A 45,694-nucleotide genomic window follows, 5' to 3' on the forward strand; every position below is an offset into this window, starting at 1 on the left:
CGCCACGGCGTCTTGCGGCTGGGGTACGCCTGGGCGGCGCTCGGGCGGCACACCGCCCGCCTGCAGCGTGACTGGGACCGTGGCCACGAGGCCATCGAGCTCCAACTGGTCAGGCAGAACCTGCCCACTTCCGGCTTGGCCGAGGGGCTCTGCGATGTGGCGGTGATGCGCGGACCCGCCGATGCACGGCGCTTCGATTCGGTGGTGGTGGGACTGGAACGCCGAGTGGTCGCCTTCGCCTCTGACGACGCACAGTGGGTGCGGCGCCGCCAGGTGAGCATGGCCGAGGTCGCGCAGCGCACCGTGGTCATCGACCCCCGTGCAGGGACCACCAACAGCCACCTGTGGAGCGGTGGTGCGGGCCAACAACCCACGTTCATCGAAACCACCGACGTCGACAGCTGGCTGGACTCCATTGCCGCGGGCCGCGGTGTGGGAACCACGGCCGAGGCCACGGCACACCACCATCCACGCCCTGGCGTCACCTATCGCCCCATCAAGGACGGCCCCCGGATCGAAGTACGGCTGGTGTGGTGGCGGGACGAACCTCCCGGCGGGCTCAGCGACCTCGTTGACGCCGTGACCCGCCTCTATGCCGATAGTTAGGCGCGCTCCAGGAGCATTGAGGTTCCCAGGTCCACGCCGACACACATGGTGGCCAAGCCACGGTTGGAGTCTTCATTTTCCATCCGACCCATCAGCGTCACCACCAGGCGCGAACCGCTGGAGCCCAGCGGGTGGCCCGGCGCAATGGCGCCGCCGTCGTTGTTGACGATGCCCGCATCGAGCTTCAGTTCACGCATCGCGGCCAGCGACTGCGTGGCAAATCTCGTTGGCCTCAGCGCCGGATTCCCCGCGCAGTTGCGAAGGGTGTACATGCGACCGGGGTGGCACCGGAATTCGGTGCCACCCCGGTCGCTGTCAATTGCGGGTATCGCGGAGTCTCGGGCAGGCCCGGATTACACGTCCTGGCGTGCGCGGGAGTTGACCTTGCGCCACACCGTGTAAGCCAGCACCAGGATCAGCACCCCGTAGAGGGTGAGCGTGATCGGCGATTCGACCAGGATCGAGGCGTCGCCGCCAGAGGACATCATGGCGTTGCGCAGGCTGGTTTCGGCCAGCGGCCCCAGGACCACGCCGATCATGATCGGCGCTAGCGGGAACCCATAGCGGCGCAGTGCAAAACCGAGCACGCCAATGAGGAGCACGATCACCAGATCCGTCACCGCGGCACTGGTGGCGTAGACGCCCAGTGCGCAGAAGACGGTGATGCCGCGGATCATGTCGGCTCGCAGGCAGCTCGCCTGCGAGCCCTCACATTCCGTCGATATCCTTGTCCCGTGCGGGAGGGCCCAGAAAATGGGCGAGCGTTTCGAGCGTGGCCTTCGGATCCCGCAGCTCACATTCCCACACCACGATGGTCTCCCAGCCGAGGGCCCGTAGGGTTTCGATCGCTTGCCTATCTCGTTCGTGGGTGCGGTTGCGCTTGTCCGCCCAGAATTGGGCATTTGTCGCCGGTGCATGTTGCCCGGCGGGGCAATCATGTCGGTGCCAGAAGCATCCATTGATGAAGACAGCCTGATGGCGGGCGGGAAAGACGATGTCGGGAGAGCCGGGAAGCTTGCCGCCGCGCAGGCGCACCTCCGGGTATTGGCGATTCAACTTCTCGAGTGTTCCACGTGGAATGCGACCGTGAAGCCGGTAGCGGTATCCCGCTGCATGCAGCAGTTGGCGCACGAACAGCTCGGGCTTAGTATCCTTGCCGCGGATCTTGCCCATGAGTTGTGAACGCGCTTGTTCGGACATGCTGTCCATGTCTCGATTGTGCACCCGCTGCCCCGGAAAGCGCACGATCAATAGTTAGGGTGAGATTTTTACGTTGCCGCCACCGCCTACGTTGCCGCCGAGTTCCTTCACATTCCTGGAACGGGCTCATGATGCAATTTGGATTCGCGACTTCGGCCAAACGTGAACGCGGGCACGCCCTGCATTCTGTGGCGTGAGTCCCGAGACGGGGCAAGTTGCAGAAAAGCGGGAGGTGTCGATGACGAACCTGCTCGTGGGTAATCCTTCAAGTTTTGTCTCTGATTCGTTTCATAAATTTCCATGGTCCAGAATATTCGGTCCCGAAGATGGTAGCCAAAAGTCTATAGTCACTCTTTGAAGCATGTGTTTGACTGTTGTGCACCAGTGCCTCGGCACCCACTTTTGAAGGTGACAACGGGGTCACCGGACAGGAAGAAAACGTGCAAGCAACGTACGTAAGTCACCACCCCAAGGGCAAAACCATGAGCAGGACGGTAGCTGCGCTTCTTCTCGCGGGCGCCCTGATCGGCGGAACCGCATCCACGGCAACTTCGGCCCCGCGGTCCGAAACCGATGCGGTCGACACGAAGAAGATCTCTTCGACGCAGGCTGAAGCGGCAATGTCCTATTGGACTCCCCAGCGAATGAAAGACGCCAAGCCCGCCGATAGCCTTACCCGCGGCAAATCGGCGTCGAATGCTCCGCTGGATATCGGTGAATCAACCAAGATTGCCGGGCGCAGCGCAAGTAAAGCAAAAACGACTGCAGGTAAACCGACCAAGAACGTGGCCGAAACACCCGTGTCCCACATCGGCAAAGTGTTCTTCACCTTGGGTGGCGCGAACTACGTATGCTCCGGTAACGCAGTTGTCGCCGCAAATGAGGCAACCGTCTCTACTGCGGGCCACTGCGTCAACGAGGGGCCGGGTGCCTTCGCGACTCGTTGGGTCTTTGTCCCTGCCTATGAAAACGGCAGCGCTCCCTACGGGTCCTTTGCCGCAACCGAACTCGTCGCTCCGACACAATGGACGCAAGGTGGAGACATCACCTATGACACGGCCTTCGCCGTGGTCTCGGACCAGAGTGGCGTGAGCCTAGCAGATCAGGTCGGAGCCTCTGGCGTCGCCTTCAACCAAGCCCGGGGTCTGACCTATACCGCCTTTGGCTATCCGGCCGCACGCCCATTTGACGGAGAGACGCTGCAATCATGCAGTGGGGCCGCGAGCGACGATCCGTATGGGCAGACGCAGTCGCAGGGAATTCCGTGCGACATGACCGGTGGCTCTTCCGGAGGGCCATGGTTCCTCGGTGGATCGGATGGCTTCCAGAACTCAGTGAACAGCTTCGGCTACGGAGGCATCCGCAATACGATGTTCGGCCCATACTGGGGCTCGGTCATCGAACAGGCCTACCAGGCAGCACAAAACTAGTAGTCCAAGCGGTGGGTGGAATGCCATGATGGCATTCCACCCACCGTCGTTTAGGAGGTGCAAAGTGAAATCCAGCGACAGCGCGAAAAACGAATCGCAGGGCGTTGAACCATCAGTCTTCAAACTGAATGAGACGCCCGAGGAACAACTTGAATATTTCACGGTGGAACGACGAAGAACTGCGGTGCCCCGGGAAATCGAATTGCCGGATCCGGATAATTTGAACGACGAAGATTGACCCGCCTCGTGAATCGACCTGTGCAGAATCACGGATTGCGTCATTAAAGGTTTGAGCACCGGCCGGAAGATTCGGGGGACAAATCGTGTTTCCAGCCGGTGCTCGCATCACTCGCACCTTCATGAGGTAGTAATGACTCTATGGTCCGAGGCTGTGGATTTGATGTGTCTGGCCATGACGTTGGGTGTGAGTGGTCCACGCCAGAAGTTCGCGCGGGGGTCAGTCCGCGATACGTACCGTGATCCGGGTTCCCCAAGGGTCGCTGGTAGTCAGGGATCTCTTGCCGGGCTCGTGCGGGATTTGGTTCGCGGTCAAGCGGGCGGCAATGGCATCCAGTTGGGCGTCATTCGCTACTTGGATGGAGACGTTGCGCAGGCCGAGGCTTTCCGGGCGTTTTCCCGCTCCGGATGAGGACCAGGTGTTGACGGCAAGGTGGTGGTGGTAGCCATTGGCCGCCAGGAAGATGGCGCCTTGCGAACGGGCCGTTACGGCGAATCCAAGCCCGTCTTCGTAGAACTCCTCGGCGTGCTGCAGGTCGCCGCCGCGCAGGTGCACATGCCCCATCGCCACGGCCGTGGCGCGGGCAGCGGGAGCACTGTTTCCAAGGTGCTCGGCGATGAAGGCATTCGCGTCCAGCGCCGCCGAACCCATCGTGACAAGTCCGTCGTTCCACTCCCAGGTGTCCTCGGGCATATCAACATAGAGCTCAACGCCGTTTCCCTCGGGGTCTGCGAAGTAGAAAGCCTTGCTCACCTTGTGGTCGCTGGAACCTTGAAACGAGGCTGGTGCCAGGTTCGCGGTGCGCAGCACGGAAGCGGCTAGCTCGGCCTCGTCGGGGAAAAGGAATGCGGAGTGGTAGAGCCCGGCCTGGGTGTAATCATCCGGCGTCGCATCCGGGGAGTCTGCAGCGATCAGACGGAAGAGCTCGGTGTCCCCGGTGCCCATGACAACGTCATCCTCGTCGCTGCTGATGGTAGTGAGGCCCACTCCTTCGGTATAGAAGCGGTGGAGCCCGTCGAGGTCGGACGTCACCAATTCGACCGGTCCCATCCGCAGTCCGGGGCCCAGCGCGCTGGGCGAGGGACCGTCTTCGGCCGCGGCGGTCGTGCCGCAGGCCACGAGCACGAATGCAAGGGCCGCCAGAGTCGCAGCGATCACCCACCGCGTGGGTCGAATGCGGTCGGCACTGCGCACTGAGGTGTTGCCCATGATGAGTTCCCCGTCGTGGTCGAAAAGAATTAAAGTTGACGTTTCAAGTAAATTTTAGCCTATGTGGCGAAACAGTGGTTGGTCCGGCGTCCGGGGGGAGCGCGAACGACGACGTCGTTGGTCAGAGGGCGGAGACGTCGGCGGCAGAGCGGCAACCAGGAATGTGCTGGCCGTTCCGGCGCCTTGAGTCTCCGTAACCAAGGCAAGAAGCCGGTTTCTCGTTCAGGCGCCGGCGCCGGCGGCGGCCCGGCGGATGCGCTTGATGCGCGATCGAAGCAGGAGCGCAAGTGCTACCAGTGAGAGGACTATGACCAATGCCGCATACCCGTTGACGACGTTCTGCAATCCGAGCGTGGGAATGAGCAGTCCGGCGACCAGCGGCGGCACACCGAACGCCATGTAGCTGACCAGGTAGAGCGACGAGAGTGTACCGCCGCGCTGCAGGGGCGGGAGTAGTTCGAGCACCGAGCGAAGTCCACCCTGAAATCCCGCACCGAAGCCGATTCCGCCGATGACGCTGGCGGCGAAGAAGAGCCACCTGATTTCCAGCGCCACCGCTGCGGCAATTGCTGCAACCCCAAGGATGAGTGCAGATGCTCCGATGGCCATGACCTTCTCGCTCTTGACCCTGAAGCCGGGCACCCGCATTTGGAGAGTAAGGGTAAGACGACTGGAGAGAACTCGTTATGCGGCCGCGGAGAATCGGAGTCGTCAGGGCGTTGTCCCAACGGCGAAGTTGCCGTTAAAGGTTTGAGCACCGACCGTAAGATTCGGGGGAATGAATCGTTTATCCGGCCGGTGCTCGCATCACTCGCACCTTCATGAGGTGATAATGACTCTATGGTCCGAGGCTATGGATTTGATGTGTCTGGCCATGATGTTGGGTGTGAAGGCCGTTCGCGGCGGCCGGTCTCAGCGACGGTGAATCGACTTGTAGCTCAAATAGGCGGCCAGGCCTTCGGGGCCGTACTCGGTGCCGAGCCCAGAATCGTTGCGACCGCCAAACGGCGCCGCGTGGTTGGAGGCGAAGAAGTTGATGCCAACGCTGCCGGTATCCATGCGGTCGGCCGCTGCCTGTGCGGCATCGGTGTCGGCGCCAAAGACCAGACCGCCCAAACCGAACTCGGTGTTGTTCGCCAGTGCGATCCCCTCATCGATTCCGTCGTAGCGAAGAATTGAAACCACCGGCCCGAAGATCTCCTCCCGGGAAATCCGCATCCCGGGCAACACCTCCGCAAACACGGTGGGGGCGACAAAGTAACCGGCGCCCAGGTCGCCGCCCAGTTGCGCCTTGTGCCCGCCTGTGGTGGCACGGGCACCTTCGGCGTGTCCCGACTCGATGTACTCGAGCACGGTCCGATATTGGCTGGCGGTGGCCGACGGGCCAAAGACCGTCGCCGGATCCAGTGGGTCCCCCTGGGGTGCAGTGGCAATGGTGGACGTGACCAGGTCCACGACCTCGTCGTAGCGCTCGGACGGGGCCAGGATGCGCGTGGAAATGTAGCAGGTCTGCCCGGTGTTGCGCATGCAGGAACGGATGAGGGTGTCGCCCATGGCGCCCAGGTCCGCATCCGGCAGCACCAACGCGCTCGACTTGCCTCCCAGCTCGAGGGTGACGGGGCGCAGCAGCTCACCGCAGGCGGCGGCGATCTTGCGACCTACCGGCGTGGAGCCGGTGAAGGCGACCTTGTTGATCTTGGGATGGCGCACCAGCGCGTCTCCCAGACGGCTGGATCCGGTGACCAGGTTGGCCACGCCTGCCGGAACACCGGCAGCAGCCAGCGCATCCATGATGATCCTGAATGACAGCGGCGTGGGGGAGGCCGGCTTCATCACCACGGTGCACCCGGCCAGCAAAGCGGGTGCCAGCTTGATGACCATCAGGTTGATCGGGAAGTTCCACGGGGCAATCAACCCGCACACGCCCACCGGGTCCCGGCGCACCAGGGACTCGCCCAGGCCGTTAGGGAAGGGACGGAGGTCCTCGGCTTCCAGTAGCGGGGCCAGCGAGGCAAAGTAGCGGAAGATGCTGGCGGCATTTGCCGCCGCGCCCTTGGTCTCGGAGACCGGGGAGCCGTTTTCCAACGTGTTGGTCAGCGACAGCTCGGTGGAGCGCACCTCGATCTGATCGGCAATGCGCAACAGCACAGCCGCCCGCTGGGAGGGCGACAGCCGCGGCCAGGGGCCCGAGTCGAAGGCAGTTCGCGCCGCGTTCACCGCCTGCTCAAGGTCCTCGGTGGTGCCGTCGGCGACCGAACCCCACACCAATCCGGTGGCCGGGTCGGTGACGTCGTTGCGGGCGTTGCCCGTTGAGGCAACCCAGGCACCGTCGATGAAGTGGGTGTCGACGTGGCGGTAGGGAATGGCCAGGGCCAAGCGCGCGGCTGCGGCGCCAAGCTGCTGTTGGGTGCTCATCGCAGCACCGCCGTCTGCAATAGGGCGCGGGAGCGATCCAGATCGGTGGTTGCCATGTCCACCGCGGCGTGGGTGATGAGCTCGGGGATGATCTCGGTCTCCAGCCGGTCCGTGTACACGGCGGGGTTCTGCGAGAACCAGCCCGCGGCCAGCGCGATGCCGGCGTGGTCAAAGCGCCAGAGCCGGTCGGCGTCGCGCATCAGCGCATCCTCCAGGGAATGGGCCACCGGGCGGGTATCGTGCCCGTCGATGATGGCGCAAACCGCCTCGATGAATTCGGGTTCGTACCCCAGCGAAGGCAGCACACGGCGGGCCACATCGCAGCCCAGGCGCTCGTGCTCAAAGCGGATGCCGGCCTTGCGCCAGTCGCCGCGGAAGCCCTCGGAGATGATCTTGGATTCATCCACGTGGGCCCACCCGGTGTCGTGCAGCAAGGTGGCCACGAGCACAAGCTCGCGGTTTGCGTCCGGGTAGGCGTCGCACAGGCGGCGGGCGAAGGCCAGGGAAATGGGCAGGTGGATGTCGTTGCCGCGGGCCCGGGTCTCGGGAACCACCGCGGCCCAGAGCGGGAGTAGGTCCGCCTCGATGCCCGGGGTGAGGCAAATCGGGCTGGTGTCCAACTTCCCGGGAGCGGGAATGGGGCGTTGTGGATAGGCAGCGGCGAAGGCGGCGCCGGGATCGGTATCGGTCAGGGTGTTCATGGCGCGTGCGGCTCCTTGCGTCAGGGAAGAGTATGTGGGGGAGGGCGGCTAGGCAATGAGGGACTTGAGCATGGTGCCCGGATCGGCGGCCCGTTCCGGGTCGATGGACTTGCCGGCGGCCAGGGCCTGCTTGACGGCCATGAAGTCCAGCGGGGCGTTGACGGCGTCGGCGGCAATGATGCGCCCGCCGCGGTAGTAGAGGACGGTGAACTTCCCCTTGTCGGGGTCGCGGCGGATGACCGTGGATTCGAAGCCGGTGGACAGCCCGGCGATCTGGAGTTTCATGTCCGCCTGGTTGGACCAGAACCACGGGATGCCGGCGTATTCCTCGCTGCGTCCCATGAGCGAGTAGGCGGCGACCTTGGCGTGCTCAATGGCATTGTTCACCGACTCGAGGCGGATGCGCTCACCGGCCGGTGCGCCGGGAACGGGGTTGGGCATGTTGGCCACGTCGCCGACGACGATGGTGGTGCCGTCGGAGGCGAGCGCCCCGGCGTCCACGACGATGCCGTTGTTGATTTCCAGCCCGAGGGATTCGCCGAGCTCGGTATTGGGGATGACCCCGATGCCGACCAAGACGATCTGGGCCGTGATCTGGGACCCGTCTTCGAGGCGCACCGCGCCCACGGCGCCGTTGCCGTCGTCGAGGATCTGCTCGATGCGCGCCCCGATGCGGATGTCCAGGCCGCGCTTGCGGTGTTCGGTGAGAAAGTAGTCGCTGGTTTCGGTGCCCACGGCCCGGCCGACGAGGCGCTGCCCGTATTCCAGGACGGTGACGCGCTTGCCCATGGCGGCCAGTGAGCTGGCGGCCTCCAAGCCGATGAACCCGCCGCCGACCACGACCACGTCGGTGGTGGCGGGGGCAAGTTCCTTCAGCCGCAGCGCGTCGTCCGCGTTGCGCAGGTAGACCACCCCGTCCAGCTCGGCGCCAGGGGCCTCGAGGTGCCGCGGGCGGGCTCCGACAGTCAAGGCCAGACGCTGATAGGGGTAGGTGGCACCGGAGGTGCCGCGGGCGGTTCCGCTGCCGTCGGCGTTTGAGTGCACGGACTCGATCCGCTCGCCCTTGATGAGGGTGATGTTGTGTTCGATCCAGTAGTCGTTGGTGCGGAAGATCAGGGATTCGGAACCGACCTTGTCCTGCAGGAACTCCTTGGACAGGGCCGGGCGCTGGTAGGGTCGGTGGTCCTCGTCGCCCAGCAGCGTGATGTGCTCGGTGTAGCCCAGGGCGCGCAGCGAGATGGCCAGCTGCACCCCGGACTGGGAGGCTCCGACGATCAGCAGGCCGGTGGCGGTACCCGACTCTTGTGCGCCGGCCCCGGCACGGGAGGGAGCGGTGGCGGTGTCCATGTCCTAGACCTGCGTTTCGGGGGTGGTGACGTGGAGTTCCTGGTCCTCGCAGAGCCGGATCTGGCAGGAGAGCCGGGAGTTGTCCTCGCGGTCAACGGCGGTGCCGTAGAGCATCTCGTCCTCCATCTCGCCCATGGGCTCCAGGCTCGGCAGGTCGGCCTCGGCGACGAAGACGTGGCAGGTGGCGCAGGAGAGCGAGCCGCCGCATTCGGCGACGATGGCGGAGACGCCGTTGCGCACCGCGGTCTCCATGACCGAGTCCCCGGTGTTGGCGTTGATGGTGGTGGTGGCACCGGCTGCATCGGTGAAGTGGACTGTAGGCATGATGATCAATCGACCTTTCTAGATGAACTGGCGGCCACCGTCGACGACGAGCGTCTGACCGGTGATGAAGGAGGAATCGGGACCGGCGAGGAAGAGCGCGGCCCCCACGATGTCGTCGGGCTGGCTGGCCCTCTTGAGCGCACCGCGGTCGACCCCGTAGTTTTCGGCGTTGTCCATCAGCCCGTAACTGGCCTCCGTGAGGGTGAATCCCGGGGCGATGGTGTTGACGGTGATTTCGCGTCGGCCCAATTCCTTGGCCATGACCCGGCTCAGGGCGATGACCCCGCCCTTGGAAGCCACATAGTGGGCCCACTGCTCGGAACCGGAGTAGACGGTGGCCGAGGCCAGGTTGATGATGCGCGAGCCGGCACCCAGATGCGGGCTCAGCGCCCGGGCCATCATCCAGGGTCCCTTGAGGTTCACCGCCATGACCCGGTCCCATTCCTCGAAGTCGATGTCCTCGAAGGGCGAGCGGGTGACGGTGGCGTAGATGGCGGCGTTGTTGATGAGCACCTGGACGTGGCCGCCGGCGAAGCCGGCAACCTGGGCCGCGAGCGCTTCGGTGGAGACGGGGCTGGTGACATCGACGGTGAAGGCCTCGGCGCGGCCGCCGGCGGCCCTGACCATTTCTGCGGTCTCGGCGGTGCCGGCAGGATCGATGTCCGCCGCGGCAACCGCATAGCCGCGCCGGGCGAATCCGAGGGCAAAGGCCCGGCCGAGGCCTCCGGCGGCGCCGGTGACCAACACCGTGCCCGGCGGGGTGTGTGCTTCGGTGGTCATTGTCTGTACCGAGGACCTTTCAGTGGGGCGAATGCTCTGGGCGGGGAATCGGGGTGGGCGGTGGGCGGGGCCTTGGGGTGCCCCGCCCACCTGCGGATGTCCGGAACCGCTATGGGGGGGAGCGGTCCTAGACGTGCGTGTGGGAGTGCGCTCCGGGGCCGGTGACCACGGGCGCCTCCTCGAGGATTTCGACGGTGCCCTTGGTACCGTCCACGCGCAGCATCTGGCCGGTGCGGATGGTGGTGGACGCGCTGCCGGTCCCGGTGACGGCCGGCAAACCGTACTCGCGGCAGACGATGGCAGCGTGGCTCATCATCCCGCCAATGTCCGTGACCGTGGCCTTGATCTTGCCGAAGATCGGGCCCCAGCTTGGGGCGGTGATCGGGGCAACCAGGATCTCGCCGGCCTGCACGTCGGAGAGGTCATCCGCGTGCATGACCACGCGGGCCATGCCCTCGACCAGTCCGGGGGAGGCGGCCATGCCCTTGAGCACGCCCGACTCGGAATCCTCGTCCCCGCCCAGCCACTGCTGAACCTGTTCGGTGGTGATGCCCCAGAGCATCCGGGTGAACGGCTCGGTGATGGCCGAGGGCGGGGTGTTCAGTGCCGGGGCCGGCCGTGCGGTCTTCAGTGCGTCGACGATGCCGCGGCGGCGCTCGATCTCCTGCGGCCACACCACGTTCCCGATCGGGTCGCCGGCGCCGATGCCCCAGGAAGTGACGAGGTCGAAGAGCACGTCACGGACCTCGTTTCGGCCCAGGTAGAGCATGTCCTCGGGTTCGTTCCATAGGCCCTGGGCGTGCAGCATGCGGGACAGTTCGCGCACCTTGCGCCAGAACACGCCCATGGTCCAGTGCTCGATGTAGAAGTTGTGGTTTTCCACGTACGGGTAGGCGGTGGCGGCCAGGGTGCGCTTGGCGTCGAAGACCTCGCGGACCTCGGGATCCAGCAGGTCCCGGTACTCCTCAACGATGCGGTCCTTCTCGGCGATCAGCTTGTCGGTCGGGCGCATGATGTTCGCCCCGCCCTGCAGACGGTGGATGTAATCGGCGATGAAGCCAAGCGGGATCTCCTGGTGTTCGATCCAGTACTTGTCGTGCCCGTAGAAGCCGTTGCCGATGGTGAAGTTGAACCACGGGTCCTTGGCCTCCTCCCAGCGTGCCAGCCAGCGCTCGCCGGAGGGCGAGGATGCGATGGCTGCAATCGTGGCTGTCGGGTCGTCGGTGTTGGAGAACGCGCCGGAAAGATCCAGTTCCACGGCCAGTGCCGCGAGTTCCTTCAGTTCATCGTCGGGCTTGAACAGTTCCATGTCCACGCCCTGGACCATGGTGGCGATCGACTGGTCGGGGATGTTGGGGAATACTTCCTTGCAGAAGTTGAAGAAGTCCAGGTAGGCGATGTAGCCCAGGTTCAGGAATTCGAAGTGGTATTGCCAGTTCTGGTAACAGAGCTGGATCAGCCGGTCGTAGTTCTCCAGCAGCACCTCCGAGCCGTCCTTGGCCTTGCCGGAAAGGATGTCCGCCATCGGGACCTGCTCGGGCAGGGCCTCGAAGCTGAGGGACTCCATCTCGCTGATGGTTCCCTTGACCTTGATGTGCCAGGCCTTCAGGAGCTCTTCCCAATTGGCGAAGTAGTGACCGATGCGGGCCTCGAAGTCAGGGACGCGGGCGGCGATCTGCTCGCTGGGCACCGGAAGCGGAGACATATAGAGGTAGCCGAGGTGGATGCGGAAGTCGATGCCGTTGGCATTGGGGATCATCAGGTGGCGGGCGTTGTACTGGCCCAGGCACTTGACGGCGAATTCCCCGCCGATGGTCTCGAACGGCTTGAAGACGGTGGGCCAGTGCTGGGAGTCGCAGAACCAGAACTTTTCGTCTTCCTCGGCCTTTAGTGCGTCCTGAAAGACCAGGTAGTACGGGTAGAGCTCCTCCCAGCCCTCGGCGCCCGGGGGAACCTGGAGATCGGAAGGCTTGGGAAAGGATTTCATGCTCATGGTGGTGGATGCCTTTCAAAAGATGCTGCTGCGGAGTTGGGGGGAAAAGCGGCGAACGGTGGTGGGTCGGGCAACGCGGCTAGGATGCGGTGTTCATCAGCGAGGACGTGATCGAGGAGAAGTTGAAGCCCGAACCCAGCCCGAGGGAGGAAGCGTAGCCGCCGGCGCCCGGCTTAACCGTGGACTTGGACGAGTGCACGGTTTCCGGGCGGGACTGGAGCAGGAGCAGGTTTTCGCCTTCGGGCAGATCCGCATCCAGCGCCCACTCGATGTCCTGCGGGCAGCCGTAGTGCTTCTCGGCGCGCTTGGCCAGCTGCGCCACCAGGGCCAGGTCCGCATCCGAGAGGCAGCGCACCGCGCGGCGCTCTTCACTGACCTCGACCTCCACCAGGGAGTTGGTGGCCGGGTCGGGAATGAGTTCGGCGTGCTTGGCCCCGATGTGCTCGGTGATGATGGCCAGGGTGACCTTGTCCAGCTGGATGTTGTCGGGGGTGACGGTGCCGGAAACGACCATTTCGCCGACCCCGTAGGAGGCGTCGATGGTGATCTTGGAGCGGTCCCCGTTGGTGGGGTCCAAAGTCATCGCCACGCCGGCTGCGGCGGAGTTGACCATCTTCTGCACGACGACCGCCATGGACAGGCCCTCGTCGGGGATGTTGTTCTTCAGCCGGTACAGGATGGCCCGGGAGGTGTAGAGCGAGGCCCAGCAGGCGCGGATGTGCTCGGTGACCGCATCGTAGCCGTTGAGCCAGAGGTAGGTGTCCTGTTGCCCGGCGAAGGAGGCATCGGGAAGGTCCTCCGCGGTGGCCGAGGAACGCACCGCCAGCGGCACCTCCACGGTGAAGTTCGCCTGCAAGATGGCGTAGGCGTCCTTGGTGACTTGGCGCAGGGCGGCGGGCACCGGGCGCTGGGTGATCATGGAGCGGATCGCGGCACTGGCGGCGTCCACGGCGTTCACGTCCTCCGGATCGACGCCGGCCAGCAGAGCGTTGATTTCGGCGGTAATGCCGCCTTCCATGAAGGCGTCGAAAGCTGCGGTGGTGACGACGAATCCGGGAGGCACGGGCATCCCGGCCGCGGTCATCGTCACCAGCGAGGCACCCTTGCCGCCGAGGTTTTCCAGCTTCGGGTCGGCACCGCCGTCGAAGAATTCAATGAAGTCGTTGTTGCTCATGCCTGGGATTTCTTCCAGCTCACGTTGACGTATTCGGGGACCCGAAAAGACAGGTTCTTGCGGAACTCGATGCCCTCGCCATCGATCAGCTCGAGCCCCGGGATCCTGGAAGTCAGTTCCTCCAGGGCGATCTTGGCCTGCAGCTTGGCGAGCATGTTGCCCAGGCAATAGTGGATGCCGAAGCCGAAGGAGAGGTGTTCGCGGGCGTTGGTCCGGGCGATGTCGAAAGCCTCGGGGTCCTCGAAGCGGGCTTCGTCGCGGTTGGCCGCACCCATCAACAGCAACAACTCGGCGCCTTCGGGAATCTTGACCCCGGCGACCTCGGTGTCCTTCAGGGCCTTGCGGCGCCAGCCGACAATGGAGCCGGCGTAGCGCAGGACCTCGTCGATGGCCGCGGGGATGGCCTTGGGATTTTTGACCACTTGCTCCCAGGCCTCGCGGTGGGCCAGAAGCACGCGCACGCAATTGGAGATCAGCGTGGTGGTGGTTTCGTGGCCGGCGAAAAGCAGGGAGTAGAGCAGCGAGGCGATCTCGTGGTCGCTGATTTCCGCGCCCTCGGACTGGGCCTTGACCAGGTCGGCGGTGAGGTTGTCCCCGCCGTGCTCGTGGGCGTGGACCACGAGGCGCATGCACTCTGCCCAGTACTCCACGAGGTTGTGGGCATGCGGGATCTGCTCCTCGTCGCTCAGGTCTCCCCAGGTCATGGCGGCCCGGGAATCGCTCCAGCGCTTGTAGGTGTCGACTTGGGAGACATCGGCGCCGATGAGGGTGAGGATGGTGATGGTAGGAATGGCGTAGGCCAGATCCTTGACGATGTCGCCGGTGTTGGATTCGCGCGCCAGCATGGTCTCGATCGATTCGATGACATTGGCGCGGATGGAGGGTTCCAGGGCCTTGAAGCGGCGCGGGGTGAACGCCTTCTGTGCGATGGCCCGGATGCGGGTGTGCTCCGGCGGGCGGCGGGCAGAGAGCCCGGAGTAGGTGGTGAAGCCGCCGTCGTTCATGATCTTGGTGGCCTGCGGACCGCGCTTGCGCACCGGGGCTTGGGCGTTTTCCGAGGAGAAGGTTTCCCAGTCCTCAAAGACGGCCTTGACGTCGTCGTAGCGGGTGATCACGTAGAGCCCGACACGTTCGTCGAACATCACGGGTTGTTCGTTGCGGAGGTTCGTGTAGGAGGGAAACGGGTTTTCCATGGTGAACGGTTCAAAACCGTGGTGGTCGGCCGGTGCCGTGGCGCCGTGCCCCATGGGACAAACCCCGGCTGCAACATTGCTGCTGGACATGGAACGGACTCCTTGAGGAAAGAAGATCGGGGTTGCACTACCCGATTGTGGGTTGCGCAACATTCATTGCCTCAAGTGTTACCCATGACACATGCGAAGGGTGCGGAACCTTTCCCACTCAGTGGAACCTTGTTCAGGGCTCGGGTTCGGCGGGAGGCCCCGGTGCGCTTCCTGTGACGCTGCCCAGTAGCGTTTCGAGCGGGATGTGCGCCGTGGCTGCCTCGATGCGCTGGGAAATGCCCTTGAGCACGGGCAGGTGCCGGGTCATGGTTCCGGCATTGGCGGAGGGAACCACGAGCCCGATCGAGCAGCCCAGGCGACCGGTGTGAAAGACCGGCACGGCAATGGAGCACGAGCCGATGATGACCTCTTCCTGTGTCGTGGCGTAGCCCTGCTCCCGAACCTGGGCAAGCTCGGCGCGCAGGCGGGCCGGGTTGACGTGGGTGTGGCCGGTGACGGTAGTCAGCGGGCGGTTGAGGTAGGCATCGGTGACCCAGTCCTCGGAATACGCCAGGATTACCTTGCCCACTGCGGTGGCATGCAAAGGCAGCCGGCCGCCGACACGTGAGGCGCGCGGAACCCTTTTGGAACCGTAGACCCGGTCGATGTACAGGGCCATGTTGCCGTCCCGCACGGCAAGCTGGCTGGTTTCCCCGGTCAGGGAGAACATGTCCTGGACGAAGGGGCGGGCGGTGTCGCGTAATTGGCGCCCCGCATTCTGGGCGATGGCCCACAACCGCAAGCCAAGCTGGATCCCGCCGTTGGGTCCGCGGCTGAGCATGCCCCACTCGACCAGCTCGCTCACCAGCCGGTGGGTGGTGCTCAAGGGGACGCCCGAGGCTTCCGCGATTTCGGTCAGGCTCAGTGCCCGGCGCGATGTTTCAAACACTTCCATGATGGCAAGGACCTTGGAGGTCACGGTGCTTCCGGGAACTCGATTTCCACCTGCCATCTACGGTGTCCTTTCCATCTGCCACACCTATTTTGCGCGCACCTTTGAGTGTAGGGGAGGAACCTCGGAAGCGACCGGACGAGACATGGAAGTCCTTAGTGCACCGGTTGCAGCTCCCGGCTCCGCGGCCAGAGGTTTGCCTGCTCCAGGGCGATCAGCCCGTTTGCCATGGTGATTGCCTCGGGAGTGAAAAGCTTGCCCAGCACCCGCGAGGCACACAGGCGAAGGGCCTGGCCGCGGTGCAACCCGAACCAGTCCATGACGGTGTCCAGGCCGTGCGGGGTCAGCCGCCACAACTTGTCGGCGTCCTTGACGATTTCGTCGTCGGGGTTCAGCGCATGGGAGCGGGAGTCGTGCCCGTCGATGATCGCGACGACCTGTTTGATCACCAGTGTATCCACGCGGAGAGATTCCAGGATCTCTATTGCCAGTCGCGCGCCCTCCTTTTCGTGTTGCAAGACCAGCTCGGGTCGTCCGCCGCCCGGGGCGATGGCTGCGAGCACGAGGCCGGGCTCCACTTGTGACCAGCCGATGTCGTGCAGCATCATTGCCGGCAAAACAACCCCGGGGTCGGCCTGCGGCCGTTGATCGAGCAGGGCGGCGGCCAAGGAAACGGCGTAGAGGGTGTGGGCGTCGTTGTCGCGCACCGCCAGCAGGCCCCGCGCCTGTCCCCAGATTTCGCCCAGCAATGGATGGGCTTCGAAAAGATCGGGATGCGGCGGCGGGATGTGCTCTGAGCTGTCGAGTCCAAAGTGGTTGGCCTGTGGGTGAACTTTAATCATGGGCACATGCTTGCACCAACACAACTTAAACCCAAGCGGTGGGTTCCGGGCAGTGGAAACCTCTCTGACAACGACCGGCCGGGATCGGGCCACGATTGGCTTTGCCTTCATGCCGGTATGGCTTGGTTAAATGGGTGAGCACCGGCCGGAAAATTATGGGGGCAATTCTTCCGACCGGTGCTCTCATCACTCGCACCTTCAAGAGGTAACTACGACTCTAGGGAATGATTCTGGGCATTCCATGTGTAGAGGCCTCATATTTCATGTGGCTGCAGTTGGGCGCCTTTGCTAGGCGTGGGAGAAATGCATGCCGCTGCGCCGCCGGACCAGGACCGCGGACAGGATGATGCCCAGGACCGCGAAGCCACAGGTCATCCACCAGGTGGCTGACCAGCCGCCGGTGCTCATGGCCAGCCACGCCACGATCATCGGGCCGGTGAAGTTTCCGACGTTGTAGATCTGCTGCATCAATCCCATGGCCGCCGGAGCCGAACCGCCCTCCGGCGCCAGATCCACGGCCATCCGCGTCATGGTCGCCGGTATCATCGCCCCGGCCAGGGAGAAGAAACCGACACAGGCGACTTGCCAGGCCAGCCCGCCGGGAACCGGCGACCAGTCAATGGCAAAGGTCAGCAGGCTGGCCGCGGCCATCAGCACGAAGGACAGGAACAACAGGGCACGGGCCGGGGCGCCGCGCTGGAGCAGCATGCCGGTGATAATGGCACCGACCCCGTTGAGCCCGCCGACAATGGCCGACAGGACCCCGGCATGCGTGCCGCTGAGGCCGCTTTCCCCGTAGAGCGTGGGCAGGAATCCCACCACGGCCATCCACTGGACCGTGTAGCACCCGAAGACCAGCCCGGCGATCCACACCTTGGACGAGCGGGCGGTGATGCCGATGCGTCCGGCTGCCGCCTTGGCCCCGCCGGTACCGGCGGGGTGGTCCTTGGGAACCATGCGCAACACCAGCGGGATCGGGATCAGCGTGATCGCGGCCATGACCCACCACCACATCTGCCAGGTGCCAACCTGCAGGAAGTAGGCACTGGCAATCAGGCCCACGAAGGTGGCTGTGCCCTGGTAGGCGCTCCAGCAGCCGACGGCCATGTTCACGCGGCGGAACGGAGCATGGCGGCGGATCAGGCCAGGCCCGACCACGGTGGCGACGATGAACCCGACGCCCTCGACGGCCCGCGAGGCCAACAGGGTGTTCGGGCCGATGGACAGGGCGCCAAAGATCGAACCGGCACTCAGGAAGAGCAGCCCCAGCAGCAAGGTCCGACGCTCGCCGATGACCTCGGCCAGCAACGACACCGCCAGGCCGCCGACCATGCCAGCCACCTGCACGATGCCCAACAGCACCCCGGCTGCCAGCAGGGAAAGACCCAGGTCTTCCTGGATCATGGGAAGCGCGGCGGGAAGCTTCCAGATATGCAGCGCAGCGCTGATGCCCGCAACCACCACAACGATCCAGGCGGCATTGCCGCTGGCGGTGCGTTGGAGGTTCGGTTGGATCATGGTCACGTCAGTTGGTCCTTCGTTGGGCAGTTGATCGGATTCTTCCATGCCTGTGAGACGGAACACGAAGATGTGTCGAACCACAACCGGGTGCGGGTCTGCCCGCGGCCTGTCGGATTCCTTCAAGACCTTGACCGCCCGTCCGGCGTCCGATGGAATGGCAAGCAGGAATCCAGACCAGCGAAGGGTATTCGATCATGTCCCCGGAACCAACCAGTACGGCAGCAACCGGCAAGCACACGACCAACGGGGTGCCCCACGGTTACACGGCGCTGACGCCGTTCATCGTGGTTGACCCGGCGCACGAGGCCGTCGAGTTCTACCGCGACGTCTTCGGTGCCACGGTGCTCTCGGTGATGCCCGGCGCCCCGGGGGAGGATGGCAAGGCCACCGTCGCCCATGCGGAACTCGATTTCGGCAACGGCATCCTGCAGCTCTCCGACCCGCAGCCGGGATACGGGCTGGTAGCGGCCGATGCGCAACACACCAACAACTCCATCGCGGTCTACGTGCAGGATGTGGACGCCGTCTTCGCACGGGCACTGGAACGCGGAGCCACCGCGGTTGAGCAACCGGCGGACTTCGTCTCCGGAGACCGCTTTGCCACCTTCGTGGATGCTTTTGGGCGTCGCTGGAACGTCATGACGCGTGTGGAAGACCTGTCCCGGGAGGAATCCGAACGACGGGTTGCCACCTGGCTCGAATCGTTCAACGCCACGGGCACGGATTAGGGGAAAACCAGCGTCGGCTGCCGGCGGTGCAGGCCTGAGCCGCATGTACGCGCCCGGGCTTATCCTGGCGCGGTCGTGAAATCCCGGGTGCAATGCGCCCGACTGGCATGGCAAGGACCGGACGCGCCAGGGCCCCGCCGACTCCCGTGGTGGGGAGTCGGCGGGGCCCTGGTCGTGGCGTGCGGGGCGTTACTGCACGTGGGCGCCGGAGGCGTTCTCCACCTTGTGCGCGGTGCGGCCCAGCAGGTGCGTGGGCACCTTGTAGGTTTCCTTGGCCGTCAGCGCGGAGACCGAGGCGATCAGCGCGATCACGGCGGTAAAGATGCTGATGACCACCCAGCCGCCCGGTGCCAGGCCTCCGAGGGCCGCGACGATGGACGGGGCGAAGCCGGCCATCAGGAAGCCGAGCTGGGTGCCGATGGCCAGGCCGGAGAAGCGGACCTGGGAGGAGAACATCTCGGCGTAGAAGGACGGCCAGACGGCGTTGGCCGCGGCGTAGGCACACGAGAAGACCAGCAGCGAGAGCGCGAACTGCAACACGGTGTTGCTGGTTTCCATGGAGCGCAGGTAGAAGGGCATGAATACTGCCGAGGCCACAGCGCCGTAGATGAACACCGGCTTGCGGCCGATCCTGTCGGCCAGCTTGCCGAAGAACGGTTGGGTGAACAGCGCGCCGATGTTGCCGGCAACCACCAGCCACAGGGTGATGGACTCATCCATGTTGCCGATGGACTTGCCGTAGGAAATGGCCAGGGTGCCGTAGACGGTGGAGACCGCGGCGATGAAGGCGCAGAAGACCACGCGCAGCACGTCGCGCCAGTGGAAGCGGATCAGCACGCCCAGGGGCAGCTTGGCGATCTCGTTGTTCTTCTTGGCTTCCTCGAACTCCGGGGTCTCGTGCAGCGAGCGGCGGATGAAGAAGGTGACGATGACGACCACGGCCGAGAGCCAGAACGGGATGCGCCAGCCGATGCCGAACTTGAATTCGTCCGGCATGGCGACCACGGGAATGAAGATCAACGCGGCCAGGATCTGGCCACCCTGGGTGCCGGTCAGCGTCCAGGAGGTGAAGAAGGAGCGGCGGTCATCCGGTGCGTGTTCCAGGGTCAGCGAGGAGGCGCCAGCCTGCTCGCCCGCGGCCGAAAGTCCCTGCAGCAGGCGCGCGAACACCAGCAGGGCCGGGGCCCACCATCCGATCTGGTCGAAGGTTGGCAGGCAGCCGATGGCGAAGGTCGCAGCGCCCATCAGCACCAGGGTGAACATCAAGACCTTTTGCCGCCCGATCCGGTCGCCGTAGTGGCCCAGGATCACCGCGCCGATAGGCCGGGCAACATAGGCGAAGCCGAAGGTCGCCAGTGACATGACGGCTGCATTGGCGCCCGCGTCGGGGAAGAACACGTGCGGGAAGATCAGCGCGGCCGCGGAGCCGAAGATGAAGAAGTCGTAGTATTCGACGGCACTGCCCATGAAGCTGGCCAGGGCGGCCTTGACCGGCGTCCTGCCCCCGGTGCCGGGCGCGTCCTGCGCCGGTGGATTGTCGGTGTTTGGCATCGGGTGCTCCTAGGTATGACGGGACAACTGAGGGGGAACTCAACGTGTCTGCGAGACTTGTGTGCGCAAAGCGTACGGTTGTACGAATTGCGTACAACCACTAGAGTAGAGCTAAATCACATGCAAGACAATCCTCACGCGAAAAATCTCAAGGACTGGAATTTTCATGAGCACCAGCACGCAGTCGTACCTTGTAGGCCTGATCGGGGACGGGGTCATGCCATCGCTGACCCCGCCCATGCACGAGGCCGAGGCTGACGCCCACGGATTGCGCTACCTCTACCGCCCCATCGACCTGGCCGAGATCGGCAAGGACGCCACCGAGGTCGGCGAGCTGCTGCGCGCCGGGGCGATGCTGGGATTCAACGCCTTCAACATCACCCACCCTTGCAAGCAGCTGGTGCTCGAGCACCTCGATGACATCAGCGACGAGGCCCGCGCCATCGGCGCGGTGAATACGGTAGTCATCAAGGACGGCATGTTCCACGGCTACAACACCGACGCCTCAGGCTTCTCCTGGGCCCTGGCCAACGGACTGCCGGGAGCCACGCTGGATTCGGTGCTGCAGCTGGGCGTCGGCGGGGCCGGCTCCGCGGTGGCCTACGCGCTGCTGGACTCCGGGGTAAAGGAGTTGCTGCTGGTGGACCCCGAGGCCACCCGCGCCGCCGAACGCGCCGCGACGCTGGCCATGCAGTTCCCCGAAGCCACCATCCTGGCCTGCGACTTCGACCAGGTCCCGGCGCTGCTGCCGCGTGTGAACGGCGTGCTCAACGCCAGCCCTGTGGGCATGCACCACCATCCCGGGCTGCCCTTCGACATCAGTGGGCTCACATCCGGGCACTGGGTCGCCGACGTGGTCTACCGCCCGGTGGACACGGAACTGATCACCGCGGCCCGTGCCCTGGGCTGCCGCACCCTGGACGGCGGGCACATGGCAGTGGGCCAAGCGGTCGACGCCTTTGGCATCATCACCGGAACCGCCCCGGACACCGCCCGGATGCGCAACCACCTGCTCGAAATGCTGGAGGCGGGCCTCTAATGCGCACCTCCATCGCCACCGTCTGCATCTCCGGCACCCTCGAGCAGAAGATGCTCGCTTGCGCCAAGGCCGGCTTCGACGGCATCGAGATCTTCGAGCAAGACCTCACCGTCTCACCCATGTCCCCCGAGGAGGTTCGCGCCCTGGCCGACCGTCTGGGCCTGACCCTGGACCTCTTCCAGCCCTTCCGCGACTTCGAGGGCGTGGACGAGGCGACCCTCCGGGCCAACCTGGCGCGCGCCGAGGCCAAGTTCCGGCTCATGGGCCAGCTGGGCATCGACACCATGCTGCTGTGCTCCAACGTGGGCACCGCGACCATCGACGACGACGAACTCTTCGCCAGCCAGATCCGCGCCCTGGCCAAGCTCGCCGCCGAGCACGGGGTGAAGATCGCCTACGAGGCCCTGGCCTGGGGCAAGTTCGTGAACACCTACCAGCACTCCTGGAAGATCGTCGAGCTGGTGGACCACCCCAACGTGGGCCTCTGCCTGGACTCCTTCCACATCCTCTCGCGCGGGGACGACCCGGCGGGCATCGCGGACATCCCTGCGGAAAAGATCTTCTTCGTCCAGCTGGCCGACGCCCCGGTGCTCTCCATGGACGTGCTCTCCTGGTCCCGGCACTACCGCGTGTTCCCCGGCGAGGGCGGCTTCGAGCTGGACGCCTTCATGGGGCACTTGGTCCGCTCCGGCTACGACGGCATCGTCTCGCTGGAGATCTTCAACGACGTCTTCCGCCAGTCCAACGTCGAGCGCACCGCCGTGGACGGGATGCGCTCGCTGATCTGGCTGCAGGACAAGACCGCCGCGCACCTGGGTGCAGGTGCACTTGACTACCCGTTGGGGCTCGCCGCCCTGCCCGGCGCCCAGGAGCCTTCGGGCTTCGACTACGCCGAGATCCGCACCGAGGACCCGGAAATCGTGGCAGGGATGCTGGCCCAGCTGGGCTTCACCTTCCGCGGCCAGCACCGTCGCAAGCCGGTCACGCTCTGGAGTGCGGGGGAGGCGCGGATCATCATCAACACCCAGCGCAGCCGCGGGATCACCGCGGAGGTCTCCGGCTTCGGCGTCCAGGTCCCCGAGGCGGCCCTGGGTACCCGGCGCGCCACCGCGTTGAAGGCCCCTGCGGTCCCGCGCCACCACACCGTGGGCGAGGCGCCGCTGCACGGCTTCACCGCACCGGATGCCACCGAGGTGTTCTTCGGGACCACGGCGGACGAGCCCGCCTGGGCCGCCGAATTCGGCGACGGCACCACGCCCGCGGACACCGGGGCCATCACCGGCATCGACCACGTCAACCTGGCCCAGCCCTGGCAGGCCTTCGACGAATCGGTCCTCTTCTACACCTCCACGCTGAACCTCACCGCCCGCCCGGGCACCGAGGTTCCCAGCCCCATGGGGCTGGTCCGCTCGCAGGTATTGCGCACGGAAGACGGCGCCGTGCGCCTGGCGCTGAACATCGTGCCGCACGGGTTGGAGGACTCCCGGGCCAGCGCCCCGCGCTATCCGGAGCACATTGCGGTGCACACCGATGACATCATCGCCCTGGCCCGCCGCGCGGTGGCCGCCGGCATGGAGTTCCTGGCCGTGCCGAACAACTATTATGAAGACCTGGCGGCACGCTTCGGGCTGGACGGGGAAACCCTGGCGCAATTGCAGGAACTGAACCTGCTCTATGACCGCGACGAGCACGGCGAGTTCCTCCATTTCTACACCGAGACCGTGGGATCGATGTTCCTGGAGGTCGTTGAGCGCCGCGGCGGCTACGACGGCTACGGGGCACCGAACGCACCGGTGCGGCTTGCCGCGCAATTCGAGCGCAACCGCCTGATGACGTACTAGAAAAGAACAAAGGGGAGTGGTGAGTCATGGCCGAGCAGCCTGACTACTATGTGAAGTCGGCGGAGAAGACGCTGGCGGTGTTGCTGGCCTTTGATGCCACCCACCCGCTGCTGACCGTGACTCAGGTGGCGCAGGCCATCGGAGTCTCGCGTGCCGCGGCCCGCCGCTTCCTGCTCACCCTGGTGGACCTGGGGTACCTGGAGGCCGACGGGAGCGCCTTCCGGCAGACCCCGCGGGTGCTGGACATCGGTGCCGCCTACCTCTCCGGGCTGACCCTGCCCCAGGTGGCCCGCCCGCACCTGCAGGCCCTGGCAGCCGAGCTCTCGGAGACCACCGCCCTGTGCGTGCTCGATGACCAGGACATCCTCTATGTGGAGCGCGTCGCCGCGCCGCGCATGCATTCGATGAACGTGTCCATCGGCAACCGGCTCCCGGCCTGGGCCACCTCCATGGGCCGGGTGCTGGTGGCCGAGCTGCCCGAGGCCGCGCGCGAGGAGTTCCTCTCCAGGGCCAAGCTCACCCACTACACCGCCAAGACCGTGGCGAGTATCGACGAGCTGCGCGCGGAGCTCGATACCGTGCGCGCCCAGGGCTGGTCCCTGGTCGCCCAGGAACTGGATGAGGGGCTGCGCGGGCTGGCGGTCCCTGTCTACCGCGGGCCGCAGCTGCTCGGGGCGCTGAACGTCTCGGTGCAGCCCGGGCGCATCGGCTCCACCTCGATCACCGAGGAGATGCTGCCCCTGATGCGCAAGGTCGCCAACGACATTGCCGATGACTTCGGCGGGCGCACCGCGGCGCGCAACTGAGACGACGGCGCTAGCGCGCACCCTCGAAGTCGATGCGCATGACCAGACGACGCGGGGTGGGGTGGCTGACCTCCGTGAATCCGGCTTCCTCGAAGATGGACCGGCTGCCCACGTACATCTCGCCCCACATGGCCTTTTTTCCCTCGGGCAGCAGGATTGGGTAGCCCTCCACGGCGCTTGCCCCGCGGTCACGGGCGAAGGCCACCGCCGCGACGGCCATGGCCCGGCTGACACCCATGCGCCGGTAACCGGTGCGGGTCACGAAGCAGACAGCTGCCCAGACGTCCTGGCTGTCCTTGTCCTCGTCGCGTCCGCTCCACGGGACCTTCGAGGTGCGCAGTCGCGGGTAGGCGGTGCGCGGTTCGATGGCGCACCAGCCGACGGGCTCGCCCTCGAGATAGCCGACCAACCCGCTGGTGTTTGTCGCCTTGGGATGCCCGCACGCGGTCTGGGTGCGCAACCGGTTGGCCCGTTCCTCATCGGTGAGCATGTTGAAGCTCTTTCCGGGATTCTGGAACCACTGGCATTGGCAGTGCCCGGCATCGCCCCGCGTGCCGAAGATCTTTTCCAGGTCCTCGCCGCTGGCCTGGTTCGCCGGAACGATGCGCAGGTCTGCCCTCTTGGTGGTTTCCTGGTTGGTTTCCATTGACGAGCACTCCCGCGGACCGTGGCGTGAGCCGCCGGGATTCGGCAGGCTCCCTGGCTTCGAGACTGCCAGTGCCGCATTCGCCGGTCAAGGGCCACGTGCCGACCTGTAGCCGTGGTGCGGATTCCTGAGGGGTGCAAGACGAAGGATAGGCGGGGACGGAAGAGCATGCTCTTCCGTCCCCGCCAAGATGCGCGTGCAGTTAGGGCTACTTGGCCTTCTTGGCCGCGCCCTTCTCGGTGGTGGCGTCCCGGTGGGCCAGTTCGCCCTCGGTGTTTTCGAGGTGCGAGCGCATGAACCACTGGAATTGCTCCAGTGCGGCGGTCTGGCCGATGAGGATGTCCTCGGTGATCGGGTCCAGCTCGCCGACCTCCTCGATGGTCTTGCGCATCGACTCGATGACCCCGGTGTAGACCACATCCAGGGCTGCAAGGTGCTCGGTGGTACGGGCTCGGCCAATCTCATAGTCGTCCCATTCGCGTGCCTTGACCAATGCGCCGGGCAGGCCGTTCGGGGCAACGCCCATGGTGGCCATGCGTTCGGCCAGCGCGTCGATCATGGCGCGAACCAATTCAATCTGGGGGTCAAGCATTTCGTGGACGCCGATGAAGTCGCGTCCCACGACATTCCAGTGTGCGTGCTTAAGCGTCAATTGCAGGTCGTTGAATGCGTGGATCCGCATTTGCAGGGCGTTGGCGACCTTGTGGCCGTTGGCCAGACTCATTCCCGGAACGGTGAATCCTGCATTGCTCGTGGTTTTTGCTGCCATTGATGCCTCCTCGATGTTCGACTGCCGCGCAGTCTTCCGTGGATATCCATGTGATGTAGCGGTACTTAGGAACGTATCATGCACCGGGCGCAAAAGGCCCGGGATTTACGCGTAGGGAAAACACAAGAACACCGAACGGCTGGTTTCTGCTAGGCGCAACCCGTCATTCCGCCGGCAGCTTCGAGCGCGGGGTGACAATCCGGGGCAGGACGAGCAAGAGGAAGAGGGCTGCGGCCGTGAGGATCCCTCCCACCAACAGGCCCATCTGCCAACCGTGCAGGACCTGGATGACAAACCAGACGCACCCGGCCACCAAGACACCCACCCCCACGACGACAATCCGGGAGATGATATGGCCCAGGTGGACGGTGGTGGCCTTGAGCTGCTGGCCGAAGAAGTGGCGGTGCACGGCCACGGGGGTAACCAGCAACAGGATCACCAGGGCCGACGCGACCAGCAGCACCAAATAGAACCTCTCATCGGGTGCCTCAAGGGTGTCGAAGCGGGACTGGAAGGGCAGGACGACCAGGAAGGCTGCCAGGATCTGTGCCCCGGTTTGCATCACGCGCATTTCCTGCAATAGCTCGTTCCACTTGCGGTGCAGTTCCTCGTCGCTGTTCTCGGTCTCTTGGACGTTGTCGGTGTGCTTGGCCATGTCAGGTTCCTCTGCCGGGGACGGTGTGTCAAAAACATTATGCGACGCCCGGGCGCAGGACACGACAACACGGCGGATAACCCACATAACAACGCAACGGCTGGAGATCGGCGGGTATGCGGCTTAGTGTGGGGATGGTGAACAGCATTGGGCAGGACACCGAATACACGCCGGCACCAAACAAGCATGACGGGTTCGTCCACGTGCGCGGCGCCAACGAGAACAACCTGCAGGACGTGGAGGTGCGCATCCCGCGCGATGCTATCGTCGCCTTCACCGGGGTCTCGGGGTCGGGGAAATCCTCGCTGGCCTTTGGCACCATCTTTGCCGAGGCGCAGCGCCGATTCCTGGAATCCGTGGCACCCTATGCGCGTCGGCTCATCGCCCAGGGCCACACGCCCAAGGTCGAATTCATCTCCGGATTGCCGCCGGCCGTCGCCCTGCAACAGCGCCGCGGCACCGCCAGCTCCCGTTCCACCGTGGGCACGCTGACCACGCTCTCAAACTCGGTGCGCATGCTCTTCTCCCGGGCCGGGGACTATCCCCAGGGGGTTCCGCGCCTGGACTCGGACTCCTTCTCGCCGAACACCGCGGTGGGCGCCTGCCCGCAATGCCACGGCCTGGGCATCGCCCATACCGTCACCGAGGACTCACTGGTTCCTGACCCGTCACTGAGCATCCGCGAGGGCGCGATCGCCGCATGGCCCGGTGCCTGGCAGGGGAAGAACCTGCGCGACATCACCTCGCACCTGGGCCACGACGTGGATATACCCTTCCGGGAACTTCCCAAAAAGGTGCGTGACTGGCTGCTGTTCACCGAGGAGCAACCCGTGGTGGAAGTGACACCCGAACGCGACAGGGTCGCCAAGCCCTACAAGGGGCGGTTCTGGAGCGCGCGACGCTATGTGCTGCACACCGTGGCCGACTCCAAGTCCGAAACGATGCGCACCAAGGCGCTGCGCTTCATGCGCTCGGGCCCCTGCCCGGCATGCTCCGGGACGGGCTTCCGCCCCGAGGCCCTGGCGGTGGGCTTCGCCGGGTTGGACATCGCAGAGTTCAACGCCACCGCGCTCGATGCCCTCGCCACGGTGCTGCGGCCGGTTGCCGAGAACCGGCCGGCTCCCGGAGGGGAACCGGCACACGAGGTGGCCGCCACGATCGCTGCCGACCTGCTGGAGCGCATCGAGGTGCTCACCGGGTTGGGACTGGGCTACCTGAGCCTGGACCGCGGCACCCCCACGCTCTCGCCGGGGGAAATGCAGCGCTTGCGCATCGCCACGCAGCTGCGCTCGGGTCTCTTCGGGGTGATCTACGTGCTCGACGAACCATCCGCCGGACTGCACCCGGCCGACGCCCGACCGCTGCTGGAGGTGCTCGAGGCCTTGAAGGCCGGCGGGAACTCGGTCTTTGTGGTGGAACACAACATGGATGTGGTCGGCCGGGCGGACTGGATCATCGACGTGGGTCCCGGGGCGGGCGCGGGAGGCGGCAAGGTTCTCTACAGCGGACCGGTGGCGGGGCTGGCGAAGGTTCCCGAATCGGTGACCCGGCGCTTCCTGGAGCCCGCCGACGCCGCTGCACCCCGGACGCCGCGGGAAGCCGAGCACTGGCTGGAACTGGACGGGATCAGCCTGCACAACCTGGCGGATCTTGACGCGAGCTTCCCGCTGGGCGTGCTCAGCGCCGTCACCGGTGTTTCCGGATCCGGCAAGTCCTCGCTGGTCAGCCAGGCATTGGCGTACGGTGTTTTGGACAATATGCGCGGCGACGGATCCAATGGGTCCAACGGATCGCCCGATTCCTTCGAGTCGGTCGACGGCGAGCCGGACACGGCATCCGACCGGGCCACGGTGCGCGAGGTACGCGGAGCAGGGCGGATCGATCGGATCGTGGCCATGGACCAAAAACCCATTGGCCGCACTCCGCGCTCCAACCTCGCCACGTACACCGGCCTCTTCGACGCGGTGCGCAGGGCCTTTGCCGACACATCCTTGGCCAGGCAGCGCGGCTACGGGGCAGGGCGGTTTTCCTTCAATGTGGCCGGCGGGCGCTGCGAGACGTGTCTGGGCGAGGGATACCTGGAAGTTGAATTGCTCTTCCTGCCCGGCAGCTACGGCCCCTGCCCCGAATGCCACGGATCGCGCTACAACCCCGAGACCCTCGAGGTCACCTACGAGGGCAGGAACATCGCCGAGATCCTGGCCCTGAGCGTGGACGAGGCCGCCGAATTCCTGGCCGGCATTCCGGCCGCGGCACGGTCCCTGGAGACGTTGCGCGACGTGGGATTGGGCTACCTGTCCCTGGGTCAACCGGCGCCCGAGCTCTCCGGCGGCGAGGCCCAGCGCATCAAGCTGGCCACCGAGTTGCAGCGTGCCCGGCGGGGCCACACGCTCTACCTGTTGGACGAGCCCACCACCGGCCTGCACCCGGCGGATGTGCAATTACTGCTGGGCCAACTGCACCGGCTGGTCGATGAATCCAACACCGTGATCGTGGTGGAACACCACATGGATGTGGTGGCAGCCGCCGACTGGGTCATCGACCTGGGCCCGGAGGGCGGGGACGCCGGAGGGAAAATCGTTGCCACCGGGACCCCTGCGCAATTGGCTGCGCACCCGAAGTCCAGGACCGCTCCCTACCTCGCCAAGCGACTGGGGATCGCGGGGTCCAACCGTCGGTAACCGGCGGGCGCCGCGCTAGGCGGGAAAGCCAAGGTCGCGGCGGTGGTTCTGGCGCATCACGTGGCGGATGCGCCCGACCGTGCTGGGCGTAAGCACCGCGTCGATGTGCTTCTGCAGTGCCCGAGCCTGCTTCTGAAGGTTGACCGGGTGGCCGCCCTTGCGAAACTGCCGGGCAACATGGGCCGCGAGTGCGTCCTGCGCATAGGCGATGAAGGCCTGTGGCCTGGCGGCACGGATCATGTCAAACGCCTCGATGGGGGAGTGCCCGCGATCCAGCAGGATCGCGAATCCCATGGAAGGGCCGCGGTTGATGCCCATGTGGCAGTGGGCCAGGACCTTCCCGCCCTCAAGCTCCGCGAGCCGGGCGAAGCGGTCGGGACCATGGGCCTACTAGTGCGTTGGCGAAAATGAAAGAATCAACGATGTGGATAACGAACTTGAACCCGGGCGCCGGCGTGAATCGGCGGAGATCCAGTTCCGCAGCGAAAGCTGGGCACTGTGGCTCGGGTTCGGCTGCACGGTGCTGGGCGTGGTGGTCGGGCTCATCGGCTTTGCAAACCACCGTCCGGATTTGGCGGGCTTCCCTTCCGTGGGCGTGTATTCCGCGATCCTGGCGGCACTGACAGCGTCGGGCGGAAGCGTCCTCGGCTACCTGAGGGTGCTGACCAAGACCCAGACCTGGCTACTGGACTTTCCGCTCTACCGGCAGATCATCAACGCCGGCGCACTGGTGATCATCCACGCGGCAATTTCCGCGATGGCGGCACTTGTCACCTTTCGGATCTTTCAGGACGCCTTCCTGGGACTGACCGTGGACAGGTATGCGGGCAGCCTCATGTTGGGCATCACCGCCGGAATCGCCGGCTATGTTGCCCTGCTGTCCTCGGCGCGGGTGACGGCACAAAGCCTGTCAACGCTGCTGGCAGCCTTCATGACCACCGGCGTGTTCATCAGCATGCTGGCCGCTGAGAACCCGTTCTGGTGGCGCTCGATGTTCTCCGCCCTTGGCACCAGGTCCTCCGGGCTCATGTCCTTCTGGACGTTCAACGTCACCCTGGTCGTCTCCGGCCTGGTGCTCAGCACCCTGACCGCGTTCATCGTGCGCGACGTGATCAGGATGGCGCGCATTCACGACAGGCTGGCCACCGCGCACGGAAGGCCGCTGCCGCGTTTCATCCGGCCGCGCCCCGCGGTGGTGCGCACCTGCCTGCTGGGTCTGGGGGCCTGCGTCATCGGGATCGGACTGATCCCGTTCAACGTCTCGGCGCCGGTGCACTCGGCCATCGTGCGCATTGCCGCGGGATTCATCGTGGTGCTGCTGCTGGGCGCGGCCCTTTGGCTGCCGGGATTCCCCTGGGTGTTCCACCTGCTCTCATTTGCCTGCTTCCTGGGGCTGGTGGGCGCTGCCCTGCTCTGGCAGCCGCTGGCCTACTACAACCTCACGGCCTTCGAACTGGCCGTCGTGGGCATCGTCTTTGGCTGGCTCAGCGTGTTCATCCGCACCACCGACGCGGCCCTCGCCGTCAAGAGGAAGGAACTTGCCGACGTCTTGGCCGTCAACGGCTGAGCCTAGGCGCCCACGTGTTCGAAGTGGGCCACGAACATGTCAGGCCGCACCAACACCACCGAGCCATTGGGCAGGCGGCGCTTGGGAGCGGCGACAAATTCATGCAGCGGCACCTGGTACTCGGCGGCCAGCTGCTCCCCGCGCTCCCGTCCGGCCGGGCCGTAGACGTGCACCTGCCAGCGGGCGTCGTTGAGCACCTCGAAGTTGTCGGCGTGTTCGCCGGTGCGGTTGGGCACCCACGGCAGGCGGCGGCCAAGCACCTGTCCGCGGCGCCGGGTTCGGGCAAAGCCGGTGGCCAGGGTGGCACGGTCCTTGGCGCTGTCATCCATCCAGTAGTGGATGCGGATCTGCGAGAGGTACCCGAAGAAGCGCCGCCCGGCAGGTATTCTGCCCATCAGACGCACGGCGGCCGGCCACACCAGAGGCAGCACCCGGGTGCGGATCGTGCGGGCCAGCAGGGAATCGGAGGTGGCGGCGCTGAAGAGCCTGTCGGTGGTGGCCACCAGGCGCAGGGCCACGGGGCGGCGTTCGACTTCGTAGCGCTCCAGGTAGGTCTCGGGCATGCGGCCGGAAAAGACGTCAGCCATCTTGCACACCAGGTTGTGTGCGTCCTGCAGCCCGGTGTTCATGCCCTGGGCTCCGACCGGCGAGTGGATGTGGGCGGCATCCCCGGCCAGGAAAACCCTGCCCCGGGCGAAGTGCTCGGCAACGCGGTGATGCACGCGGTAGGTGGTGAACCACGAGGCCGATCCGTACATGACACCGAACTCGCGGCGCAGGCTGGCCCGGGCGCGGTCCTCGTCGATATCGGGTTTGTCCCCGGTGGAGTCCTTGGGTTCGTGCAGGATGCCCAGCAGGCGACGCCGCTCGCCGCCGGAGTCGTCCCTGCCCATCGGCAAGCCGAGCATGAAGTTCTCATCGGAAAAGCGCAGGTTGATTCCCGAGCCCATGCCGGTGACCCCCTGGGCGTCGAGCACGTAGAAGACCTCGTCGTCGGTTTTCCCCTCAAAGGCAATGCCGAGGGATTCGCGGATGGGGGAGGAAGCGCCGTCCGCGGCGATCACGTAGCGAGCCGAAATGTGCACCGGCCCCTGCGGCCCGGTGCACTTGATGAGCAACTGGTCCCCGGTGTCCGAAAAGGACTCGTAGCCGTGCTCCCAGAGCACTTCGTTGCCCGCGTCTTTCAGGTAATCGGCCAACAGCTCCTCGTTGGCGCTCTGTTCCAACATGGTCAGTCCGGCGAAGGGCGTCTGGGCGTAGCCGAGCCGGTTGAGCTTGATGCTCTTGAAACTGCGGGAACCGATGCCCGGGCGCATTTCCCCGGTCGGCACCGAGCGTCGCTTGACCTCGTCCGCCAGCCCCAGTTGGCGGTAGATCTCCATGCTGCGTGCCTGCAGCGCCAGGGCGCGCGATTCGCGGGTGGGACCCGACTTCAAGTCAATGACCCGTGCGTCGATCCCGAAATTCTGCAGCCAAGCCCCGGCCATCAAACCCGTGGGCCCGGCACCGATTACCAAAACGTCTGTGTGCAGTAGCGTCGCGTCCATGAAACCCACGCTACGCCCCCATGCCCGGCAAAGCACTGATACGGGCCTTGTGGCGGCGCAATCACGTGCCGGTTTCCGCCGGGGGTGTTTCCTTCATCCGCGCAAGCGAGTCCAGGGCGCGGGCACGGGAGGCCATCAGGTCCACCATCTGATCGACCTTGGAATACGGGACAAAGCGGTCAATGTAGGAACCGTGCGGATCAAACTTCTTGGCCTGCAGCAACGGGTTGAAGACCTTGAAGAACGGGGAGGCGTCGGCCCCGCACCCGGCGACCCATTGCCAGTTGGCCGGGTTTGATGCCGCGTCCGCGTCCACGAGGGTGTCCCAAAACCATTCCTCGCCCACCTGCCAGTGGATACCCAGGTTCTTGACCAGGAAGCTGGCTGTGACCATGCGGACCCTGTTGTGCATCCATCCAGTTTCCCAAAGCTGCTTCATGCCGGCGTCCACCAGCCCGTAGCCCGTCGAACCATCGCACCAGGCCTTGAAGTGGCGGGCCGCCGTTGTTTCCTCCGGCCCTCTGTTTACGCCGGAGGCGGGCCAGGCCCAGTCAAACGCGTCGAACTCGCTGCGCAGGTTGCGGGTAGCCAAATCCGGGTAGTGGTAGAGCAGGTTCCAGCAGAAGTCGCGCCACCCCAGTTGACGCATCAAGGCCCGCGTGCCCTCGGCTCGCTCGGGATGGGCGCGCAACATGCCGCTGAGGGTCTCCCAGACCTCGACGGGACCCAGATGCCCCCAACGCAGGGCCGCCGACAAACGCGAGGTGCCGTCGGTGTCGGGCCTGTCGCGGGACGTGGCGTAGTCGCCGGCGATTTCCTCCAACACCACGCCCAGGCGGTCCCGGGCCGCGGCCTCGCCCGGAACCCAGGCGGCGGCCAGTCCGTGCGACCAGTCGGGAGCCGAGGGCAACAGGCCCCAGTCATCCAATTTTTCCGAGGTCAATTCGGTGGTCACGGGTTCCTGCGCTTCGGGCCCTTCCAGCACCGGGCGCATCGGCAGCCGCTGCAGCGCGTTGAAGAAGGGCGTGAAGACCTTGAAGTTCCTTGAATCCCGGGTCAGCACGGTCCACGGTTCGTGCAAGAGCGTTCCGGCGTGGCTGTGGGCCTCGAGCCCTGCGTCGGTCGCCAACTTCTTGGCCATGGCATCGACGGCGCGTTCGGCTCCGCCATAGCGACGGTTCCAATGCATGGTGGAGAAGCCGTCGACGGCGAGGAGCCCCGGAAGGACCTCGGCCGCGGCACCGCGGCGCAAAAGCAATGGCACGCCGAGTCCTGCCAATGATGCACGCAGTTCGTTCAATGCGTGATGCAGCCACCACTTGGCAGCGCCGCCCAACGGACGCACGCCCGGGGACTGCTCGTCAAGGATGAACAGGGCGGTTGTCGGCCCCGAGGCCATGGCGGCACAGAGCGCCGGATTGTCGGCCACGCGCAGGTCGTCGCGGAACCACACGATGGTGGATGATGCCTGGTTCATGTCGGTGCTCTTTCATGCGGACGGTGGTTTTTGGGACTAGCGGGACAGGGCGTACCAAATCAACAGCATGGTGACGAGGAACCCCGTGGCATAGTTCAGCCAGAGGAAGCGCACCCATCCGGCATGGGCGCGGGCGGAATCCTCGTCGTCCAGCCCGGCATGGGGCAGCACATTGGCCAGGTAGGGCAAGGCCAGCAGGCCCGCCAACGGTCCCGGCCAGTCGGTGAACAGGAGCAACGCGCCGGAGGCGAGGTAGGCCGCGGCGGCGAACCACACGGTCCGTTTCGCGCCCAGCACCGTGCCGATGGATGCCAGGAATGCTGCGCGGTCCGGGACGATGTCCTGCACCGCGCCGAACGCGTGTGAGGCCACGCCCCAGAGAAAGAACGCCACCAGGATCGCCACGAGCGCCGCGTCAAAACCGGCCCCCGCCAACACCAGTCCGAAGAGCGCGGGCGAGACGAAGTGGGTGCTGGAGGTCAGCGAGTCCAGGAAAGGACGCTCCTTGAAGCGCAGGTGCGGGGCGCTATAGGCGTAGAGCGCCGCCATCGATACCAGGAGCACCAAGTTCGCCTGCCAGGAACCGGCGATGCCCAGCACCACCAAGAAGGGCAGGCAGGCCACCGCGCAGGCCGCCAGGATCCCGCGGTGCCGGCTGCGGTCCACCACCGCGCCTTCGGCCCCGCCCTTACGGGGGTTCAGCCGGTCCGATTCGTAGTCGAAGACATCGTTGATCCCGTACATGGCCAGGTTGTAGGGGACGAGGAAGAAGAATGTTCCGACCACCCAGATCCAGTCGATCCTCCCGGCTGCCAACAGGTAGGCTGCGGCAAAGGGGTAGGCGGTGTTGACCCAGGAAACCGGGCGGGAAGTCATGAGCAGTTCGCGCAGCATCATGGTGTTTCCTTCCCGGTCCGGATCACTGGCGACGGGCTCGATGGGGCCTGGGCAAGACCGCTTCCCTTCACCGAAGCACCGGTTCCCCTAGGTGTCTTGCCCCCTGCGATCCACCACAGGGCAGGGACGAAGAACACCGCGCAGACCGGGTAGCTGAAGTCCTCCACCGGGGCCAGCCCGATGCGGAGGCCCAGCAACGTTTGGCTCCCGTAGCCAAAAAGCCCGGAGCCGATCATCACGTTGTCGAACACCGCGGTCAGCACCCAGAGCACGAGCAGGACGAGCCCCATCGGCGGAAGCACCGTGCGCAAGCTGATCCGGCGCAGGCGCACCGCCAAGAGGAAGAGCAAGAACGAACCGAGCATGAAGCACAAGGACAGCAGGGCGAAGTTCATGCTGTCTCCTTCGAATCCGGTAATGGCGTGGCGGTGGAATGGCGGTCGGTGCCGGCGGCTCTCCGCCGTGCCCGCCAGGCCATGGCTCCGGTGAGCAGGACCATCGTGTTGTAGCAGAGGAACAGCAGGAAGAAGGCTTCCTCCAGCGGCAACTGCTCGCCCAGCATCACCCCGGTCATGAGCGCCGAATCACGATGCAGGAAGATCCCCAGGTCGATGGCGATGACGTCCCAGAGCAGGAACATCGCGGTTCCACCGGCCAGCGCGAGCAGCGCGGGAAGCGGTTGGGCAAAGACGAACAGCCGGTACCTGGCATCCAGCACCGCCATGCAGGCAATGAGTGCCAGCAGGATGAGTAGGTAGGTCATGGTCTCGCCGCCCGGGTGGGTTCGGTCTTGGGCCGTGCCCCCGGCGACAGCCGGCCAGGGACCATGGGTCCCTTGTCCTTGATCCCGTTGACTGCCTTGGCGATGATCTCCGCGCTGATCAGGCACATTGGGACTCCGATGCCCGGACGCACCGAGCTGCCGGCATAGTGCAGGCCGCGCATCTTCGAGCTGTGGTTCGAGGGCCGGAAGAAGGCCGACTGGCTCAGCGTGTGGGCCAGCCCCAGGGCACCGCCCTGCCAGGCATTGACGTTTTCCACGAAGTCGCCGGGGCCAAGGCTTTGGCGCACCACGACCCTCTCGCGCAGGTCAGCAATGCCCGCCCAAGCGGCCAACTGGTCCAGCGCGGCATCCGCAACCGCCTCCACCGGCGGTGATCCGGTTCCGTCCGGGCCGCCCTTGCCCCACGCGGGCAGGGCGGGGGAAGGCACGAGGATGAACAGGTTTTCATGTCCGTCCGGTGCCACGGAGGGGTCCGTGGCGCTGGGCATGCAGACATACAGGCTGGTTTCCGCCGATAGGTCCTCTCCACGGTGGATGCGCCCGAAATTGTCGTCCCAGTCGGTGGTGAACAACAGGTTGTGGTGGCTGAGCTTGGGGAGCTTGCCCCGGATGCCCAGACAGAGCAGTACGGCACTGGGCCCGGGATCGCGCCGCTTCCAACTGGCTTCGGAGGAGGAGCGAAGTTTCGCCGGGAGCAATTCGGTCTCCAGGTGGTGCAGGTCTGCGGCACCCACCACCACGTCGGCTTTCAGGCGTTGTTCCGGACCCGTTAGGTTGCCGGGGTCGCCCGCCTCGACCCAGCGCACCGCCTCGACCCGGGGTGTGCCCGCGGCGGTGTCAGCGTCGATGCCCGTGACCCGGGCGCCGGTGATGATCGTGACGCCGGCGGCCCGGCAGAGTCCTGCCATCACGTCGACCAGGTGTGCAAAGCCGCCCATCGGGTATTTCACGCCTTGGGTCAGGTCCAGGTGGCTCATCAGGTGGTAGAGCGCCGGGGTGCGCTTGGGGCTCGAGCCCAGGAACACCGCGGGGTAACCCAGGATCTGGCGCAGGCGCGGATCGCTGAAGCGGCTGGCCACGAGCGAATCCAGGGAGCCGGCCAGCAGCGGTGCAAGCCGTGGCAGCAGTGCCACCACCCGCGGGTCCAGGAAGCTGGCAGGGGAGGAGAAATCCGCATAGAGAAAATGCTTCAGCGCCAGGTCGTAGCTCTCGGCGGACTGTTCCAGGTATTTATCCAGCGCGGCACCGGCACCAGGCTGGAGGGATTCGAAGGCGTCGCGGGCCCCGGAGCCCGTTGGCATGTCCAACGGGGTGTAGTCGCCCTGGAACCAGGTCCGGTAGCCGATCCCGAGGTCCACGAGATCCAGCTCGGTGTCCGTGGAAGTGCCCATGAGCTCAAACCAGTGCTCGATGACTTCGGGCATCAGGTACCAGGAGGGGCCGGTGTCAAAGCTGAAGCCCTCGCGCTGCAGGCGTCCGGCGCGGCCACCGAGCACCGTCTGTTTCTCCAGCAGCGTGACCCGGTGGCCGGAGGCGGCCAGCAGGCCCGCGGTGGCCAATCCGGAGAAACCGCCGCCGATGACCACCACCTCTTGTGCGGCAGTGTGGGCAGGGTTCTTCATGGGTTTCGCTTTCATGCCGCGTTCACCGTGGCTGACTTGGGGCGCCGGCCCATGGTGGTGCGCAGCGCGATGTATGCCTTGCGGCGGGCGGGAACGGAGATCCGTCGGGTCATGAGATCGGCGGCGTCGGTGTGTTCGAGGCGGCGGTTCAGTTCGCTGAACAGCCCGTGGGCCATGGACACTGCCTGTGCGGCGCGCGGCGCCAGGTGGGGGATGCCGCGGGCCGCGGCGTCCAGGTCCGCCCGGATCTCGTGGACCAATGCGTTCTTGTGCGCGTCGGTGAATGCCGCCGGGTCCAAACCCGGGAAGTAGCTGCGTCCCAGTGAGGAGGTGTCCTCCGCCAGGTCGCGCAGGAAGTTGACCTTCTGGAAGGCTGCGCCCAGTCGTCGGGCGGCGGCCTCGGTTTCCGCCTCGTGTCCGGTGGGGGCGTGGGGCATGGAACGGAAGACCCGCAGGCACATCAATCCCACGACCTCCGCCGATCCGTAGATGTAGCCCTGAAGAGTCGTGGCGTCGTGGGTGGACACCTCCAGGTCGCTGCGCATTGAGGCGAAGAACGGGCGGGTCAGCGCGGTGTCGATGCCTTGGGAACGGGCGGTGCAGGCGAAGGCGTGCACGATCATGTTGGTGCTGTAGCCGCTGGCCAGCGCCGCCTCGGTTTCCTCCTCGAGCCGTTGCAGAGCGGCAGCGACGGCAGGTGCGTCCAGCCCGGCCTCGCGGGCGACCCCGTCGACGACCTCGTCGGCCAGGCGCACCAGGGCATAGATATTGGAGATGTGTTCGCGCGCGGGGCGCCCCAGCATGCGGCAGGCCAGCGAGAACGAGGTGGAGTATCGGGCGATGACGACCCGGGCGCTGCTGCTGGCCGTGGCCGAGTAGCGTTGCAGGGCGGTGGGCTGGCCGCTTGCGTGGCCGGCGGCCGGTGCCCCGGTTTTGACTGCGGTGTCGTGTTTCACGGACTAGGCCCCCCGGTTCAGGATCAGGCCGGCGAAGCCCTCGAGCTCGGTGGATACATGGGCAGGCAGCCCCAAGGCGCGTGAGGCGGAGGTGGCACTGGCGCACAGGTCCTGGGCCAATTGCCGGGCAAAGCGCTCGGCGCCGGTCGATTCGAGCGCGGAGCGCATGGCCTGCACGTCCGTTCCCCGGTCACGGAAGCGCTGCAGGTCCTCGGTGAACCCGGGAGTGGAGGCCGCCATGGCGGTGAGGATGGTGCTTTTGCCCTCGCGCAGGTCGGACTCGATGGATTTTCCGGTTCGTGCCGGATCCCCGAAAGTCCCCAGCACGTCGTCGATGAGTTGGTAGGCAACGCCCAGCTGGCTGCCGATGTTGGCCAGGGCGGCGGCCCCGGTGGCATCTGCGCCTGCCAGCAGGGCACCGGTGTGCAGCGGCACCTGGAAGGAATAGGCGGCGGTCTTCAGTTTTTCCATGCGCAACACCTCCTGCACCTGGGCGGGCGCTGGATCCAGGGAAAAGAGCAGGTCTTCCAGCTCCCCGGCACCCGCGTGGTGGATTGCCTGGTGGAAGGAGTTCTCGATGATGGCTGCCTGGGGCAGTGAATCGGCGGCCCGCAGGGCGAGCTTGATGGCCGCGGCAAGCAACAGGTCGCCGGCGATGATGGCTGCCGCGTGGCCCGCATGCTCGGCGTTCTCCGCCGACTTGCCGCGCGCCAGCGCATCGTCGCGGTACAGCGCCGAGAGGGTGGGGCGCCCGCGCCGGGTGAAGTCGCGGTCGATCACGTCATCGTGCATCAGCAGCGACCCATGGAGCAGTTCGAAGGCGCAGCCCAGCAGGACGACGCGTTCGGAAACTTCGCCTAATTCAGCGTTGTCCACCGAGGCTGGAGCGAATGCCTCGTGGCCCAGCATGACTAGGCGCGGCCGGGTGAGCTTGCCACCTTCCAGTGCCTGTCCAATGCGGGACCACAGCATTTGGGTGGCCTTGGAATATTCCCCGGACGCGCGCCGATGTTCCTCGATGACAGAGGACAACAGCTGGCGGACCCGCGACTGGAGCACTTCCGTTTTCCCGGGTGCGGCGGCCCCGCAAGTCTGCGCGGGACTTTGGGTTGGCAGGCTCATGATCGTTCGTTCCGTTTCTGGGTGGTGGCGGGAGGGGTCAGGGTGTCGATCTGGGTGTGCATGGCCGTGAGGATGCCCTCGAGGTACCTCACCACGGCGCATTGTTCATCGGGGTCCAGCTCCTGGATGCCAAGTTCCGCATCGTTGAACAGCGGACGCAGTGCGGTCATGGTCAGGTTCACTGCCCGGGTGCTTGGATGGACGCGGATGCTGCGTCGGTCAGTGGGATGGGCCGCCCGCGACACGTAGCCGCGATCGCTCATCCGGTCGATGAGCGCTGTGGTCGCCGCGCTGGAAATATTTAGTTTTCCGGCCAGTTCCCCCGGAGTCATGGGGCGGTCAAGCATCAGATGCTGCAGGGCCTGGAAGTCGGTCTCGTTGATGCCAAGATGGCGACACACCGCATGTTCAAGGACATCATTGAGCATGAGGACCTCGTGCAACAGCTTGGATGCCGCGTGCGGACCGGACGTCTCGCCCGTGGAAACCTTGATCATCTATACCTCGAACGGTTGATTACTAGCTTATCTAGATACATCATGGGTTAACAAGTTAGTGTTTGTCGAGTAGGACTGAAGAATTCAGTGAAAATTTCCCCCGAGCCAAGGAGATCTCCCCATGCATTCCCCCCCAAAGGCCTCCTGGACCATCCGGATAGTCTGTGCCGCAGCGGTGTTTGCCGCGATCGCCGGCGCCTTCATCGGCAGCGGAGCGATGGGCGGCACCCCAATTGCCGAGGCTGCGGACGGCAGGCTGGGCGCAGATTCGACCTTGTTGGCTCCCGGCACCGGCGCCTTTTCCATCTGGAGCCTCGTGTATCTGGGCCTGGTCGTCTACGCGATCTGGCAACTGACGCCCCGCGCCGCACGCAGCGACACCCAGCGGCGTATCCGTCCGTTGGCGGCAGGCTCCGCGGTCCTCAACGCCCTGTGGATCGGCGTGGTGCAAGTTGGCTGGTTGGGTGCCAGCGTCGTGGTGATGCTGTTCCTGCTCGCGGTCCTGGCGAGGATCTTCGTGCTGATGCGGCCGCACATCGAACATCCCGCCGAACGCTGGATCATGGCACTGACCTTCGGCCCGTACCTGGGCTGGGTCAGCGTGGCGACGGTGGCCAACATCGCCGCTTGGCTGACGGCCCGGGGCGTGGGTGACGGAGCTGAATGGGCAACGCCCCTGGCCTGCGTTCTGGCGGTGATCGCGGCCCTGATCGGCGCCCTGACCGTGGTGTATTCCAGCGGCAGGATCGCAGCGGCCCTCGCCATGGTGTGGGGCATTGCCTGGATCGGGGTGGGGCGCGGCGACGGGGGCCTGGAATCCATGCCCGTCTCCGTCACCGCATATTCTGCGGCTACGGCCCTGCTGCTCTTCGCCCTCGTCGCTGCGGCAAGGCGCCGGGTTTATCCGGCCGCGACGTCCGCATCCGAGGTCGCGGCATGAGCGTCATCGCCGTCACCGGAGCCACCGGCTACATTGGCGGGCGGTTGGTCCCGTTGCTGCTGGAGCAGGGACACAGCGTGCGGGTGCTCACCCGTCGAAGCAACGCCCTGCGCGATGTTCCGTGGGGGACACGGGTGCAGATTGTGGAGGGGGATCTCACCGATCCGGATGCCGCCGCGGAACTGTGTGAGGGAGCCGAGGTCCTCTACTACCTGGTCCACTCCATGGGCGGCACCAGCAATTTCGCCCCCGTTGAGGAACGTTGTGCCAACACGATTGTGGAAGCGGCACGGGCCGCGGGCATCGGGCGTCTGGTCTATCTCTCGGGTTTGCATCCCGAGGGCGAGCTGAGTCGCCACCTGGCCTCCCGGGTCAAGGTCGGGCGCATTCTGGAATCCAGCGGCATTCCCACCATTACGTTGCAGGCGGGGCTGATCATCGGCTCCGGGTCCGCAAGCTTTGAGATGGTCCGCCACCTTACTGACGTGCTTCCGGTGATGCCTGCCCCGCGCTGGGTGCTGAACCGGGTTCAGCCCATCGCCGTGCGCGATGCCCTGCACTACCTCAGTCAATGCGCACTTCTTCCCTCGGAGGTGTCCGGCGCCTACGACATCGGCGGACCCGAGGCACACAGCTACGGGGACATGATGCGCCTCTATGCCGATGCCGCGGGCATCCGCCGTCCGGTCATCCTGGCGTTGCCGGTGCTGACCCCGTGGCTGGCGGCCCAGTGGGTCAACCTGGTCACCCCGATCCCGCGCGCGCTGGCCATTCCGCTGGTCGAGTCCCTGCAACACGACTGCGTGATGCGAAACCGCGACATCGATGCGGTCATCGACCGCCCTGCAGAGGGGCTGACCGGGTACCGGAGCTCCGTTGAATTGGCACTGGCCAAGATGCGTGATGACACGGTGGAAACGACATGGGCCACCGCCCATGCCCTGGAGGCACCCGCCGAGCCGCTGCCCTCGGATCCGCAATGGGCCGGGCACACCGTCTTCACCGATGTTCGGGAGCGAGATACCAGTGCGAGTCCCGCTGCGCTGTTCCGGGTCATCGCGTCACTGGGCGGGGAAACCGGCTACTACTCGCTGCCCGGTGCCTGGGCGCTGCGCGGGATCCTGGACAAGCTCGCCGGGGGAGTGGGCCTGCGCCGCGGGCGGCGCAACCGCACCTCCCTTGCGTTGGGGGACGCGGTGGACTGGTGGCGCGTGGAGGAGCTGGTGCCGGATCGCCTGCTGCGCCTGCGCGCGGAAATGCGGGTCCCCGGGCGGGCCTGGCTGGAGCTCTCGGTGGAACCGACCGAATCGGGCAGCCACTACCGACAGCGTGCAGTGTTCTTCCCCGAGGGTCTGGCGGGCCGGCTCTACTGGCTGGCGATCCTGCCCTTCCACGGGGTGATCTTCTCCTCCATGGCCCGTCGCATCACCACTGCCGCCGAGGGGCTCGAGGCCACGGACGCGGCCTAGTCTTGGGAGGGCTTGCGCTCGCCGACCGATCCGATGCTGTCCTCAAGGTCCATGGCCGTTTCGGCGAGGAAACGGATGACCACCTCGCGTTCGGCGGGGCTCAGCCGTGCTGCCGCGCCGAAGCGCGCGGCATGGTGCCGACCGACCTGCTGGCGGGCGGCAAGGTGGGTCTCGGGGGTCACGGTGATGCACAGGGAGCGGCGGTCGGTGGGGTGTGCCGCGCGCACCACGTGTCCCGCCTTCTCCAGCCGGTCCACCATCTTGGTCACCGAAGCGGTGGTGATCCCTAGGTGCTTGGCAAGCATGCCCGGAGTCGCCGCGGTGTCGGTGTTCTTGGCCGAGATCAGGAACCTGATGGCCCGCATGTCAGTCTCGTTCAGGTTCATGTAGCTTTGCGAGGCACGGGAGATCTTGCGTTCAACGGCCCGCAACCTGCCCATTTCGGCCATGATCCGATCGATCTGCTTCAGCGTTTCCTCGCTGAGCTTCGACCTGTCGATCAATTCGCTGCGCGGGTCGCTCGAGGCAAGGTTGAAGATCGTGGGAAGTTCCTCGCGGTCCACTGGATTCCACTCCCTTCCCTTGCGCAGGCTGATAAGTTCGACGTCCCCATGATACGACCCGGTCAGGCCACGGCCGGTATCGCCCGGGTTCTGCGACCGGGAAACCTCGCACGGCCGTCCTGCTCGCCCCCCTGTTCGCCGCGGGTCCCGCGCGGCGGCCCCGGGTGGTGCCCAATCTCACCGCCCACACTCTGGACATGCATGGGAGAATGGAAACGATGACTTCCCCCGAAAAAACCCCAGTGACCGTGCCTGCCACTACTGCGCCCGCCGCAGAGGACGCCGCGGCCCGTCGCGCCGCCCAGGCCGCGGCCCAGGGTGCCCAGCAAATGCGCATCTCCGAATCCCGTGCCAAGGCCGAGGGCCGCGCACAGGTGCGCCCCACCGCCGAGGGGTGGAAGCAGGCCATGGGCGAGGACGGCCGCCCGCAGCTCCAGTTCACCGCCAAGGCCCGCGTCAGCCAGCCGCCGATGCACCTTGCCGACCTCACGCTGGCCGAACGAGCCGCCAAGCTCAAGGAGATCGGCCTGCCGGCCTTCCGCGCCAAGCAGCTCTCGGTGCACTACTTCCAGCACTACACCACCGATCCCGAGCTGATGAGCGACCTTCCCAAGGACCGCCGCGCCGAGATCGCCGAGGTCATGTTCCCGAAGCTGCTGACCGAGGTGAAGCGACTGGCCACCGACGATGGCCGGACCATCAAGTTCCTGTGGCGCCTCTTCGATGGCTCGCTGGTCGAGTCGGTGCTGATGCGCTACTCCAATCGCATCACCCTGTGCATCTCCTCGCAGTGCGGCTGCGGCATGAACTGCCCGTTCTGCGCCACCGGCCAGGCCGGTCTGACCCGCAACATGTCCACCGCCGAAATCCTGGACCAGATCGTCCAGGCCAACCGCGTGATTGCCGAGGGCGGACTGGGCGGCCAGAAGCACCCCGAGGAGCGCGTGGGCAACATCGTGTTCATGGGCATGGGCGAACCCCTGGCCAACTACAAGCGCGTCATGAACGCCGTGCACCGCATGGTGGCCGAGGCCCCCGAGGGCCTGGGCATGAGCGCCCGCGGCATTACGGTCTCAACCGTGGGCCTGGTCCCGGCCATCAACAAGCTTGCCGAAGAGGGCGTCCCGGTCACCTTCGCGCTGTCGCTGCACGCGCCGGATGACGAACTGCGCGATGAGATGATCCCGGTGAATTCGAAGTGGAAGGTCGACGAGGCCCTGGATGCCGCGTTCAACTACTACGTGAAGACCGGTCGTCGCGTCTCCATCGAGTACGCGCTGATCAAGGACATGAACGACCACGGCTGGCGCGCGGACCTGTTGGCCCGAAAGCTCAACGCCCGCGGCCGCGGCTGGGTCCACGTGAACCCGATCCCGCTGAACCCGACCCCGGGATCGGTCTGGACCTCCTCGGAGCCGGACGTCACCGCCGAGTTCATCGACCGCCTGGAGTCCGCCGGCGTGCCCACCACGCTGCGCGACACCCGCGGCAAGGAAATCGACGGCGCGTGCGGCCAGCTCGCCGCGGCTGAGTAGGCTGTAACCACCACGTTGGGGCGCGATGCGCCATTGATGAGATGAGTCGACAAGTGTCACTGGCAGCACCGTTTTTCCTGGACAAGTCCGACACCGCCAGCTGGAAGGCCCTGAACGGCCTTTCGCTCAAGGTCAAGGAAGCCGCGGATGCCGCCGGGCTGGGCACACGCCTCATCGAGCTGCTCAATGTGCGCATTTCCCAGATCAACGGCTGCTCGTACTGCCTGGACATGCACGGCCGGATGGCCCTGGAAGCAGGCGAGACCTCCCAGCGACTGGCGGTGCTCTCCACCTGGCGTGAGACCGAGTTGTTCGACGACCTGGAGTCGGCCGCGCTCTCGGTCGCCGAGGCCGCCACCTCCCTGCCTGACTCGGAAGCACGGATTGCCGAGCTGGCAGCCTCGCGCCTGGTACTCGACGACGCGCAGTTCTCCGCCGTCCAGTGGGCAGCCATTGCCATGAATGCCTTCAACCGCGTCTCCATCCTGTCCCAGCACCCGGTGCGCCCGAGCAAGAAGTAGCGGGGCCATGGCAGCGGGCACGACCGATTCCCGGGGCGCGGAGACGCGACCCGAATCCGTGCTCTCGCGCTTCGCCCCGGAAGCCGTCTACCTGCTGGGCGGGGGACGCGCCATCCTGCTGCAGCTCGCGATGCCCGGGGTTGGCCACGGTGTGGCCAGGCATTCGAATTTTGCCGTCAATCCGTTGGGCCGCCTCAACGGCACCTTGACGTATATCTATGCCCTGAGCAACGGTACCGACGAGCAACGGGCCAAGGTCCGGTCGATAGTTCACGAGGCTCATGCCCCGGTCAAGGCGCCGGCCGCCCAGGATGGATCGCACCCTGCCTACTCTGCGCGTGACCCGAAGCTGCAATTGTGGGTTGCCGCCACGCTCTATGACTCGGCCATGACGATCCAGCGTGCGGTGTTCCCGCCGCTCGACGATGACACAGCCGAGGCCCTGTACCGCGATTATGCGCAGCTGGGAACCGAACTGGGGATGCCCGCTCACCTCTGGCCTGCGACCCGGGCTGACTTCGCGGAGTACTGGGCCGAGACGCTTGGGCAATTAAGGGTCGATGCGCCGGTACGTGCGGTCGCACATGAACTCCTGGCCGCCAAGCAGGCACCGCCGTGGATCCGTGCTGCGATGCCACTGGTCCGGCTGATGACCATCGGGCTGCTGCCCGAGCCGGTGCGCACCATGTTTGGCTTCTCATTTGGCCCACGCCAACAGCGCCGAATGGACCTGGTGCTATGCTCCGCACGCATATCGACGCGAATCCTGCCTCGGGTCTTTCGGCACTTTCCGATGCATTTTTACCTCCGTCGTCTGGATAGGCGATAACTACCCGCAAATTATCGTGAATAAGGAACCCGCGACTAGCCGCTTGACTAGTCTGTTAGCGACAACTGGATAGGGTTCCCCGGTAAATGGCCACGACTTGGCAAAAAACCTATTATCGTGCTCATTAGAGACGTTTTCCTGTTAGATTCTTAGGTAGTTGATACATCAACTAATGGCGTTCGCGTAGTACCGATTCAGCTGGGGCTGACGGTCGCGCCGGAGAATATTAGCAAGGGGGAGCTCATGTCTCAGAAGGAAAAGAACCGCAAGATCCGGGCGATACTGGCCGGTGGAATGGTCCTTGGGGTCGGTGCAGCGGTGACGCTTGCCGCCTGGAGCGATTCCGAGTTTGCGGAAGGCATTTTCGGCACTGGTGCGTTCGATCTAGAAGGTAGCGCTACCGGAATCGGATATAGCAGCCACACGGAAGGCAATGCCGTCGACTTGTCCTTCCCGCTTGACGCCTCAGAGATTTCGGCAGACCAGACGATTCAAGCACCGTTTGCCGTTCGGTTGAGCGAAGCAACAACCGAGAATGCGAACGTGACAATGGCCGCGGAATTTGTGGGAAGCATTAATGAACTGGTCCCCGAAAGTTGGACTCGGTAAGTAAAAGTCTACGCAGCCAGTGCCTGGGCCCGGTATTTCATCGGGCTCAGGCACTCGAGCGTTAACGAGATGCGGTCATAGTTGTACC

46 protein-coding genes and 1 pseudogene (1 of these 47 only partly in view) are annotated in these 45,694 nt (G+C 65.5%); 15 read left to right on the top strand and 32 right to left on the bottom strand.

Going from position 1 to position 45,694, the window contains the following annotated elements:
• Nucleotides 1-606: the 3' portion of a LysR family transcriptional regulator gene (locus OIU93_RS04400; protein ID WP_264268865.1), read on the top strand. 258 nt of this gene lie to the left of the window's left edge; 606 of the gene's 864 nt are visible here — the last part of the coding sequence; the start codon falls outside the window, past its left edge; its stop codon occupies nt 604-606.
• Here the strand turns inward: OIU93_RS04400 and OIU93_RS04405 are convergent.
• The 3 genes and pseudogenes from OIU93_RS04405 to OIU93_RS04415 form a co-directional block, all read right to left on the bottom strand.
• Nucleotides 603-827, bottom strand: a pseudogene (locus OIU93_RS04405) (3-oxoadipyl-CoA thiolase); the annotation flags it as partial. The gene OIU93_RS04400 and the pseudogene OIU93_RS04405 overlap by 4 nt on opposite strands.
• Nucleotides 828-959: 132 nt before the next feature.
• Nucleotides 960-1,283 carry a tripartite tricarboxylate transporter permease gene (locus OIU93_RS04410; RefSeq protein ID WP_372342866.1) on the bottom strand — a complete coding sequence of 108 codons (324 nt, stop codon included), beginning with the start codon at nt 1,281-1,283 and terminating at the stop codon, nt 960-962.
• Nucleotides 1,284-1,314: 31 nt separating this feature from the next.
• On the bottom strand, nt 1,315-1,815 hold the full coding sequence (locus tag OIU93_RS04415) for a very short patch repair endonuclease (RefSeq protein WP_264268866.1): 501 nt from the start codon (nt 1,813-1,815) through the stop codon (nt 1,315-1,317).
• 431 nt (nt 1,816-2,246) lie between these two features.
• On the opposite strand from OIU93_RS04415, the gene OIU93_RS04420 reads away from it, so the two are divergent.
• Entirely contained in the window at nt 2,247-3,236 is a 990-nt protein-coding gene (locus OIU93_RS04420) for a serine protease (RefSeq protein ID WP_264268867.1), read from the top strand.
• Between the two features lie 64 nt (nt 3,237-3,300).
• The gene (locus OIU93_RS04425; protein WP_264268868.1) at nt 3,301-3,474 is read left to right on the top strand and encodes a hypothetical protein; all 174 of its coding nucleotides are present in this window, start codon (nt 3,301-3,303) and stop codon (nt 3,472-3,474) included.
• 219 nt (nt 3,475-3,693) lie between these two features.
• Here OIU93_RS04425 and OIU93_RS04430 read toward each other — a convergent pair whose 3' ends face one another.
• The 13 genes from OIU93_RS04430 to OIU93_RS04490 all read right to left on the bottom strand — a co-directional run bounded on the left by OIU93_RS04430 (nt 3,694) and on the right by OIU93_RS04490 (nt 17,952).
• Complete coding sequence (locus OIU93_RS04430) at nt 3,694-4,683, bottom strand: VOC family protein (RefSeq protein ID WP_264268869.1); 990 nt, start codon at nt 4,681-4,683, stop codon at nt 3,694-3,696.
• A gap of 222 nt (nt 4,684-4,905) precedes the next feature.
• A complete protein-coding gene (locus tag OIU93_RS04435; RefSeq protein ID WP_264268870.1) occupies nt 4,906-5,331 on the bottom strand; it encodes a hypothetical protein in 426 nt (141 codons plus the stop codon).
• Between the two features lie 264 nt (nt 5,332-5,595).
• Nucleotides 5,596-7,098: an aldehyde dehydrogenase family protein gene (locus tag OIU93_RS04440; protein ID WP_264268871.1), complete on the bottom strand. Its 1,503-nt coding sequence runs from the start codon at nt 7,096-7,098 to the stop codon at nt 5,596-5,598.
• Complete coding sequence (locus OIU93_RS04445; protein ID WP_264268872.1) at nt 7,095-7,799, bottom strand: HD domain-containing protein; 705 nt, start codon at nt 7,797-7,799, stop codon at nt 7,095-7,097. Before OIU93_RS04445 ends, OIU93_RS04440 begins: the two co-directional genes overlap by 4 nt.
• 48 nt (nt 7,800-7,847) lie before the next feature.
• The gene (locus tag OIU93_RS04450) at nt 7,848-9,146 is read right to left on the bottom strand and encodes an NAD(P)/FAD-dependent oxidoreductase (protein ID WP_264268873.1); all 1,299 of its coding nucleotides are present in this window, start codon (nt 9,144-9,146) and stop codon (nt 7,848-7,850) included.
• Nucleotides 9,147-9,149: 3 nt separating this feature from the next.
• A complete protein-coding gene (locus OIU93_RS04455) occupies nt 9,150-9,470 on the bottom strand; it encodes a (2Fe-2S)-binding protein (protein WP_264268874.1) in 321 nt (106 codons plus the stop codon).
• 18 nt (nt 9,471-9,488) lie between these two features.
• The gene (locus OIU93_RS04460; RefSeq protein ID WP_264268875.1) at nt 9,489-10,250 is read right to left on the bottom strand and encodes an SDR family NAD(P)-dependent oxidoreductase; all 762 of its coding nucleotides are present in this window, start codon (nt 10,248-10,250) and stop codon (nt 9,489-9,491) included.
• Nucleotides 10,251-10,377: 127 nt separating this feature from the next.
• Entirely contained in the window at nt 10,378-12,243 is a 1,866-nt protein-coding gene (locus OIU93_RS04465; RefSeq protein WP_264268876.1) for a PEP-utilizing enzyme, read from the bottom strand.
• A gap of 79 nt (nt 12,244-12,322) precedes the next feature.
• Nucleotides 12,323-13,417: a PEP/pyruvate-binding domain-containing protein gene (locus OIU93_RS04470; RefSeq protein ID WP_264268877.1), complete on the bottom strand. Its 1,095-nt coding sequence runs from the start codon at nt 13,415-13,417 to the stop codon at nt 12,323-12,325.
• Nucleotides 13,414-14,700: a cytochrome P450 gene (locus OIU93_RS04475; RefSeq protein WP_264268878.1), complete on the bottom strand. Its 1,287-nt coding sequence runs from the start codon at nt 14,698-14,700 to the stop codon at nt 13,414-13,416. The genes OIU93_RS04470 and OIU93_RS04475 overlap by 4 nt, the downstream gene beginning before the upstream one ends.
• A 133-nt stretch (nt 14,701-14,833) precedes the next feature.
• The gene (locus OIU93_RS04480; protein WP_264268879.1) at nt 14,834-15,652 is read right to left on the bottom strand and encodes an IclR family transcriptional regulator; all 819 of its coding nucleotides are present in this window, start codon (nt 15,650-15,652) and stop codon (nt 14,834-14,836) included.
• A gap of 95 nt (nt 15,653-15,747) precedes the next feature.
• Nucleotides 15,748-16,434 carry an HD domain-containing protein gene (locus tag OIU93_RS04485; RefSeq protein ID WP_264268880.1) on the bottom strand — a complete coding sequence of 229 codons (687 nt, stop codon included), beginning with the start codon at nt 16,432-16,434 and terminating at the stop codon, nt 15,748-15,750.
• A gap of 288 nt (nt 16,435-16,722) precedes the next feature.
• Nucleotides 16,723-17,952, bottom strand: a complete 1,230-nt coding sequence (locus OIU93_RS04490) for a CynX/NimT family MFS transporter (protein WP_264268915.1) — start codon at nt 17,950-17,952, stop codon at nt 16,723-16,725.
• A gap of 197 nt (nt 17,953-18,149) precedes the next feature.
• Here OIU93_RS04490 and OIU93_RS04495 point away from each other — a divergent pair, with 197 nt between their 5' ends.
• Entirely contained in the window at nt 18,150-18,683 is a 534-nt protein-coding gene (locus tag OIU93_RS04495; RefSeq protein ID WP_264268881.1) for a glyoxalase/bleomycin resistance/extradiol dioxygenase family protein, read from the top strand.
• A 189-nt stretch (nt 18,684-18,872) separates the two neighbouring features.
• On the opposite strand, the gene OIU93_RS04500 is transcribed toward OIU93_RS04495, so the two are convergent.
• Nucleotides 18,873-20,234 (bottom strand): MFS transporter, encoded by a 1,362-nt coding sequence (locus OIU93_RS04500; protein WP_264268882.1) that lies wholly within the window; start codon nt 20,232-20,234, stop codon nt 18,873-18,875.
• A gap of 166 nt (nt 20,235-20,400) precedes the next feature.
• Here OIU93_RS04500 and OIU93_RS04505 point away from each other — a divergent pair, with 166 nt between their 5' ends.
• The 3 genes from OIU93_RS04505 to OIU93_RS04515 are packed head-to-tail and all read left to right on the top strand — an operon-like array spanning nt 20,401 to nt 23,920.
• The gene (locus tag OIU93_RS04505; RefSeq protein WP_264268883.1) at nt 20,401-21,273 is read left to right on the top strand and encodes a shikimate dehydrogenase; all 873 of its coding nucleotides are present in this window, start codon (nt 20,401-20,403) and stop codon (nt 21,271-21,273) included.
• On the top strand, nt 21,273-23,114 hold the full coding sequence (locus OIU93_RS04510; RefSeq protein WP_264268884.1) for a bifunctional sugar phosphate isomerase/epimerase/4-hydroxyphenylpyruvate dioxygenase family protein: 1,842 nt from the start codon (nt 21,273-21,275) through the stop codon (nt 23,112-23,114). The genes OIU93_RS04505 and OIU93_RS04510 overlap by 1 nt, the downstream gene beginning before the upstream one ends.
• Before the next feature lie 26 nt (nt 23,115-23,140).
• A complete protein-coding gene (locus tag OIU93_RS04515) occupies nt 23,141-23,920 on the top strand; it encodes an IclR family transcriptional regulator C-terminal domain-containing protein (RefSeq protein WP_264268885.1) in 780 nt (259 codons plus the stop codon).
• A 10-nt stretch (nt 23,921-23,930) separates the two neighbouring features.
• Here OIU93_RS04515 and OIU93_RS04520 read toward each other — a convergent pair whose 3' ends face one another.
• The 3 genes from OIU93_RS04520 to OIU93_RS04530 form a co-directional block, all read right to left on the bottom strand.
• A complete protein-coding gene (locus OIU93_RS04520; RefSeq protein ID WP_264268886.1) occupies nt 23,931-24,566 on the bottom strand; it encodes a GNAT family N-acetyltransferase in 636 nt (211 codons plus the stop codon).
• A gap of 208 nt (nt 24,567-24,774) precedes the next feature.
• Nucleotides 24,775-25,335: a Dps family protein gene (locus tag OIU93_RS04525; RefSeq protein WP_264268887.1), complete on the bottom strand. Its 561-nt coding sequence runs from the start codon at nt 25,333-25,335 to the stop codon at nt 24,775-24,777.
• A gap of 163 nt (nt 25,336-25,498) precedes the next feature.
• Complete coding sequence (locus OIU93_RS04530; RefSeq protein WP_264268888.1) at nt 25,499-25,990, bottom strand: DUF6328 family protein; 492 nt, start codon at nt 25,988-25,990, stop codon at nt 25,499-25,501.
• Nucleotides 25,991-26,124: 134 nt separating this feature from the next.
• On the opposite strand from OIU93_RS04530, the gene OIU93_RS04535 reads away from it, so the two are divergent.
• Entirely contained in the window at nt 26,125-28,671 is a 2,547-nt protein-coding gene (locus tag OIU93_RS04535) for an excinuclease ABC subunit UvrA (RefSeq protein ID WP_264268889.1), read from the top strand.
• Nucleotides 28,672-28,686: 15 nt separating this feature from the next.
• Here the strand turns inward: OIU93_RS04535 and OIU93_RS04540 are convergent, their stop codons facing one another.
• Nucleotides 28,687-28,989 carry a hypothetical protein gene (locus tag OIU93_RS04540; RefSeq protein ID WP_264268890.1) on the bottom strand — a complete coding sequence of 101 codons (303 nt, stop codon included), beginning with the start codon at nt 28,987-28,989 and terminating at the stop codon, nt 28,687-28,689.
• Nucleotides 28,990-29,095: 106 nt separating this feature from the next.
• Between OIU93_RS04540 and OIU93_RS04545 the strand changes: the two genes are divergently transcribed.
• Nucleotides 29,096-30,238, top strand: coding sequence for a hypothetical protein (locus tag OIU93_RS04545; protein ID WP_264268891.1), 1,143 nt, complete (start codon nt 29,096-29,098; stop codon nt 30,236-30,238).
• A gap of 2 nt (nt 30,239-30,240) precedes the next feature.
• On the opposite strand, the gene OIU93_RS04550 is transcribed toward OIU93_RS04545, so the two are convergent.
• The 9 genes from OIU93_RS04550 to OIU93_RS04590 all read right to left on the bottom strand — a co-directional run bounded on the left by OIU93_RS04550 (nt 30,241) and on the right by OIU93_RS04590 (nt 39,140).
• Nucleotides 30,241-31,785, bottom strand: coding sequence for an FAD-dependent monooxygenase (locus tag OIU93_RS04550; RefSeq protein WP_264268892.1), 1,545 nt, complete (start codon nt 31,783-31,785; stop codon nt 30,241-30,243).
• 61 nt (nt 31,786-31,846) lie between these two features.
• Nucleotides 31,847-33,262 (bottom strand): deoxyribodipyrimidine photo-lyase, encoded by a 1,416-nt coding sequence (locus OIU93_RS04555; protein WP_264268893.1) that lies wholly within the window; start codon nt 33,260-33,262, stop codon nt 31,847-31,849.
• Nucleotides 33,263-33,298: 36 nt separating this feature from the next.
• Entirely contained in the window at nt 33,299-34,156 is an 858-nt protein-coding gene (locus OIU93_RS04560) for a prenyltransferase (RefSeq protein WP_264268916.1), read from the bottom strand.
• A complete protein-coding gene (locus tag OIU93_RS04565) occupies nt 34,156-34,554 on the bottom strand; it encodes a lycopene cyclase domain-containing protein (RefSeq protein ID WP_264268894.1) in 399 nt (132 codons plus the stop codon). Before OIU93_RS04565 ends, OIU93_RS04560 begins: the two co-directional genes overlap by 1 nt.
• Nucleotides 34,551-34,922, bottom strand: a complete 372-nt coding sequence (locus OIU93_RS04570; protein ID WP_264268895.1) for a lycopene cyclase domain-containing protein — start codon at nt 34,920-34,922, stop codon at nt 34,551-34,553. Before OIU93_RS04570 ends, OIU93_RS04565 begins: the two co-directional genes overlap by 4 nt.
• Nucleotides 34,919-36,580, bottom strand: coding sequence for a phytoene desaturase family protein (gene crtI / locus OIU93_RS04575; protein WP_264268896.1), 1,662 nt, complete (start codon nt 36,578-36,580; stop codon nt 34,919-34,921). The genes OIU93_RS04570 and crtI overlap by 4 nt, the downstream gene beginning before the upstream one ends.
• Complete coding sequence (locus OIU93_RS04580) at nt 36,577-37,521, bottom strand: phytoene/squalene synthase family protein (protein WP_264268897.1); 945 nt, start codon at nt 37,519-37,521, stop codon at nt 36,577-36,579. Before OIU93_RS04580 ends, crtI begins: the two co-directional genes overlap by 4 nt.
• A gap of 3 nt (nt 37,522-37,524) precedes the next feature.
• Nucleotides 37,525-38,643 (bottom strand): polyprenyl synthetase family protein, encoded by a 1,119-nt coding sequence (locus OIU93_RS04585; protein ID WP_264268898.1) that lies wholly within the window; start codon nt 38,641-38,643, stop codon nt 37,525-37,527.
• Nucleotides 38,640-39,140, bottom strand: a complete 501-nt coding sequence (locus OIU93_RS04590) for a MarR family winged helix-turn-helix transcriptional regulator (protein WP_264268899.1) — start codon at nt 39,138-39,140, stop codon at nt 38,640-38,642. The genes OIU93_RS04585 and OIU93_RS04590 overlap by 4 nt, the downstream gene beginning before the upstream one ends.
• Nucleotides 39,141-39,261: 121 nt before the next feature.
• On the opposite strand from OIU93_RS04590, the gene OIU93_RS04595 reads away from it, so the two are divergent.
• Entirely contained in the window at nt 39,262-40,080 is an 819-nt protein-coding gene (locus tag OIU93_RS04595) for a tryptophan-rich sensory protein (protein WP_264268900.1), read from the top strand.
• On the top strand, nt 40,077-41,549 hold the full coding sequence (locus OIU93_RS04600) for an SDR family oxidoreductase (RefSeq protein WP_264268901.1): 1,473 nt from the start codon (nt 40,077-40,079) through the stop codon (nt 41,547-41,549). Before OIU93_RS04595 ends, OIU93_RS04600 begins: the two co-directional genes overlap by 4 nt.
• Here OIU93_RS04600 and OIU93_RS04605 read toward each other — a convergent pair.
• Nucleotides 41,546-42,112, bottom strand: coding sequence for a MarR family winged helix-turn-helix transcriptional regulator (locus OIU93_RS04605; protein WP_264268902.1), 567 nt, complete (start codon nt 42,110-42,112; stop codon nt 41,546-41,548). The genes OIU93_RS04600 and OIU93_RS04605 overlap by 4 nt on opposite strands.
• Nucleotides 42,113-42,441: 329 nt before the next feature.
• Here OIU93_RS04605 and rlmN point away from each other — a divergent pair, with 329 nt between their 5' ends.
• The 4 genes from rlmN (at nt 42,442) to OIU93_RS04625 (ending at nt 45,606) form a co-directional block, all read left to right on the top strand.
• Complete coding sequence (gene rlmN, locus OIU93_RS04610) at nt 42,442-43,647, top strand: 23S rRNA (adenine(2503)-C(2))-methyltransferase RlmN (RefSeq protein WP_264268917.1); 1,206 nt, start codon at nt 42,442-42,444, stop codon at nt 43,645-43,647.
• A gap of 53 nt (nt 43,648-43,700) precedes the next feature.
• Nucleotides 43,701-44,168, top strand: coding sequence for a carboxymuconolactone decarboxylase family protein (locus tag OIU93_RS04615; RefSeq protein WP_372342867.1), 468 nt, complete (start codon nt 43,701-43,703; stop codon nt 44,166-44,168).
• A 7-nt stretch (nt 44,169-44,175) separates the two neighbouring features.
• Complete coding sequence (locus tag OIU93_RS04620) at nt 44,176-44,997, top strand: oxygenase MpaB family protein (RefSeq protein WP_264268904.1); 822 nt, start codon at nt 44,176-44,178, stop codon at nt 44,995-44,997.
• Between the two features lie 243 nt (nt 44,998-45,240).
• A complete protein-coding gene (locus tag OIU93_RS04625) occupies nt 45,241-45,606 on the top strand; it encodes a SipW-dependent-type signal peptide-containing protein (protein ID WP_264268905.1) in 366 nt (121 codons plus the stop codon).
• Nucleotides 45,607-45,614: 8 nt separating this feature from the next.
• Here the strand turns inward: OIU93_RS04625 and OIU93_RS04630 are convergent.
• On the bottom strand, nt 45,615-45,694 hold an 80-nt coding region (locus OIU93_RS04630; RefSeq protein ID WP_372342868.1), incomplete at its 5' end, for an IS3 family transposase.

The sequence above is a fragment of the Paeniglutamicibacter sp. ZC-3 genome (genome assembly GCF_025847175.2).
GTDB lineage: Bacteria > Actinomycetota > Actinomycetes > Actinomycetales > Micrococcaceae > Paeniglutamicibacter > Paeniglutamicibacter sulfureus.

Coding starts and splice junctions, on each gene's coding strand:
- OIU93_RS04590 (WP_264268899.1), bottom strand. CDS start 39,140: ATGATCAAGGTTTCCACGGGCGAGACGTCCGGTCCGCACGCGGCATCC.
- OIU93_RS04415 (WP_264268866.1), bottom strand. CDS start 1,815: ATGGACAGCATGTCCGAACAAGCGCGTTCACAACTCATGGGCAAGATC.
- crtI (WP_264268896.1), bottom strand. CDS start 36,580: ATGAAAGCGAAACCCATGAAGAACCCTGCCCACACTGCCGCACAAGAG.
- OIU93_RS04430 (WP_264268869.1), bottom strand. CDS start 4,683: ATGGGCAACACCTCAGTGCGCAGTGCCGACCGCATTCGACCCACGCGG.
- OIU93_RS04445 (WP_264268872.1), bottom strand. CDS start 7,799: ATGAACACCCTGACCGATACCGATCCCGGCGCCGCCTTCGCCGCTGCC.
- OIU93_RS04560 (WP_264268916.1), bottom strand. CDS start 34,156: ATGCTGCGCGAACTGCTCATGACTTCCCGCCCGGTTTCCTGGGTCAAC.
- OIU93_RS04465 (WP_264268876.1), bottom strand. CDS start 12,243: ATGAGCATGAAATCCTTTCCCAAGCCTTCCGATCTCCAGGTTCCCCCG.
- OIU93_RS04625 (WP_264268905.1), top strand. CDS start 45,241: ATGTCTCAGAAGGAAAAGAACCGCAAGATCCGGGCGATACTGGCCGGT.
- OIU93_RS04585 (WP_264268898.1), bottom strand. CDS start 38,643: ATGAGCCTGCCAACCCAAAGTCCCGCGCAGACTTGCGGGGCCGCCGCA.
- OIU93_RS04435 (WP_264268870.1), bottom strand. CDS start 5,331: ATGCGGGTGCCCGGCTTCAGGGTCAAGAGCGAGAAGGTCATGGCCATC.
- OIU93_RS04470 (WP_264268877.1), bottom strand. CDS start 13,417: ATGAGCAACAACGACTTCATTGAATTCTTCGACGGCGGTGCCGACCCG.
- OIU93_RS04530 (WP_264268888.1), bottom strand. CDS start 25,990: ATGGCCAAGCACACCGACAACGTCCAAGAGACCGAGAACAGCGACGAG.
- OIU93_RS04475 (WP_264268878.1), bottom strand. CDS start 14,700: ATGTCCAGCAGCAATGTTGCAGCCGGGGTTTGTCCCATGGGGCACGGC.
- OIU93_RS04555 (WP_264268893.1), bottom strand. CDS start 33,262: ATGAACCAGGCATCATCCACCATCGTGTGGTTCCGCGACGACCTGCGC.
- OIU93_RS04495 (WP_264268881.1), top strand. CDS start 18,150: ATGTCCCCGGAACCAACCAGTACGGCAGCAACCGGCAAGCACACGACC.
- OIU93_RS04455 (WP_264268874.1), bottom strand. CDS start 9,470: ATGCCTACAGTCCACTTCACCGATGCAGCCGGTGCCACCACCACCATC.
- OIU93_RS04480 (WP_264268879.1), bottom strand. CDS start 15,652: ATGGCAGGTGGAAATCGAGTTCCCGGAAGCACCGTGACCTCCAAGGTC.
- OIU93_RS04450 (WP_264268873.1), bottom strand. CDS start 9,146: ATGGACACCGCCACCGCTCCCTCCCGTGCCGGGGCCGGCGCACAAGAG.
- OIU93_RS04490 (WP_264268915.1), bottom strand. CDS start 17,952: ATGATCCAACCGAACCTCCAACGCACCGCCAGCGGCAATGCCGCCTGG.
- OIU93_RS04525 (WP_264268887.1), bottom strand. CDS start 25,335: ATGGCAGCAAAAACCACGAGCAATGCAGGATTCACCGTTCCGGGAATG.
- OIU93_RS04500 (WP_264268882.1), bottom strand. CDS start 20,234: ATGCCAAACACCGACAATCCACCGGCGCAGGACGCGCCCGGCACCGGG.
- rlmN (WP_264268917.1), top strand. CDS start 42,442: ATGCGCATCTCCGAATCCCGTGCCAAGGCCGAGGGCCGCGCACAGGTG.
- OIU93_RS04440 (WP_264268871.1), bottom strand. CDS start 7,098: ATGAGCACCCAACAGCAGCTTGGCGCCGCAGCCGCGCGCTTGGCCCTG.
- OIU93_RS04505 (WP_264268883.1), top strand. CDS start 20,401: ATGAGCACCAGCACGCAGTCGTACCTTGTAGGCCTGATCGGGGACGGG.
- OIU93_RS04510 (WP_264268884.1), top strand. CDS start 21,273: ATGCGCACCTCCATCGCCACCGTCTGCATCTCCGGCACCCTCGAGCAG.
- OIU93_RS04550 (WP_264268892.1), bottom strand. CDS start 31,785: ATGGACGCGACGCTACTGCACACAGACGTTTTGGTAATCGGTGCCGGG.
- OIU93_RS04595 (WP_264268900.1), top strand. CDS start 39,262: ATGCATTCCCCCCCAAAGGCCTCCTGGACCATCCGGATAGTCTGTGCC.
- OIU93_RS04620 (WP_264268904.1), top strand. CDS start 44,176: ATGGCAGCGGGCACGACCGATTCCCGGGGCGCGGAGACGCGACCCGAA.
- OIU93_RS04520 (WP_264268886.1), bottom strand. CDS start 24,566: ATGGAAACCAACCAGGAAACCACCAAGAGGGCAGACCTGCGCATCGTT.
- OIU93_RS04570 (WP_264268895.1), bottom strand. CDS start 34,922: ATGACCTACCTACTCATCCTGCTGGCACTCATTGCCTGCATGGCGGTG.
- OIU93_RS04410 (WP_372342866.1), bottom strand. CDS start 1,283: ATGATCCGCGGCATCACCGTCTTCTGCGCACTGGGCGTCTACGCCACC.
- OIU93_RS04600 (WP_264268901.1), top strand. CDS start 40,077: ATGAGCGTCATCGCCGTCACCGGAGCCACCGGCTACATTGGCGGGCGG.
- OIU93_RS04540 (WP_264268890.1), bottom strand. CDS start 28,989: ATGGGCATCAACCGCGGCCCTTCCATGGGATTCGCGATCCTGCTGGAT.
- OIU93_RS04565 (WP_264268894.1), bottom strand. CDS start 34,554: ATGAACTTCGCCCTGCTGTCCTTGTGCTTCATGCTCGGTTCGTTCTTG.
- OIU93_RS04460 (WP_264268875.1), bottom strand. CDS start 10,250: ATGACCACCGAAGCACACACCCCGCCGGGCACGGTGTTGGTCACCGGC.
- OIU93_RS04515 (WP_264268885.1), top strand. CDS start 23,141: ATGGCCGAGCAGCCTGACTACTATGTGAAGTCGGCGGAGAAGACGCTG.
- OIU93_RS04485 (WP_264268880.1), bottom strand. CDS start 16,434: ATGATTAAAGTTCACCCACAGGCCAACCACTTTGGACTCGACAGCTCA.
- OIU93_RS04535 (WP_264268889.1), top strand. CDS start 26,125: ATGGTGAACAGCATTGGGCAGGACACCGAATACACGCCGGCACCAAAC.